The organism is Pseudactinotalea sp. HY160, from assembly GCF_009372055.1.
GTDB lineage: Bacteria > Actinomycetota > Actinomycetes > Actinomycetales > Beutenbergiaceae > HY158.
In genome coordinates, this window is record NZ_WHMT01000024.1 from 1 (window position 1) to 45359 (window position 45359).

Consider the following 45359-nt stretch of genomic DNA (forward strand, 5'->3'; position numbering starts at 1 on the left):
GCCCCTGACCCCGGGCCCAGGCCCGAGCAACGCCGACCGTCACCGACGCCGGCGAGCAACAACCAACACCCGAGGGTGGGGCCAAATCAGAACATCACAGTGGGGCCAAATGAGGTTGACACACTCAGATGCGCGAGGTCTTCGGCATCCACGGCATCCCCCACGTCGTCCACGCCGACCGCGGCACCTCGATGACCTCGAAATCGGTCGCTGTACTGCTGGAAGACCTGCAAGTCACCCGTTCACACTCACGCCCGCGGGTCTCCAACGACAACCCGTACTCGGAATCACTGTTCAAGACCGCCAAGTACAGCCCCACGTTCCCCGAACGGTTCGGATCCCTGGACGATGGCCGAGCCTGGATGGCCGAGTTCACCGAGTGGTACAACCACGAACACCACCATTCCGGGATCGGGCTCCACACCCCCGCAGACGTCCACTACGGCCACGGCGATCAGATCGCGACCGACCGTCAGGCCACCCTCGCCGCCGCGCGCGCTGCCCACCCCCAACGCTTCTCGACCAACCACGCCCCGAAGATCCTCGACCTACCCACAGCGGCCTGGATCAACCAGCCCGACGATGAACACGACCAATCGACCAAGGAGGACTCGAACCCGGCCTACGAACAGGCCGCATAACAGGGCACTGGCCTCGTACACCTTGACAACTTCCGGACTCGGGATCGCGACGAGTTCGTGATCACCTGGTTCGGCGAGCCGCACGAGCTGGTCGCTGCGGCGCTCGACGAAGACGAGGACTGATGCTGGGGCGTTGCCTGGGTGGGTGGGCCTGAGGTCGCTCCTCGGGGTGGTGGAGCGAACGGCTCTTACATACGCTCCTGGGTACGTAGAGGAGGTGCAGGGTGCGCACGATGTCGTACTCGGAGTCCTGGGCCAGGTACGCGGAGACTCTCGACGCTGTGATCGACGACCGCGTGGAGGTCGTCATCACCCGAGCGGGTCGTGAACCGGTCGTCATGGTGGCGCTCGACGAATACAAGTCCCTCAAGGAGACCGTCTACCTGCTTCGTAGCCCCGCCAATGCTCGTCGGCTGCTCGAGTCGATCGACGGGTTGGAGAAGGGGCGCGGCACCGAGCACGACCCGGTCGAATGAAGCTTCTCCGGGGTGACCTGGGGCGCTACGCCTCTTCCGTCCGGGCGCCGCACGTGGCAGTCTCGACCTCCTCCCGTCGCCGCCGTGACGGCGGGAGGCACGGTTGGAGCACGCCATGGGACTCATCCACATCGACCTGTTCACCACGCTCGACGGCGTCGCACAGGCGCCCGGCGGCCCGGAGGAGGACCCCGAGGGCGGGTTCGCATTCGGGGGCTGGCAGGCGCCGCTGTTCGACGATCTCGTCGGCGAGCAGATCGACGCCGGCATGGAGGGCATGGACGCACTGCTGCTCGGACGCCGCACCTACGACATCTTCGCGGGCTATTGGCCGGGCGAGCGGGGCCCGATGGCCGAGCGGCTCAACCGTCTTCCCAAGTACGTGGCCTCACGCAGCACCCGCGACCTCCGCTGGAACAACTCCACCCAGCTCGGTCCGGACCTCGCCGCCGCCGTGCGGGAACTGCGGATCCGGCATGAGCACGTCCACGTGATCGGCAGCCTCGACCTCGTTCAAACGCTGTTCGCGGAGCGGTTCTTCGACAGGCTCACGCTGTGGGTGTATCCGATCCTCCTCGGCGGCGGCAAGAAGGTCTTCGCCGGCGGCGCCGTGCCCACGAGCCTCGAGCTCCTCGAGCCGGTCGTCGCCTCCCCGAAGGGCGCGATCATGCAGCGCTACGCGCTCCGCGAGGGCACCCCGGAGGTCGGCGACATGGCCGAACTCGACCAGGAGGAATAGCCCCTCCCGCCGCATCGAGCCCGTCGAGCCGAGCGCGTCCCACGCCGGGCAGGGCGATGGCTCCGGACATTCATCCAGATGGACTGAAGCCTTCGTGAGGCGTGGTTGATGCAGATACGATGCAGGCATGCGAACCACCGTTGATCTTCCTCCTGCCGTTCGTCGGCGGGCAGAGGAATTGGCGGCTGCACGCGGGCAGTCGCTCTCGGCCACCGTTGCCGAGTTGACCATTCGCGGCTTGGGTCAACTTGACGAACCCATCACGATCGAGGTCGATGAACGCTCCGGATTCCCGGTGATGGAGTTCGGGCGAACGATCACGCCTGCGGATGTGGCCGCGGCACTGGACGACGAGTGACCACGTTCCTGCTGGACGCGAACGTACTGATCTCGCTCACCGCGCGTGAACATGTACACCATGAGCGGGCCACGCGGTGGGCCATGGGCGTCGACTCGTTTGCGGTGTGCCCGATCGTCGAGAGTGCATTGATCCGGTTCGCACTACGCCTCGGGGCCACGGCGGCCGAGGCCCTCGAGAGCCTTCGCCTCATTCGAGAGCGGCCGGGTTACGAGTTCTGGCCGGACACACTCTCCTATTCCCGGGTCCAGCTCGACCGCGTGCGCGGACATCGCCACGTCACCGACGCCTACCTGGCTTCGGTGGCGGCGTCCCGGCCGAACGCACTGTTGGCCACCATGGACGAGGCGCTTGCGAGGTCCATGCCCAAAGCGACGCTGCTCCTGCCGTGAGGCGCATCCGCGATCGCTGATATCGCAGGTGCGGACGTGGCAGACATCTTGGTGCGGGGCGCCGCGCCCTCATGGTGGTGTGGACTTGCGTTCCCGCGTCGCCTACCGGGGATCCTTGATCCTGTCTGCCGCGATCACGAGCATCGCCACGAAGCAGCCGACCAATCCCAATGCGCCGACGACGATCGCGGCAACCGGGTGGACTCCCCAAGAGGATCTCCTCGTGACGGATCTGCCCGAACATGCCGTCAATCAGGATGGACCCGAACAGGAATCCGAGGAGCCAGCTCGCGACGTACCACGGCCATCGGCGAGCGGGCCGCTGCTCGTCGCGGAAGCTGGCGGCATACTCGCTCGCGGGGCCGAAGGCCGCCACCGGGTCCTCTCCGCTCTCGGCGAGGTGGCTCTCGACCTGCGCGATCGCATCCCCGATCACCTCTCCGGGGACATCGCGCAGCCGCAGCGCGAAGGTCAACTCCTGGGTGTACTTCTCAACCGTGGTCATGTTCAGCTCCGTTCCCTTGCACCCGCATGATCGACGACGCTCGCTCCGTGAACGTGTGCCACCGCGCGCGCTGCTCCTCGAGTCGATCACGCCCCGCCCCGGTGATCCGGTAGTACTTCCGGCCGGGGCCGCCATCACCCTGACGCCACTGCGAACTCAGGGCTCGCTCTCGTTCGAGACGGTTCAAGACCGGGTAGAGCGTTCCACCCTTGATCGTTCCCATCCCCGCATCGGCCAGCTGCGCAGCGATGAGGTACCCATAGGTCTCGCCCTCGGAGACCACCGCCAGGGCCATCGTCTCCAGCACGCCGCGAAGCCAGTCGCTCGGCCACTCCTCATCCATATCTAGATGCTCACATCCACTAGGTCGCGAGTCAACCTAGTGGGGTGGCGTATGCCCGGCTGCGCCATTCACTCACGTGTGATCCCGCAGCCCAGGGCCGGACTGGCACAACGCGTGGGCGCTCGCGCGTACGGTAGGCGGGTGAGCGACGTCGTCAAGGAGAACCCCGACGCGCCCGCGGGCGCGTTCGAGGCGGAGGCGGCGGGCCTGCGCTGGCTCGCCGCAGCCGGTGCGCGCGTGGCCGAGGTCCGCGACGTGTCGGCGAGGCGGATCGTGCTCGAGCGCATCGAGCCGGCCGCGCCGACCGCCCGGGCCGCCCGCGACTTCGGCCGGTCGCTGGCGACCACCCACGGCGCCGGCGCCCGGGCGTTCGGCGCCAGGCCCGACGGCTGGGACGGGCCGCTGTTCATCGGCCGCCTCGAGCAGCCGGCCGCCGCCGAGACGAGTTGGGGAGCCTTCTACGCCCGCGACCGTGTGGCCTGCTTCCTCGAGCGCGCGGTCGCGAACGGCAACCTGGATCGCGCCGGGGCGGAGGTGGTGCGCGAGGCGTGCGAGCTCGTGGCCTCCGGCGCGTTCGACGACGACGAGCCGCCCGCCCGCATCCACGGCGATCTGTGGAATGGGAACCTGCTCTTCTCCCCGGAGGGCGCCGTGCTCATCGACCCGGCCGCCCACGGCGGGCACCGCGAGACCGACCTCGCGATGCTCGACCTGTTCGGGGCGCCCCATCTGAACGAGATCGTGCGCGGATACGAATCGGTGCATCCGCTGCGTGACGGGTGGCGAGAACGCATCCCGCTGCACCAACTGCACCCGCTCGCCGTGCACGCCGTCGGCCACGGGCCCGCATACGGACGCCTGCTCGTCGACGCGGCCCGCGCCACCTGCGCCCTGGCGTGACGGCCTGAAGGTCGGCAGACGCCGTCGATCGTCTTGTGTCTTACGGTTGACTCCGAATCGTCATACATGGCAGGCTGCAGCATGATGGTTGTCGGACTCGGGCTCGACGACGTGAATGAGCGCACCCGGCGCCACCGGGTGATTCGCTCCTCGAAGGGCGTGTGCGGCCGATTGCCGCGTGGGAGGTCGGGACGTGAGCGGATACGACGAGCGGGCCGGTCGAGCGCTGGCCGAAGGTGAATTCGACCGCCTGCCGGGCGAACCTCTCGAGGCTCCCGAGGTGGGCGACGTCTCGGCCGTCATCTCGGTGCGGCTACGCGGTGATGAGATCGACGCGCTGGAACGGGCGGCGGCCGCGGCGGGTGTTCCGCTGAGTACGTTCATCCGGCAGGCGGCCCTGAGCGTCGCGAGCCCCCTCGACATGCGAGCGGTCAGCGCACAGGCCGAGACCTTCGAGATCGAGGCCCGCCGACTGCTGGCGCTGCTGCGCGGCAAGGCGTCCTGACCGGCCGCGTCCGAGCACCGTTCGAGCGGCGGGCGACCTCCGGCGTCGGACCGGTCGGGAGGCCGGCCCGACCTCAGGGCCCGCTGCGCCCGCCCCCATGCCCCACGAAGTGGTCCATCGTGTGGTTGACCCCGAGGAAGTCCATCGCCCGGTCGAACATGGGGCTCGGCAGCAGCCGCAGCGCCGGCAGGAAGCGCACGAGCCGCGGCAGGATGAGCACCTCCCGGCCGTGCTCGACCGAGTCGATCACGGAGCGGGCCACGTCGGGTTCGTGCAGGATCGGCAGCAGGTGCGGGAACCGCGTGGTCACGCCACCGAACATCCCGGTATCGATGTAGTACGGGCACACCAGCAGCGTGCGCACCGAGCAGCGCGGCCGCCCCCGCAGCTCCGCCCGCAGCGACTCGGTGAACCCGATCACGGCATGCTTGCTCGCCGAATAGTCGGTCTGCCGGGCGACGCCGGTGAGCCCGGCCGCGCTCGCGATGTTCACGACCGCGCCGCGATCGCGCTCGAGCATCCCCGGCAGCAGCGCGCGCGTCGTCCAGTACGCGCCGAGCACGTTGACGGCGAACGTGCGCCTGATCTGCTCGCTCGAGTTCGCGAGCAGCTCGCCGCCGCTGACGATCCCCGCATTATTGACGACGACGTCCACCTCGCCCGCGCGTTCGGTCGCCGCGACGACCGCGGCCTCGTCGGTGACGTCGACCCGATCGGCCCGGCACCGGCCCCCGAATTCGCCGATCCGCTCGGCAGCCCGCTCGGCGACGTCGAGGTCGGCGTCCCAGAGAACGACGTCCGCGCCCCGGCGCGCGGCCTCCCACGCCATCCGGCGTCCTAGGCCGCGCCCGCCGCCGGTGACCACGACGGTGGCACCGCGCATCTGCACCGGACGATGTCTCATCCGGCCCGCTCCACCGCGGCGGTCGGCCTCATCCACCCATCTTGCGCCATCGTCCGATCCGCGCGCAACTGCTACCCTGCAAGCGCTTTCCGTCCCGATTCGATACAGAGGAGTATTCGTGAAACGACGTACAGTGCTACGGCTCGGACTCGCCGGAGCCGCCGCGACGATCGTCCCGATCGAGGCCGCCGGCGCCGCGAACGCGACCACCGGTGCGAGCCGGCAGCTGACCGTGTGGCTCACCGACCTGGAACTCGAGACGATCGCGCATTTCGTCGAGTGGGGGATGGCTCCCCGGGCGCAGGCCTACGACGACCTCGTGGTGGGCAGCCGGACCGCCGACATCGCCCGGGCCGCCGACACCACGCCGGTCGAGCCGCTGTTCTACGTCGGCCCGTTCTACGAGACCCCGGAGGAGCTGCGCGAACTCTCGCTGCGGTTCCGCGCCGACGCCCATGCGGCATACCGCCTGGCGCTCGGCTACTACGTGACCGGGGGTCGCGAACTCGCCGCCGCCGCCCGGAGCCTCATCCTGCGCTGGTACGCCATCGAGACCCTCTCTCCGAAGGACGACACCCCGCTCGTGTGGGCCAACCAGTTCCCGGAGTTCGTGTGGGCGGCCGACATCCTCCGCCGGCACAGCGACGTGTGGCACAGCGCCGACGAGACGCTCTTCCGTGACCTCGTCACCCGAGGGCTCGCCCTCGACCCGTCGCACCGCACGAACAACTGGGGCAGCTGGGGAGTCGTGCTGCGGCTGACCAGCGCGGCCTACCTCGGCGACCGCCCCCTCTTCGATTCCGGAATCACCCGCTGGCGGGAGCTGCTCGAGAGCCAGTTCGATCACCGCGGTTGGCAGCCGGCGGAGATCGGCCGCAACAACGACACCGGCAATCGCGGCATCTGCTACTCCCACTTCAACCTGCACCCGCTCACCCTCGCCGCGCAGATCGCCCAGAACAACCGGGTCTTCCTCTTCCCGGAGAAGAACTCCGCCGGCGCGGGGCTGGGGGAGGGCTTCGAGACCGTCATGCGCTGGGCCGCCGATCCCGAGCAGTTCTCGCGCGATACGGGCTATTGGCCCGAGGAGTACGAGTGCACCCGACTCAACGGGGCGGCGCCGTCGTACAACTACGGCTACGGCGAGATTCTCGACCTGTACTTCCCCAACCGCGACTTCCGGCGCTGGGCGCGGGCGGACCGCCCGTTGAGCTTCAACTGGACGGGCAGCATGCTCACGGTCACGCACGGACAGGCCTTCTAGCGGCCGGTCCCCGTCCCCGCGGGCGGCGACGGTGACGCGGACACACGCCATCGTCCAGGTGGCGGATGTCTCCGGTCGTGGTCGGTGGCATCGTCGGACGATGCGAAACCCAGCCGACGACCTGCTGACCCACGACGAACTACCGCCCGGATACGGGACCCTCAACCCGTTCGTCGCGGTCCGCGGCCCGGGCGGGGCGCCCGGATTCATCCGCTTCACCTGCGATGTCCTCGGTGCGCGCGAGACCCGCGCGGCCCGCGCCGTCGACGCCGATGAGTTGCTCATCCACGCGGAGGTGCGCCTCGGGGCCTCGACGCTCATGCTGTGCGACGCCAAGCCGCAGTGGCGGTTCACTCCCGCGCTGCTGCAGGTGTACGTGCGCGACGCGGGCGCGCTGCTCGATCGGGCCGTGGAGCACGGCGCCCGCGTGATCACCGACGTGAGCGACTTCCACGGCGGCCAGCGATTGGCCCGGTTCCTCGATCCCTGGCACAACGTGTGGTGGCTCTTCGAGTATGGGCCAGCCAGCGTGGCTCCGAGCGAGGCGCCCGACGTCGTGCCCACCTGGCGGCCCGACCCGTCGGCGCCGCCGAGCTACGCACACCGCACGATCGACGCGGCGTTGACGCGGCTCGGGCCGGCCCGATCAGCGGCGGCGTTCGGAGGCGATGACGAGCGCGCGGGCGGCGACCTCTTCTGCAATGAAGCGGTGGCGTGGCAGGAGTCGACCGCACGAACAGCGCATCCACGTCCCGAGTGAGGCGGGCGCGGTCGTAGGCGAGGGCCATCGCCGCGCCCCCGACTACGAACAACTGCGCGAACACTCCGGCCGCGGCGAGTCGGTCGGACAGCTCGTGGAACAGGGCGCGGACCCCTTCCGCGTCGAGCTGCACGGCCTGGGTCATGCCCGTGACAACGAGCGGGAAGTGATGAGTATCCCACGTCGGCGAAATGCCGCGGGGCTCTCCTGATCGGCCTCGGCGCGGAAGATCGCCGGAACCGCCGGGTACCACGCACTGGTGTGCCGTGAAGCGTCGAGCGCCCACAGTGGTGTCGTCCAGCCATCACGCTCGGCCAGGTATTCGGCGAGCGCCGCGAACGCGGCATCGACCTCGGCAGAGCCGATAGGGACAGGCTGGTCGTCAAAGACTCCAGCAGCGAGGTCGGGGCCACCGCGTCGCAGGACGGAGGTGTAGTCGTCCAAAGTCTGGAGGATGCCGAACCGCCAGCACGCATCGAGGGTCTCGCCGTCGACGAGGAGCTTGCGGCAGGCCTCGGCGTTCTGTGCCGCCGTGTGACGCACGCCCACGCTCGGGGTCGGGGTCGGGGTCGGCTCGGGAGTCGTGCGGGCAGCATCCAGCAGCTTGCCAACCGACAGGACTTCACCTTGGAACACCATGACTACGTCTCCTCGCTCATCTCTATTCTCTCAGCCCTGTCCACGGGAGTCGTGCAACAGCGCGACCGCAGTGCCACCAGCCGCGCGTCGGCCCTTCGCGTCCTGGGTCGTGACCGTGGAGGTCGCGCCGGAACCGAAATCAGGGTCGAGCGGCCCGATCAGCGGCGGCGTTCGGAGGCGATGACGAGCGGGAGTGACCCCGCCCAGAAGGCGATCGCCCAGGGTGACAGGCCGGTGGCGGCGAGGAGCCCGGCCGCGGCCGTGAACAGTGTGAGCTTCACGGCCAACGCACCGGTGCGGCCGAGCCGGTGTCGGGCCCGCGGCGGCAACCACCGTCCCCAGACGAGTCCCGCCCCGATCGGCAGGGCGAACGCGAGCAACACGCCGGCGACCGGCCCGTCGACCGAGCGTGCGCCGCCGACCGCGTACGCGGCCAGGAGCAGCACTTCGTCCAGGAAGACCGCGACGTCGAGCGGTGACGGCCCGCCCTGTCCTGGTCCGCCCTGCGACGGACCGTCCGGTCGCGGGGGAGTGTCGGCGGGAGCGGGCTCTGGCGCTGAGGGACGACGCCCGGCCGGGTTCGGCTCGGGCGTCTCACCGTCGAGTCGGATCGCCAGGCCGACGGCGGGTCCCCCGTGGCGTCGAGGCCGTCCGAGCGCGAGGGTGAGTGCGAAGACGTCGAACTTGCGGCCGTACTTGCGGCGCAGGGCGCGCGTAGCCTCCCCTCGCAGCTGGGCGGGAAGGATCCCCGCTCGGCCCCGGCGCCACTCGCTCAGGGGGGTGCCGTCGAACTGGCAGGGAGCCAGCTCGATCTGGGGATTGTGCTCGATCCGGCGAACCTTCCACGAGCGGGCGGGGGTGTAGCCGAACCACCCGGACCCCACCGGCGCCAGCCAGATCGGCGTGATGGCGGCGGACCCGTCGGCCCGGAAGGTCTTGAGCGCGTAGAACTGATCAGCGCCGGGATCGGCGCGGAATCGGATCATCGCGGCCTCCTGTCGTGTGCACGCACCGTCGCCCCCACAGCCGCCGGCCCCCCGCTGGTGCCTGGACGAGAGCGGTGGTGGGTCCGGGCGAGTGTGGTGTCGGTGGCGAGGGTCAGCTCGAGGAAGCGGACGATCGTATCGCTCACGGCGGTGAATCGTAGGGAGTGGAACAGGTCGAAGGAGTGTTGGGCGCCCGGCAACTCGGCGTAGGTGACCGGCCGGCGGGAGACCGCCCGGAGCCGCTGGGCGAAGGCGCGGGCGTCCTCGCGCAGCACGAGCGTGTCGAGCGTGCCGTGGATGATCAGGAAGGGTGGGGCGTCGGGCGTGATGGCCTCGTGTGGGGACGCGGGTCCGGTGCCGGCTCCGCCCACGCCGCCGTAGTAGCCGTAGATGCCGATCACGCCGAGGACCTCCTCCCCGGACAGTGCGGCCGTCGAGGCCAGGTGCGCGCCGGAGGAGCCCCCCGCCAGGACGATCGCGTTCGGGTCGCCACCGTAGGCGCCGATATGGGCGCGGATCCAGGCGAGCGCGGCTCGGGTGTCGCCGAGCTGATCGGCATAGTCCACCCCGATGAGGCGATGGTCGAGGCTCACGCATACCCATCCGCGGGCGGCGAGGCGGTAGATGAGCGGCCGGGCCCCGATCATCTTGTTGCCGATGCGGAAGCCGCCCCCGTGGATGTAGACGAGCACCGGAGCGCTGCTCGGCCGGCGGCGACGTGAGAGGTAGACGTCCAGGCGGTTCCCGCGACGGGCCGGACCGTAGCGGCGATTGCGCACGCGACGCACGTCCGGGCGCCAGGAGATGAACGGCACGAGCAGCACGCGCCACCACACCGGTCGGGTGGCGCGCGGCCGCCCGGGCTCGCCGTAGGTGGCGAGGAGGGCCGCGGTCAGCGCCGGCCGCGCTGACCGGGTGCGAACGGCGAGCCACGCGAGTGCCGCGGCGTCCGCGGTCGTGAGCGCGGCGACCAGCCACCACAGCAGCCCGGAGGGTGCGGCGGTGAGCAGCTCCCAGGTTCCGGTCGCGAGCCACAGCCCGCCGAGGAACGGCTGCTCATTGATCAGGTACCCGAACGCGAACTGCAGGTTGAACGGCGAGCTGTGCCGGGGTCTCGGGGGGCGAATTGCCATGGCCGTGAACAGGGCCAGGACGAGTGACGTCTGGATCGCGCTGCCCATGCTTCTCCTCTCCGGTCGCGCCGCCACACGGCGGAACCTTGACCACTACGATCGTCGTATGCGACGGTAGGTTCGTCGTCACCGCGACGTCAAGGAGTTATCGCGTTCCCGCGACGAACGGGCCCGGCGTTCCAGATGCTGCCCGCCGCGTGGCCGACGAGAAGCTTCGTGTAGTAGATCGGGGCGAACCAGGGCGCACTGGCGGAAGGACCGAGGCTGCGATCGAGGGCGAGACCCGCGAGGCTCGCGCCGAGCGCGAGCGGGAGGCGGCGCCGTCGGGGTGAGAACGCAACGAGGGTGCTCGCGCCGAGCATGAACGTGAAGTGAGCAAGCGTCCACGTCAGCGCTGAGCCGGCCGAACGGCTCCGGGTGGCGGTATCGACGCCGGCGATGGTCGCCGCGTGGGCTATGTGCAGGGCGGCGAATGCGGCATGTGAACCGGGTCCCTGGCCGGGGCGTTCATACCAGCGAACGCACGCGCGGGTGTTGTTGACCCACGCGCCGCCCCACAGGTCCACGGCCGCGAGGCGGAGCGCCACGCGGTGACGCGGCGTGGCATCGTCGCCGAGCGCGCGGTCCCCGGCGACGGCGGCCGCCGCGACGGCCGTTACCGTTCCCCACCGCTCCACGCGAGTCTGTCCCGGGCCCACGAAGGAGTCCCATGCCCCCGCCAGTCCCGTCCGCGACGCCGGCGCTGCCGGTGCGCCCTCGTCGTGCGTACTCGATCGCATCGGATCCGCTCCATCTCCTCATCGGACCGTACGCCTCGCGCCGGCCTCACCGTCATCCTTCCGCCCGCCAGCCCGGCGAACATCGGCCACATGGCGGGTTCGACCGCGCGAGCGACCGCCTCGGCGGCCGGCGGAACGACCAGGCCTCACGGGCCGGAGCCGTCCCCGACGAATCAGCCATCTGGCCGACGACTCGCGGCCGGGCGGGGGGCAGGCTGGAGCCATCTGGGAGGAGGAGTCGTGCATCCAGAACTTCGGATGATGATCACCAGGGTCCGTGCCGACGAGCGCGCGCCGCGTGCGTCCATGGACCGGCCTCCCGCCGGGAGGGTCGATAGACACCTCGGCGCCGTCGCGCCCTCGCGGCGGGGTTCGCGCGCGGATCGGCGGGCGAGGGCGGCATGAACGCCGAGACCTGGGCGGCGCTTCCGTGCCGCGACCACGCCGAGGACCTGTGGTTCTCGCAGGATCCCGAGGTGATCGAGCGGGCCAAGGCGCTCTGCCTCGAGTGTCCGTTGCGGGCGTACTGCCTGATCGGGGCGGTGGAACGTCACGAGCCGTGGGGCGTCTGGGGTGGGCAGCTCTTCGAGGACGGCCGTATCGTGGCGCGCAAGCGGCCGCGCGGCCGCCCTCGGAAGGTCGACGCACTCACCTGAGCCGTCTCGGATGGCGGCGGCGGGTTTCAGGCGCGCGCGGCCGCGACTCCGGCCAGCCACGCTCCGAGCACCGCGCCGGCGTCGGCGGGCCGTCCGCGTGCGCCGTGGCCGATGAGGCGGTCGAAGAACAGGCCGTTCATGATCGCGATGAGGTCGATGGCCCGCTCCCGAGGCTCCGGCACGCCGAGGCCCTCGAGCAGCCGCTCCGCCTGGTCGAGGATGGTGCGGCGGATCGGGGAGTCCGTGGTCAGGAGTGCATGCAGTTCGGGATCGTCGAGGCAGTCGATCGACAGCGCCATGCGCGCGCGGGTGTCGACCCCGCGCGCGACCACCTCGTCGAAGGCCGCCACCAGTTGCGCCGTCGCCTCGCCCACAGTGCGCGGCGTCGGGGCGCCGGGCGGCACGAGATGGGCGATCGAGGCGACGCGACCGGCGACCATGAGCACGAGGTCGCGGCGGGTCCGGGCGTAGTTCGACGTCGTGCCGATCGGCAGGCCGAGCCGCCGGTCGATCCGCCGGTGGGTCAACGCGTGGCCGCCGCCCTCGGCGACCAGCTCCATCGCCGCCTGCGCGATATCCTCTCGCCTGCTCACTCGCCTCGACTCCTCTGCTTCCCGCCCGCCGCACCTGTCCACTACGATCATAGTGATGATTCGGTCGGACGGGGACACCCCCGGGTGCGCGACGGGGTGGCGCGAGCTGAGGTGTCCCCGGATTCGCGGCGGTGGCCCACTGTGGATCTCGATCACCACCGGCGTAGCCTCGTGACCATGGCCGCGTCGAGCCCGCCGCCCACGCTGCGCGGCCGCGGGGCGGAGATGAACCACCTCGGCCGGGCGCTCGAACGAGTGCTCACCGGGCAGTCGGTCCGCGTGCTCATCGAGGGCGAGGGGGGCATCGGAAAGTCCCGGCTACTCGCCGAGACGCTCACGCTGGCTCGGGCCCAGGGTTTCGAGGTCGTCACCGCCAAGGGCGACGAGGTGCAGCAGACCCGGCCCTTCGGCGTGATCGCCGACGCCCTCGGCTGCGTTCGCACCGCGACGGACACCCGTCGGCGCGACATCGCCGAACTGCTCACGACACACGAACACACCGAACGCGGCACCATCACGGTGAGCAGCGATCCGGGCCTGCAGTTCCGGGCCGTCGACGCGTTGAGCGATCTGGTCGAGGCCCTCGCCGTGGCTGGGCCGCTCGTGGTCGGCCTGGACGACCTGCACTGGGCGGATCCCTCGAGCCTGCTCACACTGGCCGCGATCGAGCGGGCCATCGAGGGGCTGCCCGTCCTGCTCATCGCCTGCTATCGCCCGTTCCCGCGGTCGAGGTCCCTCACCGAGGTGGTCGCGCGCCTCGGTGCCGCGGGCGCGGTCCGCCTGCGCCCCGGCCCGCTCGACGAATCGGACGTCGCGGGACTCGTCGCGGAGGTCGTCGGCGCCGATCCCGGCGGCGGTCTCGTGGCGCAGGCATCGGCGGCGGCGGGCAACCCGCTCTTCCTCATCGAGCTGCTCGATTCGATCATGCGCGAGGGTGGTCTCCACCGCAGCGACGGACGTGCCGACATCGGGGACCGGTCCCTTCCGGCGTCGCTGCGGCTGACGATCCTGCGCCGGCTGAGCGCGCTGCCGGAGGCGGCATTGCGGGCCCTACGGGCCGGCTCCCTCCTCGGGTCGAGCTTCTCCCCGGACGAACTCGCCGCCGTCGTCGGCGGCGGCCTCGCCGACCTCGCCCCGGCCCTGGAGACGGCACTGGACTCCGGGGTACTCGAAGAGGACGGCGATCACCTGCACTTCCGCCACGATCTGATCCGCGAGGCGGTCTACGCGGACATCCCGGCGAGCCTGCGACACGGGCTGCACCGCGACGCGGCGACCCGGCTGGCGGCGACCGGAGCGCCGGCCGCCCGGGTGGCCGAGCAGTTCACGCGGGGGGCCTTCCCGGGTGATCCGGAGGCGATCGACTGGCTGATCCGCGCGGCCCGAGGTGCGGCCTCGAGTGCGCCCGAGACGGCCGCCGCCCACCTCGCGCGCGCGGCCGAGTTGATGACGCCGGGCGACGGCCGGCTCGATCTGCTCCTGAGCGAGCGTGCCGATGCGCTCATGCTGGCGGGGAGCGTCGTCGAGGCCGTCACGTCCTGCCGATCGCTGCTCCGACGCCCCCATGACGCGCGCGCCGAGGACGCAGTGCGGCTCCGGCTCGGTGCCGCACTGCTCGTCAACGGCCGCCCGGGCGAGGCCCTGCGGGAGCTGGACGTCGTGGTCGGATCCGCGGACGCGAGCGCCGCCCAGCGAGCGAGTGCGTTGAGCGAGTCGGCGACGGCGCGCATGTGGCTGGCGGACTTCGATGGTGCGGACGACGCCGCCCGGCGCGCGTACGAGCTGGCCGAGGCGGCCGGGAGTCGCCGATTCGCGGCTGCGGCGCAGGCGACCAGGTCGGTGGTCGCGTGCATGCGCGGCCACATGGCCGGCGCGATGGAGCTGAACGACCAGGCGCTCGATCTGGCCGAGCGCAGCTACCGCCGCGACGGCCACGGCTATCCGGTCTACGCGACCCGCGGCTGGATCCTCGTCGAGCTGGATCAGCCCCAGCGCGCCCACCGGGTCCTCGATGAGGGCCGCTCCCTGAGCGAGGAGCTGGGCGTTCGCTGGCCCCTGGTCACCTACCAGTCGTACCTGGCCGTCGTCCGGTTCGCCGCGGGGGAGTGGGACGACGCCGCGGCCGAGCTGGAGGCGGGGATCGGCCTGGCCGAGGAGTCCGGAGTGACGTATGCACTCAAGCCCAGCTACAGCGCACTCGCCCTCATACGGCTGCACCGTGGTGATCTCGCCGGCGCTCGCAGCGCGGTGGACGCGGCCGAGACGATCGGCGACCGGGGGTCGAGGCTGTTCGACCACCGGGTCAGGTGGGCCCGCGCGCTCCTGCGGGAGGCGGAGGGCGACCCCGCGGGCGCGTACCGGATGCTCGCCGAGGGGTGGCGCGGGTGCCGCGCGGCGGGAATGGCGGTCGACTACGCCGTCATCGGCCCCGATCTCGTGCGTCTCGCCCGCGCCGCCGGGGACCTCGAGTCGGCCGAGGAGGTGACGCGGGTCGTGACCGCCGTCGCCACGGCGAACGACGTCGCCTCGATCAGCGGCGCCGCGCTCCGCTGCCGCGCGCTGCTGCGTGACGACGCCGACGCCGCGAACGGGGCGATCGATGCCTACGTCGGCGGGGCTCGTCGTCTCGAAGCCGCACTCGCCCGCGAGGAGGCCGCCGGGCTGGCCGCCGCGCAGGGCAGGCGCGACGACGCCCGAGCCCTGCTCCGGGAGGCGGCCGCCGTCTTCGAGGGGCTCGGGGCCACGAGGTGCGTCGTCCGGGTCGATGCGGCGCTGCGGCGGCTCGGGGTGCGGCGCGGGAGCCGCGGTCCGCGCCGGCGGCCCGACCGGGGTTGGGCAAGCCTGACCGAGACCGAGTCCCGGATCGCCGACCTCGTGGCCGAGGGGCTGACGAACCCGCAGATCGCGGGGCGGCTCTACGTCTCGCGGCGGACCGTGCAGACCCACGTCTCGCACGTCTTCACCAAGCTCGGCATCAGCTCGCGGGCCCAGCTCGCCACCCAGGTGACCCAGCACCGCAACGATGCGCTCGCGGGCATGTGAGGGCATCGTTCGGCCGGCGCGGTGGCGGCCCGTCCGGTCACCACTGCGATCGTAGTAGCGTACCGCTACGTCCGTAGTGAACACAGGGGCGGTTCTCTGGCTTTCGTCAGAGTGCAAAGCACCAGATCAGCACTCCGGCGCAGATCGCGAGCATCGTCGACGCGTTCAGGAACAGGTTTCGGCCGAAGTCTCGCGCGCGGACGTGCATGGCGATGGCGCCGATGAAGTAGGCCACCAGGCAAGCGCTCGTGAGGAGGCCGAGCCCTTCTATCCAGATTCCGGCCACGAGCCCACCGGTGGCGGCGAACTTGATGACCGGCATGATCCACCACAGGCGGCGTGGCCAGCCCACGTCGCGGAAGCAGTCGGCGATGAACTGGACGGGCTTCAAACAGAGTAAGCCGTCGAACAAACAGATGAGAGCGAGGGCGGCGACCGGCCAAACCGGGTCGGGTAGGAGAGTCATGCAGAAACCATACCATACCGTATGGTGTGGTATGGTTTCTGCATGAGTGCACGGGAAGAGTGGATCATGGCAGGCCTCGCAGCGCTGCGCGCGAACGGGATCGACGCGGTACGCATCGATCCCCTCGCAGAGGCGCTCGGCAAGACGAAGGGCTCGTTCCATCACCACTTCGCCGGTGTTGAGAAGTATCACCGAGCTCTGCTCGAGCGGTTCGAAGCAGATGCTGTGGGCGAGGTGCATCGACTGATCGAAGCAGTGGCCGATCTCGACCTGTCTCAGGCGCTGGCTCGAATTGCAGTAAGCATCCGATACGACGCCCGTATCGAGTCGGCGGTTCGCGGATGGGCGGCGACGAATACCGCCGCTCGGGAAGCGATGGCTCGCGTAGATGCCGCGAGGCTCGACGCGCTCACCAACCTTTGGGGGTCGGAATTCGGCGATCCCAAGCAAGCGCGCATCGCCGCACTGGTGCCACATCTGGTGATCGTCGGAGCATCCGTCGCACAGCCGACACCGAGCCGGGAGGACATGGCCGCGGTGTTCGCAGTGCTCTCCTCCCTGGTGCCCCACGTCGGCGCGGGAATGCCCGCCGAGACGCGCGATTGCGACCCCGGATAGGGTGGGGCAGGGTTCAAGCGGGCTCGGCCCTGTTCCAGAGCTGGTGGTTGAGCCCGCTCGTCGAGGCGATCGTCTCGACGGTGAACTGCTCCTCGATTCCACCCAGGCCTTCCCAGAGCGAGACGCCGCCGCCGAGGAGGATCGGCACGATCGCCAGGTGCATGAAGTCGACCAGACCCGCCTGCAGGAACTGCCGAACTGTCGAGGGCCCGCCGCCGATGCGCACGTCGCGGACTCCCGCCGCTTCCTGAGCTCGCCGCAGGACCTCGAGCGGTGACCCGCCCACGAAGTCGAACGTCGTGCCGTTGTCGAAGGCGATCGGGGCACGGGGATGGTGGGTCATCACGAACACCGGCGTCTCGAACGGCGGCTCCTCTCCCCACCAGCCGCGCCAGCCGTCGTCCGGCCAGGGGCCCGTCTGGGGTCCGAACTTGCGGCGTCCCATGATCTCCGCGCCGATGCCCTGGGCCCACATGCTCGTGAGTGCCCGATCCAGCGTGATGGGGGCGGACGCCCGGTCGATGCCGTGGATCACGCGCCCGTCGAACCAGTCGAATAGGCCGTGTGCCGCACCGATCGGGGCATCGAGGCTGACGAAGTCGCCGGCTGCATATCCGTCGAGCGAGACGAGTAGGTTGTGGACGCGGGTGCGGCTCATGGGAACTCCTCGGGCGATGGTGCCGGGCACGTGACGAGACCGTAGGCTCACCCGGCGCCGACCCGCAACCAGTTTTTGCCCGCGGCCCGCCTCAGTCGGCCGCGGGGGCGGGTGACGGGCCGGCGTGGCGCTCGGCCCGCGTCGCTCCGGAGACGCCGATCGCCCGGTGCACCAGGCGATCGTCCTCGAGCGCGTCGAGAAGCGCGATCGCGTAGTCGGCGCGGCGAAGGCGCCAGTCGCCACCCGTGGCATCGAGCTGCGAGTCTTTGTGCAACTGCCCGGTCGCGGGCCCGTCGGAGAGCATCGTCGCGCGCACGATGGTCCAGTCCAGGCCGCTGCCCTCGAGCATGCCCTCCGCTCGGGCCAGGTCGGCGTACGCGGAGCGGAACCGCAGCCAGACCATGGCCAGTACGGGTCGGGGGCGGGTGGCGACCACCGAGCGGCTGCTCGTCATGACCAGCCTGCGCACGCCCGCCGGGGGCATCGAACTCAGCAGCGTCCGCACGATCGAACTCGCGCCGACCGCCATGACGACGGCGTCCTGCCCGGCGAGTGCGGGTGCGAGCGCCCGCGGATCGGCGGCATCCCCGGAATAGTGCGCCCGCACCCCGGGGGTGCCGCGCAGGTCGTGGGGTGGGCGGGCGAGGGTGGTGACGGCGTGGCCGCGTCGTGCGGCCTCCGCGATGACGTGGCGCCCGGTCCGGCCGGCGGCGCCGATGACGAGGATCTTCATGACGGGTCTCCCTTGCGGAGTGGGTCTGCGTTCGTGGCTTCGGTCGATCGTGCGGGCACGGCTCGGGCGGCGATCGTCTCGATGAGGGGGCGCCTCTTGGTGTTGACGAACGCGGCGAATCGCCAGCGATCGTCGCTGCGCACCGCCACCCAGGTCTGCAGTTTGCGGCCGTGCCTTCCCGCGTGCCGGCCCGTGCGCCGGCCGCGGACGATGGCGCCCCAGCTGGTCACGACGGCGACGTCGTCGTGGATGAACTGCACATCCTCGATCCGGCCGACCAGGCGTGATCCCCGCATCGGCCCGGCGAACAGGGGGCGGTGCTGCTCGACGATCTCGGCACGGCCCCGATATCGGGCACCGAACCACACGACGTAGCTCGCATCGCGGGTGAAGCCGGCGCCATAGGCATCGGCGTCCTCTCCCCAGGCGGCCATCACCCGGTCGAAGGCCTCGTGGACTGCGAGGTGGTCCTCCTCGAGGGCGGTGGCGTCGTGGTCTGTGTTCATGTCGGGCTCCCTGACGACTGGCGATCGTGGACACGATCAATGTTCGTCTGGTGTCCGGCCGACTGTCAAGAACAATGTTCGTGCTGTAGTACGTTGGTCGTGTCCGTGCGTGAGGAGGAGCCGAGGTGGATGAGGGTCCGGGTGCATCCGGAAGTGATGAGCGGGCGGTTCCGACGCCGCCGTGGCGCACGCCGCCGCGGGCCGGGAGGCGCCGGATCACGCGGGAGGAGATCATCGACGCGGCGCTCGTGGTGCTCGAGCGTGACGGGGCGGACGCCCTGACGACCCGTGCGGTGGCCCAGCAGATGCGGACGGGGCCGGCGTCGCTGTACGCCCACGTCGCGGGAAAGGGCGAGTTGCTGGAACTTGTCGTCGACCGCGTGATCGGAGAGATGCCCGAGCCGCCGCAGGCACGGCCGCCGGTGTGGGCCGACCAGCTGCGGCAGATGTGCCGGGACACGAGGGCGGCCCTGCTGGTTCACCCCGGGATCGCGGCGGTCGCGCTCGGCACGCCTCCCGGCGGTCCGCACGCGTTGCACCGCACCGAGTGCCTGCTGGCGGTGCTCCGCGCCGGTGGCCTCCCCGATCGCGTGGCCGCGCTCGCGCTCGACCTGTTCTCCCAGTATGTGGTCGCATCCGCGTTCGAGGCCGACCTGCGGCGCCGGGCGTCCGGAGCGGGATCCGAGTGGCCGGCCGAACTGGAGCGCTACTTCTCCTCGTTGTCTCGCGACCGCTTTCCCCACACCGTTCAGCTCGCCGCCCAACTCACCAGGCCCGCGGAGGACGAACGGTTCGAGTTCGGTCTCGACGTGCTGATCGCCGGGCTCCACTCGCTCACGGACGTCCCCGGGCTCGGGGATCTCACTCCTGGGCCGGGTTGATGAAGTCCGATTCGTAGGCGGCGATCACGGCCTGGGGCCGGTCGCGGGCACCGAGTTTCGCGAGGAGGTTACCCGCATGAGTCTTGATCGTCTCCGGGCTCACCATGAACTCGGCCGCGATCTCGGCGTTCGACAGGCCGCGTGCCATCTCCGCGCCGTCGTCCGCCTCGGCCACCACGGCCAGGTCCGGCGCGGCGCCGATGGTCATGCGCAGACCCGTGCGGACGAGTTCCTCGTCGTCGACCAGCGCCACTCGGATGGTCATGGCGAGGTCCGCAGCGGTAGCCGGACCCACATACCCCACGACTCGTCCTGCGGCCCGGTGCTCACCTGACCGCGGAGCACGGTGACGCGCTCCCAGACGCCGGCGAGGCCGGCGAACTGGAGGTTGATGTTGGGCCCGGCGAAGCCGAGCGACCAACCGGCGGCGCCGTGGGTGGCGGCCTTGGCTGATGTGCTCGGGGCATCGGATCGACGGGTGGGTGCGTGTGTCGTGGATGCCGTGTCATCCAGGGTCGTGACCGGGCTTGCCGGGCGCCCCCTGGATGGGGCATCTCCCTCCCCGAGCCGGGGAGATCTACCCGGCGGGGAGCACGCGGGGAACCGAATCCTCCGTGCCCGGCTCGACCACGAGGAACTGGCCCATCATGCCTGCGTCCTCGTGCCGCAGGATGTGGCAGTGGTACATGTACGGGGCCGCCGGATCGGTGTAGTCGCGGAACTGGACGGCGACACGCACCACGGACTTGTCGGGCAGGTGCACCGTGTCCTTGCGGCCGGCCTCCCACGGCTCGGGCGGCTTCCCGTTGCGGTCCAGCACGGTGAAATCGCAGCCGTGGATGTGGAAGTTGTGCGAGTAGACCGTGTTCTCGACCTCCCAGATCTCCAACGCGCCGGCCGGTACGACCTCGTCGATGCGGGACATGTCCATCTCTTCGCCGTTGATGGAATCGTGGCCCTGCAGCTTGAATGTGCGAACCCTGGCACCCGCCGACGGGACGAGCGGGGCGGGTCCGGGCAGTTCGGCGGGCGGGGGAGTGCCCGGCTGCGCGTCGTCGCCGACGCGGATCTCCATGATCGACAGGTCGCCCTGATCGATGCGTTCGGATCCCGAGGTGGTGGTCATCCGCACCCGCTCACCGGGCTCGAAGGCGACGACGATCTCGGCGCGCTCGGCGGGCCCGAGCGCGAACCGCGACAGCCGTGCGGGCTTCGACATCAGCCCCTGGCCGGTGGCGATCAGGGTGAACTCGCGGTCGTCGGCGAAGCCGACGTTGTACAGGCGGGCGTTCGAACCGTTGAGGAGGCGGAACCGCACGATGGTCCGGGTCAGCTCGAGGTAGGCCCCCAGCGTGCCGTTGACGAGGACGTCGGTTCCCATCTGACCGAAGTTGGGCACCGTGTCGAAGGGCATCTCGCCGTCGTCCTCGATCGTTCGGTCCTGGAGGATGCATGGAATGTCGTCGATGCCGTAGTCGTGAGGCAGGTCGAGGGCATCGGTGTCGTCGTCGTCGATGATGATCATTCCCGCGACGCCGTTGAAGACCTGGCGAGCCGTCTCGCCGTCGGGGTGGGGGTGGTACCACAGGGTCGAGGCCCGGTTGTCGACCGTCCACGACGGCGACCAGGTGTGGCCGGGCTCGATCGGCTGGTGCGGGCCGCCGTCCATCCTCGCGGGAAGGAGCATGCCGTGCCAATGCATCGTCGTGACCTCGTCGACGCCGTTGGTCACGTGCATCGTCACCCGGTCCCTCGTGCGCAGGCGCAGGGTCGGGCCGAGGTAGGACCCGTTCACGCCCCAGGTCTGGGTCGTGGTGCCCGGCAGGATCTCAGTGCTGCCCCGCTGCACGGTCAGGGGGAACGTTCCGTCGTCCGGGTGGAGTTCGTCCGGTATCCGCACCGGGGTGCGCGGTGTCCACGGGCGTTCGGGCGCCGGTGGGCCGCCGCCCCCGGTGCACGAGGCCAGCGCGACGCCGGCGGCCCCGGCGCCGACGAGGGTGAGGAACGTGCGTCTGTCCACGCGCCGACCTTCTGATCGCCCGGGCCCATTGCCTTCTCCGGTGGCGTGTCGCATGCCGGCGACGCTAGTGCGCCCACATTATAGTGTCAATATGGAATTAGATGAGGGTCGCCCAGGTGCCGTGCATCGCGTCGAGGCGGGGATCCGCGCCCTGATCACCGGGGGAGTCCTGCATAACCACGAGGTCGCGGCGCGTGTCGGTCTGCACGTCCTCGACCTGCAGGTGCTCAACCTCCTCGCCGTGGCCGGTGGTCGGATGACACCGTCCGCGCTCGCGGCGGCGATGCACACCCCGCGGTCCTCGATCTCACGGATCGTTCGCCGGCTCGAGGCCGCCGGCTACGTGCACCGCACCGAGTCGCGTGACGACGGCCGGAGCGTCACGGTCCACGTCGATGCGGAGCGGCTCGTGGCCATCACGGGCGAGTACCGTCAACAGTCCGATGCTCTTCACCGCGCGTTGGCCGGCGTCGACGACGACGAGGTCGGGGTGATCGCCCGGTTCCTCGAGGGGCTCGTCGACCCCGATCGGCGCTCGGCGGCCGGCCGGCGGGATGGGCCGAGGGGTGAGGGGACCGGCTGAGCGCCGGACGCGCGTGCGTGGGCCTTAGCCCCAGGACGGCGCGGCGCCGGCGTATCTGGGCGGCAGGTGTGGCCATGTCAGGGGAACCCCATCGATCGAGCCCGGCGGGGAGATGCCGCTCCAGCCGTCACCGAATGGGACCCGATAGGCCGTCGCGTCCGCCGGCGCGGTCCCGGGGAGGTCATCGCGGGCCCCCTGGTCGAGCAGCCAGGCCGCGGTCCGCGCGAGGGAGAGGCGCACGTGCGATGCCCGCCCCGCTCTGGCCCGGTGTGCGAGCGCGATGAGCGTGCCCGCGGCGAGGAGGTAGCCGGTGGCGTGATCGAGGAGTTGGCACGGCAGCCGTCCCGGCCGGGCGCCGTCCGTGCTGCTCGCCCACCCGATGCCCGAGGCGACCTGGACGAGGCTGTCGAACCCGCGCCGTCCGGCCCACGGCCCGCTCGTTCCCCACGCCGAGAGGGTGACGACGATCGTGCCGGGATGTCGAGCCGCGAGCTGATCCGGGTCGAGCCCGAAGCGCCGGAGCGACCCGGGTCGATAGCCGGTGACCACGACATCGGCGCGGAGGAGAAGATCGTCGAGTGCTGCGAGCCCGCCGTCCGTGTCGAGGTCGAGTGCGGCGCTCGCCTTTCCGACGACGCCATCGACCGCGCTCAGCGGCAGTTCCGGGCGGCGAGGGTCATCGATGCGGAGCACGTCGGCCCCGAGTGCGCCCAGCATGCGCGTTCCGACCGGTCCGGCGATCACCCGGGTGAGATCCAGGACCCGGACTCCCGAGGCGGGCAGGCGGGCCGCGCCGGGCAGCGGCTTCGCCGCGCCGAGCGGCTCGACGGTGACGACGGATCCCGTGCCCGCGTGTCTGCCGGGGTCGCTCGCACGCCATTCGTCCGCGGTCCGCGCCGCGACGGCCAGCCCGCCCGCCGCGTATGCACCCGCCTCGACGTCGAGTGCAGACCGTTCGGAGATCGCTCGGCCGACGCACTCGACGACGCCCTCGTCGTCATCGCGATCGGGCACGCCCAGCGCCTCGAGGAGCGCTCGGCGATGCCACGGATAGTTCGCGTGCGTGCGCACCCACCCGTCCGCGGCCGGCCACAGGCGCGATAGGGGAGCGAAGCCGGCGAGGGGCCGCCCGGCAGGATCGCGCAGCCATGCCTCAGCGCGCACGGCCGCCGCGACGTGGGCGGTGGTCACGTCCATCGCCGGATAGCGCCCGGTGCGGGCGACCGCCAACTCCGCGCCCGCCGCCAGGCACGCCGCCACCGACGCGAGTGCACCATCGGTCACCGCCAGCGGCGACGCCAACCCCGGGGCCGGGCGCGGGCCCGAGATCTGCGGTAGCGCCGAAGCCGTCAGGCCGAGGTCGCGCACCAGTTCCCGTGCGGGTGCGAAATCCATCGCCTCATTATCGTCCGCCGGTGGGCCCGCAGGAATGGTGGACGAGGAGCCGCGGCTCCTCTGTGCCTCCTGTGCCTCCTGTAGGTCCTACGGCTTCTGTCGCTTCTATGGCTTGTGTGTGAGGACGGCGCGCGCGCCAGATGCGGCGTCCGGCCTCGCCGAGCGCGGTGACCGCGAGCATGAGCCCGAGCCCGAGGAGTAGGCCGCGGATGGGATCGTCACCGACCGTCGCGCCGGCGAGGTAGCCCAGGAGCGACCAGCCACCCGCCCAGAACACGGCTGCGGCGGCGTCGACGGCCGAGAACCGGCGGAGCGGATAGCCCACCGCGCCCATCGTGAGGGTCGTCGCGGTGCGCACCCCGGGCACGTATCGGGAGGCCAGCAGCACCTGCCCGCCCCGCCGCGCCAGGGTCCGATGAACCCAGTCGTATGCGGCGCGGCCTCGGCCGCCCGAGCGCAGACCTGTGCGCAGCCGCCCGATCGACCGGCGCCCGATGAGGTAGGCGACGTGGTCGCCGGCGAATGCGCCGACCGCCCCCGCCAGGATCACCAGCGCGAGCTGGCCATCCCCCGAGCTGGCGTAGACCGCGACGACGACGAGCGCCGTCTCGCCCGGGATGATCGGCAGGAACCCGTCGAGCGCGGCGAGTGCGAACAGCGCGGCGTAGACCCACGGTGACGAGACCACCTCGTGGACGAGACTCAGGATCGACTCGCTCACGAGATCGCCGCGATCGGGGGTCCGATGAGAAGGTGACGCGCCATGTGAATCAGCGTGGCGCGCCACGCCGGTGCGCTGCATCGGCCACCTGGCGGATCCTGTGGTCCACCCGGAGGGTGATGCCGAGTTCCGGGGTCATCCCGGCGGTGTGGGGCCGGCGCTCACCCGGCCAGGCGGGCGGCCCGGTGGTTCTGCGGGCTGAGGCCGTAGCGTCGCTTGTACGCCGAACTGAAGGTGAACGGACTGCCGTACCCGACGCGCCGCGCGACCGCCTGCACGGTGGCATCGGGTTCGAGCAGCAGATCCGCGGCCAGTGCCAGGCGCCAGCCGGTCAGGAACGCCATCGGGGGTTCACCGACCAACTCCGTGAATCGCCGCGCGAGCATCGCCCGAGCCACTCCGACCTGACCGGCCAGGGAGGACACCGTCCAGGGATGGGCCGGGTTGTTGTGCAGAAGCCGCAGGGCCGGCCCGGCCACCGGGTCCGTGCGTGCCCGGTACCACGCAGGAGCGCGCGCTTCCGGTCGCGTGAACCACGTGCGTAGCGCGGTCACGAGGACCAGGTCGAGCAGTCGGTCGAGCACTGCTCCCTGCCCCGGGTGAGCGTGCCCGACCTCCTCGGCGAGCAGCCGGACGTATGGGCAGTCCCAGTTCTCGCCTCGGAGAACGATCAGTCGTGGGAGCGCGTGCAGGAGTCGGCGGCTCACCTCGCCGTCGCCCGTATAGGTGCCGGTGAGCAGCACGACCGTGCCGGACGTGCTGTTCCCCCACGTGCGAACGCCGCGATTCATCGATTCGGAGACGTCGCCTCCGTCGACGCTCGTGCACGACTCACCGGGCCCGATGATCGCCTGTGGGGCGGTGCCGGGGGAATCGCCCACCGTGTAGTGGTCCGGGCCGCGCACGATCGCCGTATCGCCCGCGTCGATGGCGTGCGGGGCCGCATCGTCGAAGCAGATGCATCCGCTCCCGCGCACGACCGACAGGATCGTCAGCGGCGCCTCGTCGCGGATACGCAGCGCCCACGGCGGGTCCATCTGGGTACGGAGCAGGAACGCGCCCACCGCTCGTGGACCGGTGAGAAATCCGGCCAGGGCATCCATTCCGCCACTGTAGACGCCGGCGAATGCCGTCGAGCGTTTCGGACATGGTGCATCTCGTTGCCCACGGATTCACTGGAGCGCATGAGTACTACATTGATCATCGGTTCGGAACGGGAAAGACCGGCAGGAGGGTCGCGGCCCGGCTGCGCGGGCTCGGCGAGACGGTCAAGGTCGGCTCGCGCCGCGGCCCGATCCCATTCGACTGGGACGACGAGGCCGGCTGGTCCGCCGCCCTCGACGGCGCCGATTCGGCCTACATCACCTTCTATCCCGACATCTCGTTTCCGGGTGCATCGGAACGGATCGCCACCCTTGTTCGCGCCGCGCGCGCCGGGGGCGTGGGCCGGCTGGTGTTGCTCTCCGGGCGGGGTGAACCCGAGGCCGTTGCGGCCGAGGACGCCGTGCGCGAGAGCGGCGCCACCTGGACCGTGCTGCGGTCCGCCTGGTTCGCCCAGAACTTCAGCGAATACTTCCTCCTCGAGCCCGTGCTCGAGGGGCAGATCGCGCTCCCGGCCGGTGACGTCGCCGAGCCCTTCCTCGATCTGGACGACCTTGCGGACGTCGCCGCTGCGGCCCTGACGCGGGATGGGCACGCCGGCCGGACCTATGAACTGACCGGGCCGCGGCTCCTCACCTTCGCCGACGCCGCCGCGGAACTGACGCGGGCGACCGGACGGCGGATCGACTACCGGCCACTCACGCCCGACCAATACGCCCGTGCGGCGATCGGGGCGGGCGTGCCCGCGGAGGAGGTCGGGCCGTTGACGGACCTGTTCGGCCGCGTGCTGGACGGTCACAACGCGTACCTGACCGACGACGTCGAACGCGTGCTCGGGCGGGAGCCCCGCGATTTCGCGGACTATGCCCGTTCGTCGGCGGCATCCGGCGTGTGGAACCCCGCCGCGAGGGCGGGTGACATCCGATGATGGAGGGACTCACCCGGGCACTGACGGTCGCTGCTGCGATCGGCGCCGGCCTGGGCGCCGGCGTCTATCTCGCCTTCTCCACGTTCATCATGCCCGGTCTCCGGCCGTTGGCGCCCCCACAGGCGATCGCGGCCATGAACTCGATCAACAAGGCCGCCCCGGCCAGTCGGCTGCTCATGCTCGTGCTGTTCGGCGCCGGAGCGCTGTGCGTGCTCGTGCTGATCGCCGGGCTCCGCCACCTCGGCGATCCGGCGGCGTGGTGGCAGATCGCCGGTGCCGCACTCTACCTGGTCAGCGTCGCGATCCTGGTCGGCTACCACGTGCCGCACAACGACCGGCTCATGCAGATCGACCTGCAGGCGGTCGACGCCGGCGCCGTCTGGTCGCGCTTCTACACCGGCTGGATGGCCTGGAACCTTGCGCGGACACTGACGGCCGTGGCCGGTGCGGTCGGCCTGACGCTCGCACTGCGCGCGCACTGACGCGCACTGACACGCACTGACACACCGGCGCCGCGGACCTCAGCCGCGCGGGCATCGGTCGCCGATGTCGGCGACTCCCTGCTCCCGGGCCCAGTCCCGCATCTGATCGTTGAACGACTCGTCGACGTTCTCCGGGGGCCGGGCCGCGGTGGCTTGTTTCCGGGACCGACGAGGCGAGTCCGCGCAGCTCGATCAAACGATGGCACGACGTGGGATGCCGTGCCATGTCAGCGAGCGCCGGGCGCACGTGCGGACCTCTCGGGTGCGTCGGGCGCGTGACGTCCTGCGGCGGGGCCGGTCGCCGGCAACATCGGGCGGCATGTGTCGCCGACGCCGTCATCTGGCGGATGTCTTGGCGATTCGGGGAGTTCAGTATTGACGACGTCGCCCGGCGGAACCGGGCCGCGGTGACGTCGGAGACAGCAGGAGACAGCAGGAATCAGGAGGCCACGGCATGGCAGAGTCATCGAGCACGACAGCGGTGCCGACGCGGTGGGTGCCGCACGTCCCGCCGGCCGGGGCGCCGGCGTCCCCGCCGACGGGCCCCGTTCGGCCGCGGCCGGGGCTGGTCCTGGCCGCGGCGTGCGTGTGCCAGCTGCTCGTCGTGCTGGACATCAGCGTCGTCAACGTCGCGCTTCCGAGTATCGGCGACGCGCTCGGCTTCGCCTCCAGTTCGCTGTCGTGGGTGATCAACGCCTACACGCTCACGTTCGGCGGTCTCCTGCTCCTGGGCGGCCGGCTCGCGGACCTGATCGGCCACCGGCGCACGATGCTCGCGGCGCTGGCGTTGTTCGGCACGGTCTCGCTGCTCGGCGGGCTGGCGACCGGGCCCGGTCAGCTGATCGCCGCCCGTGCCGCCCAGGGAGTCGCCGCCGCCGTGCTGTCGCCGGTCTCCCTCACGGTGCTCATGGTGGCCTTCCCCGATGCACACGGCCGGCGGCGGGCCCTGGCGGCCTGGGGCGTGGTCGCGACCGGCGGCGGGGCGCTCGGAGTGCTGCTCAGCGGCGTGCTCACGCAATACCTCAGCTGGCGGTGGGTGCTCTTCATCAACGTCCCGATCGTCCTTGCGGCCGCCGGCCTCGCCCTGACCGCGATCCGCGGCCACGGCGCACGGGCGCACGCGCAACTGGACGTCCTGGGCGCGTTGCTCGCGACCGCGACGACGACGCTGCTCGTCTACGGCTGCGTGCACGCCTCCGAGAGCACGTGGTCCGATCCCGTGACCCTCGCGGTGTTCCTGCTCGCCGCTCTGTGCGGCGCCGGATTCGTCCTCCGTGAGACACGCGCGGCCACCCCGCTGGTGCGCCTGTCGGTGTTGCGAGTCCGCCGGGTCTGGCTCGCGGTCGTCGTGCTCGCGTTCATCGGGGCGGCCATGATCTCGGGGTTCTACTTCGGGTCGTTGAGCCTGCAGCAGGTCCTCGGCTACGACCCCGTGATCACGGGATTGGCCTTCCTGCCGTTCTTCGCATGCATGGCGATCGCCACGTCGGCCGGCCCGAGGCTGCTCGAGCGGTACGGCACCCGCCTCGTGCTCACCGCCGGACTCGTCGTGGCCGCGGCGGGGATGGCGGCGTTCGGGCGACTCGGCCCCGGATCGGGATACCTCACCTTTCTGATCGCCACCGTTCCCGCGTCGATCGGGCTGGGACTGTCGCTCGCGCCGACCCTGACCATGGGCACCGCCGGGGTCGAGCGCGACGACGCCGGCATGGTGAGCGGACTGCTCAACACGAGCCGTCAGGTCGGCGGAAGTCTCGCCCTGGCCGCACTGGCAACCGTCGTCGCTGCGGTCGCCGGTCCGAACGCCGGGGGAGTGGAGGCGGCCACCGGCTACCGGGCTGCGTTCGTGCTCACCGGAGCGCTGCTGTTCACGGCGGCCCTCATCGTGCTCACATGCGTGCCTCGGCGCGCCCCTGATCGACAGCAGGCGGGCGAGCGGTGACGCGCGAGTGACAAGGCCTGCCACGTCGGAACCGGCGCGGCCCACACAGGTGCCAGGCGGCGTGATCGAGACGATACTGGAGGTCGGCGCTGTGAAAGGAGCGACCATGACCGACAAGATCCTCATCATCACCGGCGACGCCGCCGAGACCCTCGAGGTGTATTACCCGTACTACCGGTTGCAGGAGGCGGGGTACGAGGTCCACATCGGCGCACCCGAGAAGCGAACCCTCCAGTTCGTCGTGCACGATTTCGTCGACGGGTTCGACACCTACACCGAGAAGCCGGGGCACACCTGCCAGGCCGACGTCGCGCTCAGGGACGTCGACCCCGCGGACTACGTGGCCGTGGTCGTGCCGGGCGGGCGGGCGCCCGAGTACCTTCGCAACAACCCGGAGGCGCAGCGGATCGTCCGGCACGTCTTCGAGCGGAACATCCCTGTGGCCGCGACCTGCCACGGCCCGCTGCTGCTGGCCGCCTCGGGAGTGCTCGACGGGCGCACCTCCGCGGCGTACCCGGAACTGGCAGTCGACGTGACGACCGCCGGCGGAGTGTTCGAGGACGGCGGCGGCGTGGTCGACGGCAACCTCGTGACCTCGCGTGCCTGGCCCGACAACGGCACCTGGATGAAGGCCTTCCTGCAGGTGCTGGAGAAGGCGCGGGTCTCGGCCTGAGGACCGGACGCCGTTCGACACTCGAACGCGAGAGTCTGTGCGGGTACACGCCGCTCACCTGCGCAGAACCTCGCGTTCGGCCGGTTGGTGGGACGTACTGGGCCGCTGGAGGCTCGTCTGGTCGACGTGCGCGCGAGCGGACGCCGGCGCATCTACACCGCCCGGCTGGACGGCCTGGACTCGTTGAGGCGCGAGCTCGACAACTTCTGGCGCCAGGCACTGGACAACCTCAAGCGTGTCGCCGAGGACGAGTATCACCGGAATGGGGAGCGATCATGAGCACGACCGGCCGGGCCACGTCCCTGCAGTTCGAGATCATCATCCACGTGCCGCAGCGCCGCGCCTTCGAGGTGTTCACCGAGGAGTTCGACCGGATCAAACCCCGCTCGTACAACCTCCTCGACGTCGACATCGCCGAGACCGTGCTCGAGGGCCGGGTCGGCGGGTCCATCCACGATCGCGGCATCGACGGCAGCGTCTGCCGGTGGGCCCGCGTGCTCGCCTTTGAACCGCCCGAGCGGCTCGTGTTCAGCTGGGACATCGACAGCCGGTGGCGCCCCGAACACGGTCCGGCCCGCACCAGTGAGGTGGAGGTGCGCTTCACCAAGCTGGATGCCGACACCACGCGGGTCGAACTGCACCATCGCCACCTCGACCGGCATGGCGACGGCTGGTCGGGCTACGGCGCGGATCTGGAGGCCGAGGCGGGCTGGCCCACCTTCCTCGAGCGCTACCGCGTGCTGGCGGTGGCATCGTGAGCGCCCGCACGACCGCTCGGCCCGACCTGCGGTGCCTCGCGTTCGCCGAGCGCACCGACTTGGCGGAGCTCCTCGACACCCTCACGCCCGAGGAGTGGGCGGCGCCGTCGCTGTGCCGGGGCTGGTCGGTCCACGATGTGGTCGCCCACGTGGTCAGCTACGAGGAGCTCGGGCCGGCGGGGATCATCGCGCGCCGGTTCAAGGGCCGGCGCCGCGGCGGACCGAACGAGGTGGGGCGCGCCGAGTACGCGCGGCGATCCCCCGTCGAATTGTCGGCGTTCCTGCGCGCGCACCTGGTGCCGACCGGTCTGACCTCGTGGTTCGGCGGCGCCATCGGGCTCACCGACGGGCTGATCCATCACCAGGACATCCGCCGTGCCCTCGACCGCCCCCGGACCGTGCCTCCCGAGCGCCTCCGGCCCGCCCTGGAATTCGCGCTCCGATCGCCTAAGCTGCCCAGCCGCAGGGATGCGGCCGGCCTTCACCTGGTCGCCGACGACCTGGACTGGGAGCACGGATCCGGGCCCGACGTCGCCGGTCCGGCCGAGGCGCTGCTCATGGCCATCGCCGGACGACCCGACGCGCTCACCGATCTGCGTGGGCCCGGGGCGCCGGTCTTCGCCGAACGGATCAACGCCCGGCAGCGGACCTGACCTGCTCGATAGGCTCGCTCACCTCACCGTCCAGGGCCGGCCCGTGACCGGGTGCACCCAGGGGGCGGTCACCGCGACCGCGCCGAGGCCGGGCGCCTTGAACACGCCGCCGACCTGGCGCCCGCCGTGGCCGGCGGCTGACCGACGCGGGAGAGGCCGAGCGGGACGAATCGGGCGAGCGGGTCGGCCGGATCCGTGAACGGGCCTCGGCCGTGCTGCCCGCCCGCGACTACGCCACTCTCATCGAGTTGCTGGAGCGCCTGGTGTCGGCGATGCGAGAGGCCGAGCCGCCGGGCCCTGGTCGCAGTCCTGCCTTGCGCGGTGGCCGATATGATCGTCCCAGCCGATCGAGGAGTCAGCCCTGTACGCCCTGCATGCGTTCTGGTCACCCGAGCGCGGCCTGTGCCTGTGGGGCGAGGACAGCGCCCGCGCCGTCAAGAGCACCAGTCAGGCGCGCCGCAGCGCCCGGACGCACCCGTTCGCGGCCGATGCGGCCGTGCTCGCGGAGGCACTCGGTCTCACAGCGACGACAACCGGCGGCGGCACGGACACCGCCACGCTGGCGCTTCCCTCACTCCTCACCGCCCCGCTCGACTCGCCCGACGTGGTGCGCGTGCGGCCGCGGCCGGCGCCGCGCACGGAGCCGGCCCTGACCGCCTGGACCGTGCCGATCCTCATCCTCGATCCGGTGGCCGCGCTCGCGTTCCTCGACCTGGACGTCGACGACCCGTTCGACGACGTCCGTCTCGGGGAGTCGGTGTGGCACCTGGCCGAGGTCGCGGCCCTCGCCCGGGACCTGGCCGAACGCGGCCGTGTGCTTCCCACCGTCTCGCTCATGGACGACGCCCGCGGCCTCGCGTGGTGGCGTCCCGTCGAGCAGGGCCCGGATGCGCGCACCGTGGCCGGCCTGGTCTCGACGCTCCCGCCGGTGGGCCGGGCCGTCGTGGCCGACCCCGCCGACCTGACGGGTCGGCATCCGGCCACGCTCGTCGAGTCCGCCCTGGACCAACTCACCGACGCGGCCGTGCGGGCGCGGCTGGAGGTCACGGGAACCCCGGGGCTCGCGGGCGTGCCTCGCCGGCGCGGACGGCTCCCGAAGACGATTCCCGCAGCCGAGGCCTGGCTCGATGCCCTCGGCACCGCCGACGGCGAGTTCACGGCCGAGGCGGGCGATCTGGAGCGGCTCGCGGCATCGCTCGCGGCCTGGGACGAGTTCGGGGCCGGGGCACCGGGCCGGGCCCGGGCGACGTTCCGGCTCGTGTCGCTCGACGACCTCGAGGACGACCTCGATGGTCTGGATGGCCTCGATGGTCTGGGCGGCCTCGACGACGACGATGACGACGACGGCCTCGAGCGATCCGCCGCCGGGGTTCGCCCCGCAGGCGGCGCCCCGGGCGCCCGCTGGCGGCTGCAATTCTGGCTCCAGTCGGCCGAGGACCCGACCCTCATGGTGCCGGCCTCGCAGGTCTGGGACGGGGGCGAGGGCCTGGCCCGCTGGCTCGACCGGCCCGACGAACTCCTGTTGGCCGAACTGGGCCGGGCCGCCACCGTCTACCCCGACCTGGCCGCGGCGCTGCGCCGCGCCCGCCCCGTCGCGCTCGACCTGGACGCGACCGGCGCCCACGACTTCCTCGCCCACCGCGCCGACCTGCTCGACCAGGCCGGCTTCGGGGTGCTCCTGCCGTCCTGGTGGCAGCAGCGCAGGCGGCTCGGACTCAAAGCGACGGCCGCACCCCAGGTCGAGGGCGGCGTGAGCGCGGGCATGCTCACCGCCGAGAGCCTCGTCGACTTCGACTGGCGCCTCGCGCTCGGCGAGGAGACCCTGAGCGAGGAGGAACTCGCGGCACTGGCGGCCGCGAAGGAACCGCTCGTGCGCCTGCGCGGCCAATGGGTCGCCGTCGATGCCGAGCAGATCCGCCTCGGGCTGGAGTTCATCGCCCGCCGGCGCGAGGCCGGCCCGCAGCACTCCGTCGCCCAGATCCTCGCCCTGGCCGCGAGCCACCACGACGCCGAGGCACCGCTGCCGGTCACCGCCGTCCACGCCTCCGGCCTCCTCGGCGATCTGCTCGAGGGGACGGCCGATACGGCGCTGGCCCCCGTCTGCCCGCCCCCGGGACTCCACGCCGAACTGCGCCCGTACCAGGAGCGGGGGCTGGCCTGGTTGAGCTTCCTCGACGGCCTCGGCCTGGGCGCGTGCCTGGCCGACGACATGGGCCTGGGCAAGACCATCCAGCTGCTCGCCCTCGAGCTGCACGCCCGCGCCCAGCGCCCCGAGTCGGGGCCCACGCTGCTCCTGTGCCCCATGTCGCTCATCGGAAACTGGCAGCGCGAGGCCGCCCGGTTCGCCCCCGGACTCACCCTCTACGCCCACCACGGCCCGACCAGGCCACGCGGGAAGGCGCTGGCGCAGCGGCTGGCGAGCTGCGACGTCGTCCTCACGACCTATCACACGGCCACCCGCGATATCGACGATCTCGCCACCCACGACTGGGGCCGGCTCGTGCTCGACGAGGCCCAGGCCGTCAAGAACCACCTCACGCGCGCGGGCAAGGCCGTGCGGCGGCTCGACGCGCGTCACCGCGTGGCGCTCACGGGCACGCCGATGGAGAACAAGCTCGCCGAGCTGTGGTCGATCATGGATCTGCTCAATCCGGGCATCCTCGGCTCGATCGAGCAGTTCCGAACCCGCTTCGCCAAACCGATCGAGCGGCAGGGCCTGACCGAGCCGGCCGCCCGGCTGCGGCAGGTGACCCGCCCCTATATCCTGCGCCGGCTCAAGACCGATCCGCAGATCGCCCCGGACCTGCCCGAGAAGATCGAGATCAAGCAGTACTGCAACCTCACCCGCGAGCAGGCCTCCCTCTACCAGAGCGTCGTGGCCGAGATGATGCCCAAGATCGAGGCCGCCGACGGCATCGCCCGCCGCGGCAATGTGCTGGCGACGATGACCAAGCTCAAGCAGGTGTGCAACCATCCGGCCCAGCTGCTGCACGACGGCTCCCCGGTCGCGAAGCGCTCCGGGAAGGTCGCCCGCCTGCACGAGATCCTCGCCGAGATCATCGGCGCGGGGGAGAAGGCGCTGCTGTTCACCCAGTACACCGAATTCGCAGACATGCTGCTGCCGCACCTGGCCGCGGCCTACGGCTCCCCGGGCGCGGGTGGCTCCGGGGTGCTCTACCTGCACGGCGGCACGCCGAGATTCCGGCGCGATGAGCTGGTCCAGCGGTTCCAGGACCCGGGTGGCCCCGGGATCTTCCTCCTCTCCCTCAAGGCGGGCGGCACCGGCCTCAACCTGACGGCGGCGAGCCACGTGCTGCACCTGGATCGCTGGTGGAACCCGGCGGTGGAGAACCAGGCGACCGACCGGGCCTTCAGGATCGGGCAGCGGCGCAACGTGCAGGTGCGCAAGTTCATCTGTGCCGGCACCCTGGAGGAGCGGATCGACGAGATGATCGAACGCAAGCGGGAACTGGCCGACCTGGTGGTCGGTGGCGGGGAGTCCTGGATCTCCGACCTGTCCACCGAGGAGCTGCGGCGCGTGTTCACCCTGTCCGAGGAGGCGATCGGTGAATAGCTGGTACCCACCCTCGCGGCCCCGCCCCGCCGACGGCATCAAGGCCCGCAGCACCCGCGGCGCCATCGCCCGAACCTGGTGGTCGGAGCGCTTCATCGACGTGCTCGAGTCCCTCGGGGTGGGCGGGCGGCTCGCGCGCGGGCGCACCTACGCCCGCAAGGGGCAGGTGCTCGACCTCGACATCGCCCCCGGGTCCGTGACCGCGACCGTGCAGGGCAGCCGCGCCCGGCCGTACCGGGTGCGCATCGGGCTGACGCCCTTCGACAAGGCACAATGGGCGGGCGTGGTCGACCGCCTCGCGGGCGATGCCTGGTTCACGGCGAAGCTGCTCGCCGGCGAGATGCCCCCCGATATCGAGGAGGTGTTCGCCGCGGCGGAACTCCCGCTGTTCCCCGCGAACGCGCGCGACCTGTCGATGGACTGCTCCTGCCCGGACGTCGCCGTGCCGTGCAAGCACCTGGCGGCCACGTTCTACCTGCTCGCCGAGGCCTTCGACACCGACCCGTTCCTCGTGCTCGCCTGGCGCGGCCGCGACCGCGAGGAACTGCTCGCGGCGCTGAGCTGCGCGCGTGGGGGCGCGGTGGCCGCCGACCGTATCGAGCGTGGTGACGACGCAGCGCCCCTCGCCGCGTGCCTCGCCTCGTTCTACTCTTCCGGTGGCCGGGTGGCGCCCGGCTCGGTGGCCGCGGCTCCGGCCGAGGCGCTCCTCGACCAGCTTCCGCAGGTGGGGATCTCGGTGCGGAACGTGCCGATCGTCGACGCGCTGCGCCCGCTCTACCGGGCGCTGGGGGACGAGGAGCCGCCGCCCGGGTAGGCGTTCAGGGTTCGTCCGCCCGGCCACCTGCCGCGGCGCACATCAGGGCAGAGCAGGTCACATCAGGGCGCATCGGCGCGCAGACGCTACAGCCACGTCTCGATCACGGCCACATGCCCGGGCGCGCCGGCGAATTTTCGATCATCGGTGAGCAACGGCACCCCGAGCGATTCGGCCAGGATCACGTAGAACGCGTCGTAGGCGGTGTAGTTGTCCCGCAGCGCCAGTGCGCGCCGCTGAAAGGGCTGCATCGGGTATCGCGTCAACGGCAGATCCGCGAAGTCGTCGAGCATCAGTTCGGCGCGCTCGACGGTGATCCGGATCGAGGGCTTGGAGGTGAGCAGCAGTCCGCGGATCGCCGACACCACCTCGGCATCGATGAGCGCCGGCGCGTGGACCCGCTTCTCACGGCCGAGGCGTTCCCGCAGCCCGGAATCCCCTTGCCGGTTCTGCAGGAGTCGAACGATGATCGAGGCATCGACGACGGTCATGTCAGTGCCGGCCGTCCTCGATGAACGAGCGGATCTCCTCGGTGCCGACCTCGATCCGCTCGCGGGAGGCGATCCGCGCCAGTATCTCCGCCATCACAGGCTGTGAGGCATCGTCGTGGATCAGTTCGCGAAGGTAACTGGACAGGGACATGTTCCGGGCCTTCGCACGTGCGCGCAGAATCTGCGCGTCCTCGGACGCGACATCCCGGACTTGCACGATCTCGGTGCTCATGCGCCCAACCTACCGCGATTGCATGAATTATGCATGATTGGTCGACCGCAGCGTTCATGGTCTCCTCACCGCTCGGGTGCGGCACCCCTATGGGTGCGCCGCCTGCCAGCCATCGCTCACCCCGTCCCGGTGGTCCGCGCCGGTCACGTGCCGCAGGAAGGCCACGAGCCGGATCATCGTCGTGCGCGCATCGGGGTTACTCAGGTCGAACTCGAACACGTGCCCGGAGGGGGAGTCCTCGTCGAGGACCACCTCGTCGACCTGCACACCGGCCGCGCGCAGGCGCCGCGCGAGGTCTCGTGATTGCGGGCCGAGCGGGTCCCGCGGGGCGGAGCTGATGAACGAGGGCGGGAACGATCGGGTCACGTGGTCGACGATCGTGGCCTGCTCGAACCGGGGATCGGATGGGAATCGACGCGTGCCGGTGTAGGCCCACACGATCGTGCGCACGTACCAGGCGTAGAGCCCGTACACCGCGCGGATCGCGTAGGAGGCCCGCATGTCGTAGGTGCCGCTGGCCAGCACCGCGCCGCGCAGCCGGCCCGGGTCGACGACCCTCGGCAGGCCGGTCCAGGCGGCGTAGTCCGCATCGGTCGATGCGAGGACGCTCTGGGCGAGCATGTGCGCCCCGGCGGAGTCGGCCCCGAGCACGAGCCGGCCGGGGTCGACACCGAGGTCGGCCGCGTGCTCCACGACGTAGCGCACCGCCCGGCGCAGCTGATGGATCTGGGCCGGGTAGACGGCCTCCGGGGCCGTGGTGTATTCGAGGCCGATCACGGTGAAGCCGTGGGAGGAGAGCACCTCGAGGTAGGGACGCCGGCGCTCCTTGCGGCCCTGCACGAACCCGCCGCCGTGCACCCACAGGACCGTGGGCAGCGGCCCGGCGCCCCGCGGCCGGTAGACGTCGAAGCGACAGGCGGGCTCGGCCGGGTCGTAGACGAGATCGAGCCGGGCATCGATGTCGTCCGGCACGTACGGAGTCGTGGTGGCGACCGGGTCCGCCTCGTTCTCGCTGATGAGGCGCAGCATCCACACCCGCGGCCACGGGGACAACTCGTAGGTCAGCGCCGCCGCGGCACTGAGTGCGGCGGCCACGATGCCGCCGTACAACCACATGCGATGCAGAACTCGACTCGACGGTTCACTGCCCACGGCGCGCCGCCGGTGTTCTTCACGTTCCATTGCCACGCTCCAGCACGACCGAGTCCCGATTCCATCGTGCCCCCGCCGGTGCCCGGGGCCAAGGTCCCCGCGGGCTCGGACCGGTGTATTCGCCGGTCGGCTCAGCCCCGCAGCGAGGCCTCGATCTCGGCCGCGGTGGGGGAGGTGGCCGGGCCGCGCCGGGTGACGGCGAGGGCCGCCGCGTGGTTCGCGCGCTCGACGGCCTCGCCCAGCCCCGCGCCGGCGGCCAGGGCGGCGCACAGCACGCCGCAGTGCGCATCCCCGGCGCCGTTCGTGTCGATCGCCGTCACCGCCGGGGCCGGCAGGTGACGCGCCGCCTCCGCGCCGGCCAGGATCGCGCCGTGCGCACCGCAGCGCAGCACGACGGCGCAGCCCAGCTCCTGCGCCAGGTCGCCCGCGAGCGACTCCCGGCCCGCGCCGGCATCCAGGCCGATCCGCCGCGCGAGCAGCCGGGCCTCGCGTTCGTTCGTGCTCCACACGTGCGCCGCCGCCATGAGCCCGGCCAGGGGCGCTCCCTCCACCTCGCCGACGAGCGGACCCGGGTCGACCACGACCCGTGCGCCGGCCGGCAGGCCGGGCAACCAGCCGAGCAGCACCTCCCGGTGCGGGCTGGGAACGAGCGAATACCCCGAGACGTAGACGACGTCGCGCCCGCCCACGCGAGCGGCGTCGAAGTCCGCCCGCCGGGCGAGCCCCTCCGCGCCGAGCGTGGAGACGAAGGTGCGCTCGGCGTCGTCCTCGATGAACGCGATCGAGAAACCCGAGTCCTCCGGCTCCGGCGCGGCGAGGACCTCGATGCCCTCCGCGCGCAGGGCCGAGCGCACGATGTCGCCGAACGGTCCGGTGCCGTGCCCGCCGAGGTAGACGACCCGGGCGCCGTCCCGGGCGGCCGCGGCCATGACGTTGAAGCCGCCGCCGGCGAGCAGGTCGGCCGAGCGGGCGAAGAGGTCGCCGCCGCGCTCGGGCAGGTGCGGCACGGTGAGCACGAGGTCGACGAGCGCCTGCCCGGCGTGCAGCACCCGCCCCGGGCCGGCGGGACCCATAGGGCCGATCACCGGGCCGATCACCGGGACGTTCACCGGGCCGCTCACCGGGCCGCTCACCGGGACGCGGCCCGTAGCTCGAGCAACGCGTCGACCCGGCGCTCCAGCCCCAGGTCGTTCACGGCCTCGACCCTCGCCCGCACGTCGGTGGGGAAGGCGCCCGCCCCGGCGCAGGCCCCGAGGACCGCGCCGGCGATCGCGGCGATCGTGTCGGTGTCCCCGCCCACGGCCGCGGCCAGGCACAGCCCCTCGAACGGGCGCCGGGCGTACCGCTCGACGATGAGCAGCGCGGCCACGACCGACTCCTGGGAGTGCACCGACGTGCCCACGACCTCATCGAGGAAACTCGCGAAGTCGCCGGTCTCGCGGGCCGGCCCGCGCAGCGCCTCGAACCGGGCCGCGACGTGCCCGCCGGCCTCCCAATGCCCGAGCCGTGCACCCGCGCGGGCCGCCGCCACGGCGAGCTCGAGCGCGCGGGCCGCCGGGGCGCCGTCCACACCCGCGCTCACGGCGGCGGCCACGGCCGCGGCCGCCGACAGCCCCAACCCGGTGTTGTGGGTGACGCGGCTCGCCGACACGACCGCCTCGAGCAGCCCGGCGGATCCGGGCAGACCGGCGGGTGAGGCGATGCCGACGGGGGTGATGCGCATGGCGGCACCGTTCGTCGTCCCGAAGCGACCCGCCTCGGCCACGTCGGTGCCGGCGGCGATCGCGGCGAGGGCGGCCTTGGTCGAGGGCCCGAGCAGGTCGAGGGAGCCGCGGGCGATCATCCGCTCCTCCCAGGCCCGCAGCGCGCCGGCGAAGGCGCGGGCGTCGATTCGCCCCCGGCCCGAGATGAGCAGGTCGGCCACGAGGAGGGCCTGCTCGGTGTCGTCGGTGACCGACCCGGCCGGCATTCCCGGGGCGATCGGCTGATCGGCGGGGGCGTCGCACAGCCCGGTGATCACCCCGAAGCGCTCGGCGATCTCGGCCCGGGAGAAGGACTGGGTGGGCATGCCCAGGGCGTCGCCGATCGCGAGCCCGAGCAGCGCCCCGAGGGCCCGGTCGCGGATGCTCATCGCGGCAGCGCGGCCAGGCCGTGCTCCTGCCGCCGGATGCGGGCGCGCCGGGCGATCACCGAGACGACGAAGGAGAGCACGAGCGCCACGAGCACCCCGAGGTTCGCGCCCGCCCAGGCACCCTCGCGCCCGCCCACGATCCCGAGCAGATAGCCCTGCCAGTTGTTCCACGACGCCTCGGCGGCGAAGCCGTTGGCCACGAGGCCCCAGCCGATGACCGAGGCGATGACCATCGTGGCGATGGCGGTCCAGTCGACGGCGCGGTAGCGGCCGGCGGAGGTGAACAGGGCCGCCTCGTCGTAGACCGTGCGGCGGGTGAGGATGTCGGCGATGAGGATCCCGGCCCAGGCCGCCATCGGCACGCCGAGGGTGATGAGGAAGCTCTGGAACGGCCCGATGAACGTGCCCGCGAAGAACACGACCCAGATCGTGCCGGCGGTGAGGATGACCCCGTCGATCGCGGCGGCGGCCGGGCGCGGGATGCGGATGCCGAGGCTGAGCAGCGTGAGGCCGGAGGAGTAGATGCCCAGGATCGCCCCGGAGACCTGCGTGAGCACGGCCACGATCCAGAACGGCACGAGCGCCCACAGCGGCAGGATCGTGATGAGGGCCCCGATCGGGTCGTCGCCGATCGCCGTGGCCAGGTCGGCGTTCGACTCGGCCAGCAGCAGCCCGAACACCACGAGCACGACGGGCGCGATCGAGGCGCCGAACGTGTTCCAGGCGACGATCGTGCGGTCGGGGGTGGAGCGCTTCTGGTAGCGGGTCCAGTCGGCGGCGATGTTGATCCAGCCGAGCCCGAACCCGGTGAGCACCATGACGAGCGCGCCGAGCATCTGCTGCGCCGAGCCGTCCGGGGTGGAGCCGATCTGGTCCCAGTTGATCTTCCCCGCCGTGAGCACCATGAACAGCACGGTCATGAGTCCGGTCGCCCACGTGAGCACCGACTGCACCTTCATGATCGTGTGGTAGCCGAGCACCGAGGCGATGACGATGAGCGCGGCGATGAAGAGCGTGGCCAGCAGCGTGATCGCCGTGCCCGTTCCCCAGCCGAGCGCCCTGAACACCGTGGAGGTGGCGAGCACGGCGGTGATCGCGAGCACGGTCTCCCAGCCGATCGAGGTGAGCCAGGAGATCACCCCGGGCACCTTCTGGCCCTGCACGCCGAACGCGGCCCGGGAGAGGATCATCGTGGGGGTGCTGCCGCGCTTGCCGGCGATCGCGATGAGCCCGCACAGCGCGAAGCTGATGACGATCCCGATGATCCCCACGACCGTGGCCTGCCACAGCGAGATCCCGAAGCCGAGCAGGTAGGAGCCGTAGCTCATCCCGAACACCGACACGTTCGCGGCGAACCACGGCCAGAACAGGTCCCGCGGCCTCGCCGTGCGTTCGGACTCGCCGATGATCTCGATCCCGGCGGTCTCCACGATCCCGCGGGTGGCGCTCGCCCCGGTGGCGATCGGCGCACCGCCCTGATCATGGACGACGCCGCTCGCCTCGCGCGCGCCGGTGGGCGTGGGCTCTGCTGGTCCCGATGGGCTCGGCGACATCCTGGTCTCCTTCGGACGGACGGGTCACGACCGGGCCATTCTTGCAGGTCGGGCGCTTCGACGAGATCGCGGAAGAGGACCTCGACGGCTTCAACACTCGGCTCGGGAGGCCGACACCGAGGCGCTCGCGTGCAGACTGACGTCGACATTTCGACTCACGCATTCCGCTCGAGCCGACATCGCGTCGAACCTCGCGCGGTCGCACGAGGAGTTCGGCCCGCGCGCACGCCACCGCTATGAGACCGTGATCGCGACCGCCATCCGTGATGCGGCCGCAGCGGTCGACGGGGTCGGGTGCAGCCGGCGGCCCATCCACAGATTTCTAGGGTCCCTTGTCTTGATCGGCTATCCCCACTTGCCTAGAGTGGTGGTCAAGGAAGTCAAGTACCGACGAGTCGCGGCGCAGTTGCGACTGCGAGGCTGGGTGATCGGTCGAACAAGAGGATCACACGAGATGTGGGTCTCACCTGAGGGTCGACGACTAGTACTTCCGAAGCACCGAATGATCAGCGCGGGAGTCGTCCGGAGTGTCATCGCGGCCCTGGACGGCGACGCGCCCGACGCATGGAGATAGATTTAGATGGCGATGAGGATCGTGGCGCGGAGGGAGGGGCGCTGGTGGACAGTCGACATCCCAGAACTCGGGGTGGTGACCCAGGCCCGCCGTCTCGATCAGGTGCGCGCGATGGCCCGTGAGGCCGCCGCGTTGGCTCTCGATGTCGATGAGTCGTCGATCCGGGTCGATCTCGATATCGAGGTCGATGACGCGATACGCCTGTCGTGGGAAGCCGCACGAGACAAGGAGGCTCGTGCGCGTGCCGACGCCGCCGACGCCGCACGGTTGGCACGGAACGCGGTGACCGGGCTTCGTTCCCAGGGGCTGACACAGCGCGAGGCCGCCGAGGTGCTCGGCGTCTCCTACCAGCGGATTGCGCAACTGGAGAAGCGGGCCGGCTGATCTCCGCGCCGCGATCAGCGACGCCGTCCCCACGCGAGCGGCAGGGTCTATTCCACCGTGACCGACTTGGCCAGGTTGCGCGGCTGATCCACGTCGGTGCCGCGCTCGACCGCCATGTAGTAGGCGAAGAGCTGGGAGACGACGTTGAACACGAGCGGGGCGAGCAGATCCGCGGTCGTGGGTACCCGGATGACGGTCTCGGCCGGCAGCTCCCGGTCGACGTTTGTGACGACGATCGCGTGCGCCCCGCGCGCGTTCATCTCCACGAGCGCGCTCACGGACTTCTCCCGCAGCCAGTTGTCCTGGAGGTAGCAGACCTCGAAGAACGAGTCGTCGATCAGGGCGATCGGCCCGTGCTTGAGCTCGCCGGCGGCATACCCCTCGGCGTGGACGTACGTGACCTCCTTGAGCTTGAGCGCGCCCTCGAGCGCGATCGGGTAGAGCGTGTCGCGCCCCACGTAGAGCGCGTGGGAGTAGTCCGAGTACGTACGGACGACGTCCCTCACCTGCTCCTCGACGCTTGCCAGCGCCGCCTCGATCGCCTCGGGCAGGAGGGCGAACTCGTCGGTGTAGCGCACGAGATCCTGCCGGCTCATGCCCTTGGCCTGGGCGAGCGCGATGCCGAAGAGGGTGACCGCCGCGACCTGGGAGGTGAAGGCCTTCGTGCTCGCCACGGAGATCTCGGCGCCGACGTGGGTGTAGATGCCGCCGTCGACCTCGCGGGCGATTGTGGAGCCCACGACGTTGACGATGCCGATGCAGTGGACGCCGCGACGCTGCAGTTCCTGCAGGCACGCGAGCGTGTCGGCGGTCTCGCCGGACTGGGAGACGATGAGCGCGACCGTGTTCTTCGGGGTGTGGAAGGAGCGGTAGCGCAGCTCGCTCGCGACCTCGGCGCGGATGGTGACGTCGTCGGTGAACTGCTCGATCAGGTACGCGGCCTCGAGGCCCGCGTAGTAGGCGGTGCCGCAGCCGACCACGATGACGTTGCGGATCGACCGGAGCTGGTCGTCGGTGAGGTTGAGCCCGCCGAGCTGGACCCGGTTCGTCTCCGGGTCGATGCGTCCGCGCAGGGTCGCGCGCAGCGCCTCGGGCTGCTCGTGGATCTCCTTGAGCAGGAAGTGGTCGTAGCCCTTCTTCTGGATCGAGGCGAGGTCGACCTGGAGCTTCTCGACCGCGGGTTCGAGCGGCTGGACGTCGACGTCGTAGAGGGCGATGCCGCCGCGGGTGCAGACGCCGATCTCGCCGTCCTGGAGGTAGACGACGCGGTCGGTGTGGCCCACGATCGCGGCGGCGTCGCTGGCCACGAAGGTCTCCTGCTCTCCCAGGCCCACGATGAGCGGGCTGCCGCGGCGGGCGACGACGATCTCATCGGGGTTCTCGTCGGACAGCAGCGCGAGGCCGTAGGTGCCGACGACCATCTTGAGCGCGCCGCTCACGGCCTCGAGCAGGGTGCCGTGCAGGGGGAGGAGCGCGTCGACGAGTGCGGCGAGCACCTCGCTGTCGGTCTCGCCGGCGAACGTGTATCCGCGTTCGGTGAGTACATCGGCGAGCTCGGCGTAGTTCTCGATGATCCCGTTGTGGATGAGGTAGACGCGGCCGACGTGATGCGGGTGGCTGTTGCGCTCGCTCGGCACGCCGTGGGTGGCCCAGCGGGTGTGCCCGATGCCGACCGTGTCCGCGGTGACGCGGGTCGCCACGGCATGCTCCAACTCGGCGACCTTGCCGACGGCGCGCACGAGGGTGACACGGGCGTCGTCGTCGATCGTCGCGATCCCGGCGCTGTCGTAGCCGCGGTACTCGAGCCGCTTGAGGCCGCTGGTGAGGATGGGCTGGGCGGGCCGGTGGCCGATGTATCCGACGATTCCGCACATGGAGGACCTCCTGGTCGGGGCGGGCCGGTCGGCCCGGGGTGCGGGAAAATCGTACGGCCGCGGGCGGCCCCGATGAAAACGGACGCGCGGGGTTTTCGTGGGAGGTGGGCCGAGCGCCGTCGGTGCGGGGGCCGATCCGCCGATGGATCAGCGGGTGACGAGCACCTTGACCTGGTGCCCAGCGGAGGTGGCCTCGAAGGCCTCGGCGGCATCGTCGAGACGGAATGTGGCGGTGATGAAGTCATCGGTCGATACGGTCCCGCTCGCAAGGATCTCCATGGCGGTTCGGTAGTCCTCGGGCAGATAGGTGGCGGACCCCTGAATGCGCAGTTGCTGATCCTGGATGAGCGGCAGCGGCACGGTCACGGAGGCCTCCGGAACGCCGACGACGACGACCGTGCCGGCCTTGAGTGCGATCTCGATCGCCTGATCGATCGTCGATTGGATCGCCACGCAGTCGAATACGACATCGGCGCTCTCTCCGAGCACCGACCGAACGCGGGTAGCGACATCGTCCTCGCGCGCATCGACGACGTCGTCGGCACCGAGCGCGAGTGCCAGCCGGCGCTTCTCGGGCAGGGGATCGGTCATGATGATCCGCGCGGCGCCGGCGTGCCGCGCTGCCTTGAGTACGAGGAGGCCGATCGTGCCCGCTCCGACGATGGCCACCGCCTTGCCGCGGAGATCGCCGGCGAGGCGAACGGCGTGCACGGGGGTCGAGAGGGGCTCGATGAGTGCGGCCTGCAGGTCGGTGAACTGTTCCGGTACCCGGTGGAGCCGGGTGGAGGCGACCGTGAAGTAGTCGGCCATGCCGCCCTGGTCCCAGCCGCATCCGAAGAACTGCAGATTCTCACAGAGATTGGACCGATCGGTACGGCACATCTTGCAGTTCCAGCACGGCAGGGTCGGCTCGACCGTGACCCGGTCGCCGACTTCGAAGGCCGTGACATCGGGACCAAGCGCATCGATCACCCCGACGACCTCGTGGCCGGGGTTGTAGGGCAGTGCCACGAACGGATGCCGTCCGGCAGCTGCGTGGGTGTCGGATCCGCATACCCCCGTGACAAGCATGCGCACGAGCACCTCGGCGTTGCTCGGCGCGGGGCGGGGAGTCTCGTCGATCCGGATTTCTCCGGGGGCGACGACCGTGACGCGGCGGATCATCTCGTTCATGTGGGGCCGGCCTTTCGGTGCTGGGCGAGTGCTCACGCTCTCGCAGGGTCGATGCGGGGTTATTTGATGGCGCCCATGGCGAGGCCGCGGACGAGGCGTTTCTGGGCGACCCAGCCGGCGATGATCACGGGGAGGACGGCCAGGGTCGCGGCGGCGGAGAGCGCGGCGAGGAATTGGCCGCGGCCGGAGACGAAGCTGCCGAGGAAGGGTGGGGTGGTGCGGGCGATGGTCGAGGTGAGCAGGTTCGCCAGGAAGTACTCGTTCCAGGCGAAGATGAAGCAGATCAGGGCCGCGGCGGCGATCCCGGGGGCCACGATCGGCACGACGATGCGTAGGAGCTCGGTGCGGAAGCGGGCGCCGTCGACCTGGGCGGCCTCGATGATCTCGGTGGGGACCTCGATGAGGAAGGACCGCATCATCCACACCGCCAGGGGCAGGTTCATGCCCACGTACAGGATCGACAGGGCGGTGATGTTGTCCAGGGCGCCGGCGGCCTGCAGGAGCATGTAGATCGGGATGACGGCCGCGGCGATCGGCAGGAACTTCGTGGAGATGAAGAAGAACAACACATCGGTCGAGCGTTTGATCGGCCTGACCGAGAGCCCGTAGGCGGCCGGGACCGCCAGGACCATGACGATGATCGTGGACACGACCGAGGCCGAGACCGAGTTCGT

50 protein-coding genes and 1 pseudogene are annotated in these 45359 nt (G+C 71.1%); 26 read left to right on the plus strand and 25 right to left on the minus strand.

What is annotated here, in order from left to right:
* Positions 1-128: 128 nt before the first annotated feature.
* From GCG21_RS14640 to GCG21_RS14665, 6 genes and pseudogenes are all read left to right on the plus strand, one after another.
* Positions 129-641 (plus strand): annotated as a pseudogene (locus tag GCG21_RS14640) (transposase); the annotation flags it as partial.
* A 224-nt stretch (positions 642-865) separates the two neighbouring features.
* Positions 866-1117, plus strand: coding sequence for a type II toxin-antitoxin system Phd/YefM family antitoxin (locus tag GCG21_RS14645; protein WP_370517541.1), 252 nt, complete (start codon positions 866-868; stop codon positions 1115-1117).
* Positions 1118-1232: 115 nt separating this feature from the next.
* Positions 1233-1856, plus strand: coding sequence for a dihydrofolate reductase family protein (locus GCG21_RS14650; RefSeq protein ID WP_152910419.1), 624 nt, complete (start codon positions 1233-1235; stop codon positions 1854-1856).
* A gap of 127 nt (positions 1857-1983) precedes the next feature.
* Complete coding sequence (locus GCG21_RS14655; RefSeq protein WP_152910420.1) at positions 1984-2214, plus strand: hypothetical protein; 231 nt, start codon at positions 1984-1986, stop codon at positions 2212-2214.
* Positions 2211-2606, plus strand: a complete 396-nt coding sequence (locus GCG21_RS14660; RefSeq protein ID WP_370517542.1) for a TA system VapC family ribonuclease toxin — start codon at positions 2211-2213, stop codon at positions 2604-2606. Before GCG21_RS14655 ends, GCG21_RS14660 begins: the two co-directional genes overlap by 4 nt.
* Before the next feature lie 115 nt (positions 2607-2721).
* Positions 2722-3141: a hypothetical protein gene (locus GCG21_RS14665; protein WP_152910421.1), complete on the plus strand. Its 420-nt coding sequence runs from the start codon at positions 2722-2724 to the stop codon at positions 3139-3141.
* On the opposite strand, the gene GCG21_RS14670 is transcribed toward GCG21_RS14665, so the two are convergent.
* Positions 3098-3454 (minus strand): PadR family transcriptional regulator, encoded by a 357-nt coding sequence (locus GCG21_RS14670; protein ID WP_152910422.1) that lies wholly within the window; start codon positions 3452-3454, stop codon positions 3098-3100. The two genes, GCG21_RS14665 and GCG21_RS14670, sit on opposite strands and share 44 nt — an antisense overlap.
* Before the next feature lie 141 nt (positions 3455-3595).
* Here GCG21_RS14670 and GCG21_RS14675 point away from each other — a divergent pair, with 141 nt between their 5' ends.
* Together GCG21_RS14675 and GCG21_RS14680 are read left to right on the plus strand one after the other, a co-directional pair.
* Entirely contained in the window at positions 3596-4354 is a 759-nt protein-coding gene (locus GCG21_RS14675) for a fructosamine kinase family protein (protein ID WP_370517543.1), read from the plus strand.
* A gap of 193 nt (positions 4355-4547) precedes the next feature.
* On the plus strand, positions 4548-4859 hold the full coding sequence (locus GCG21_RS14680; RefSeq protein ID WP_152910424.1) for a hypothetical protein: 312 nt from the start codon (positions 4548-4550) through the stop codon (positions 4857-4859).
* Between the two features lie 73 nt (positions 4860-4932).
* Here the strand turns inward: GCG21_RS14680 and GCG21_RS14685 are convergent, their stop codons facing one another.
* Entirely contained in the window at positions 4933-5763 is an 831-nt protein-coding gene (locus tag GCG21_RS14685) for an SDR family oxidoreductase (protein ID WP_152910425.1), read from the minus strand.
* A gap of 118 nt (positions 5764-5881) precedes the next feature.
* Between GCG21_RS14685 and GCG21_RS14690 the strand changes: the two genes are divergently transcribed.
* Positions 5882-7027 carry an alginate lyase family protein gene (locus GCG21_RS14690; RefSeq protein ID WP_152910426.1) on the plus strand — a complete coding sequence of 382 codons (1146 nt, stop codon included), beginning with the start codon at positions 5882-5884 and terminating at the stop codon, positions 7025-7027.
* A gap of 100 nt (positions 7028-7127) precedes the next feature.
* Positions 7128-7787, plus strand: a complete 660-nt coding sequence (locus tag GCG21_RS14695) for a VOC family protein (protein WP_152910427.1) — start codon at positions 7128-7130, stop codon at positions 7785-7787.
* 141 nt (positions 7788-7928) lie between these two features.
* Here GCG21_RS14695 and GCG21_RS14700 read toward each other — a convergent pair whose 3' ends face one another.
* From GCG21_RS14700 to GCG21_RS14715, 4 genes are all read right to left on the minus strand, one after another.
* Entirely contained in the window at positions 7929-8426 is a 498-nt protein-coding gene (locus GCG21_RS14700) for a hypothetical protein (protein ID WP_152910428.1), read from the minus strand.
* A gap of 158 nt (positions 8427-8584) precedes the next feature.
* The gene (locus GCG21_RS14705; RefSeq protein ID WP_152910429.1) at positions 8585-9412 is read right to left on the minus strand and encodes a DUF2568 domain-containing protein; all 828 of its coding nucleotides are present in this window, start codon (positions 9410-9412) and stop codon (positions 8585-8587) included.
* Positions 9409-10593: an alpha/beta hydrolase gene (locus tag GCG21_RS14710; protein ID WP_152910430.1), complete on the minus strand. Its 1185-nt coding sequence runs from the start codon at positions 10591-10593 to the stop codon at positions 9409-9411. Before GCG21_RS14710 ends, GCG21_RS14705 begins: the two co-directional genes overlap by 4 nt.
* Positions 10594-10682: 89 nt before the next feature.
* The gene (locus tag GCG21_RS14715) at positions 10683-11324 is read right to left on the minus strand and encodes a hypothetical protein (RefSeq protein ID WP_152910431.1); all 642 of its coding nucleotides are present in this window, start codon (positions 11322-11324) and stop codon (positions 10683-10685) included.
* A 401-nt stretch (positions 11325-11725) separates the two neighbouring features.
* Between GCG21_RS14715 and GCG21_RS14720 the strand changes: the two genes are divergently transcribed.
* A complete protein-coding gene (locus GCG21_RS14720; protein ID WP_152910432.1) occupies positions 11726-11980 on the plus strand; it encodes a WhiB family transcriptional regulator in 255 nt (84 codons plus the stop codon).
* Positions 11981-12006: 26 nt separating this feature from the next.
* On the opposite strand, the gene GCG21_RS14725 is transcribed toward GCG21_RS14720, so the two are convergent.
* Positions 12007-12573, minus strand: a complete 567-nt coding sequence (locus GCG21_RS14725) for a TetR/AcrR family transcriptional regulator (RefSeq protein WP_194165119.1) — start codon at positions 12571-12573, stop codon at positions 12007-12009.
* Positions 12574-12750: 177 nt separating this feature from the next.
* Here GCG21_RS14725 and GCG21_RS14730 point away from each other — a divergent pair, with 177 nt between their 5' ends.
* Complete coding sequence (locus GCG21_RS14730; RefSeq protein WP_194165120.1) at positions 12751-15615, plus strand: AAA family ATPase; 2865 nt, start codon at positions 12751-12753, stop codon at positions 15613-15615.
* Between the two features lie 106 nt (positions 15616-15721).
* On the opposite strand, the gene GCG21_RS14735 is transcribed toward GCG21_RS14730, so the two are convergent.
* Positions 15722-16081, minus strand: a complete 360-nt coding sequence (locus GCG21_RS14735) for a DoxX family protein (RefSeq protein ID WP_152910435.1) — start codon at positions 16079-16081, stop codon at positions 15722-15724.
* A 42-nt stretch (positions 16082-16123) separates the two neighbouring features.
* Between GCG21_RS14735 and GCG21_RS14740 the strand changes: the two genes are divergently transcribed.
* Positions 16124-16699 carry a TetR/AcrR family transcriptional regulator gene (locus GCG21_RS14740; RefSeq protein WP_194165121.1) on the plus strand — a complete coding sequence of 192 codons (576 nt, stop codon included), beginning with the start codon at positions 16124-16126 and terminating at the stop codon, positions 16697-16699.
* Between the two features lie 13 nt (positions 16700-16712).
* On the opposite strand, the gene GCG21_RS14745 is transcribed toward GCG21_RS14740, so the two are convergent.
* The 3 genes from GCG21_RS14745 to GCG21_RS14755 form a co-directional block, all read right to left on the minus strand.
* Positions 16713-17357 carry a dihydrofolate reductase family protein gene (locus GCG21_RS14745; RefSeq protein ID WP_152910437.1) on the minus strand — a complete coding sequence of 215 codons (645 nt, stop codon included), beginning with the start codon at positions 17355-17357 and terminating at the stop codon, positions 16713-16715.
* A gap of 91 nt (positions 17358-17448) precedes the next feature.
* Complete coding sequence (locus GCG21_RS14750) at positions 17449-18090, minus strand: NAD(P)-dependent oxidoreductase (RefSeq protein ID WP_152910438.1); 642 nt, start codon at positions 18088-18090, stop codon at positions 17449-17451.
* Entirely contained in the window at positions 18087-18596 is a 510-nt protein-coding gene (locus GCG21_RS14755; RefSeq protein WP_152910439.1) for an SgcJ/EcaC family oxidoreductase, read from the minus strand. The genes GCG21_RS14750 and GCG21_RS14755 overlap by 4 nt, the downstream gene beginning before the upstream one ends.
* A 125-nt stretch (positions 18597-18721) precedes the next feature.
* Here GCG21_RS14755 and GCG21_RS17375 point away from each other — a divergent pair, with 125 nt between their 5' ends.
* Positions 18722-19477, plus strand: coding sequence for a TetR/AcrR family transcriptional regulator (locus GCG21_RS17375; protein ID WP_152910440.1), 756 nt, complete (start codon positions 18722-18724; stop codon positions 19475-19477).
* Here the strand turns inward: GCG21_RS17375 and GCG21_RS14765 are convergent.
* Both GCG21_RS14765 and GCG21_RS14770 read right to left on the minus strand, forming a co-directional pair.
* Entirely contained in the window at positions 19458-19742 is a 285-nt protein-coding gene (locus GCG21_RS14765; RefSeq protein WP_152910441.1) for a response regulator transcription factor, read from the minus strand. The two genes, GCG21_RS17375 and GCG21_RS14765, sit on opposite strands and share 20 nt — an antisense overlap.
* Before the next feature lie 312 nt (positions 19743-20054).
* Entirely contained in the window at positions 20055-21497 is a 1443-nt protein-coding gene (locus GCG21_RS14770) for a multicopper oxidase family protein (protein ID WP_370517544.1), read from the minus strand.
* A gap of 91 nt (positions 21498-21588) precedes the next feature.
* Between GCG21_RS14770 and GCG21_RS14775 the strand changes: the two genes are divergently transcribed.
* On the plus strand, positions 21589-22080 hold the full coding sequence (locus GCG21_RS14775; RefSeq protein ID WP_194165122.1) for a MarR family winged helix-turn-helix transcriptional regulator: 492 nt from the start codon (positions 21589-21591) through the stop codon (positions 22078-22080).
* Between the two features lie 24 nt (positions 22081-22104).
* Here the strand turns inward: GCG21_RS14775 and GCG21_RS14780 are convergent, their stop codons facing one another.
* The 3 genes from GCG21_RS14780 to GCG21_RS14790 form a co-directional block, all read right to left on the minus strand.
* The gene (locus GCG21_RS14780; RefSeq protein WP_152910444.1) at positions 22105-23475 is read right to left on the minus strand and encodes a CoA transferase; all 1371 of its coding nucleotides are present in this window, start codon (positions 23473-23475) and stop codon (positions 22105-22107) included.
* Positions 23476-23482: 7 nt separating this feature from the next.
* Complete coding sequence (locus GCG21_RS14785; protein ID WP_153878169.1) at positions 23483-24196, minus strand: DedA family protein; 714 nt, start codon at positions 24194-24196, stop codon at positions 23483-23485.
* A 161-nt stretch (positions 24197-24357) separates the two neighbouring features.
* Positions 24358-25299 carry an AraC family transcriptional regulator gene (locus GCG21_RS14790; RefSeq protein ID WP_152910446.1) on the minus strand — a complete coding sequence of 314 codons (942 nt, stop codon included), beginning with the start codon at positions 25297-25299 and terminating at the stop codon, positions 24358-24360.
* Between the two features lie 44 nt (positions 25300-25343).
* On the opposite strand from GCG21_RS14790, the gene GCG21_RS14795 reads away from it, so the two are divergent.
* From GCG21_RS14795 to GCG21_RS17380, 9 genes are all read left to right on the plus strand, one after another.
* A complete protein-coding gene (locus GCG21_RS14795; RefSeq protein ID WP_227993905.1) occupies positions 25344-26225 on the plus strand; it encodes an NmrA family transcriptional regulator in 882 nt (293 codons plus the stop codon).
* Positions 26222-26707, plus strand: coding sequence for a DUF1772 domain-containing protein (locus GCG21_RS14800; protein WP_152910447.1), 486 nt, complete (start codon positions 26222-26224; stop codon positions 26705-26707). Before GCG21_RS14795 ends, GCG21_RS14800 begins: the two co-directional genes overlap by 4 nt.
* A gap of 454 nt (positions 26708-27161) precedes the next feature.
* Positions 27162-28649, plus strand: a complete 1488-nt coding sequence (locus GCG21_RS14805; protein WP_152910448.1) for an MFS transporter — start codon at positions 27162-27164, stop codon at positions 28647-28649.
* Positions 28650-28755: 106 nt separating this feature from the next.
* On the plus strand, positions 28756-29322 hold the full coding sequence (locus tag GCG21_RS14810) for a DJ-1/PfpI family protein (RefSeq protein WP_152910449.1): 567 nt from the start codon (positions 28756-28758) through the stop codon (positions 29320-29322).
* A gap of 126 nt (positions 29323-29448) precedes the next feature.
* The gene (locus tag GCG21_RS16405) at positions 29449-29601 is read left to right on the plus strand and encodes a hypothetical protein (protein WP_194165123.1); all 153 of its coding nucleotides are present in this window, start codon (positions 29449-29451) and stop codon (positions 29599-29601) included.
* On the plus strand, positions 29598-30080 hold the full coding sequence (locus GCG21_RS14815) for an SRPBCC family protein (protein ID WP_152910450.1): 483 nt from the start codon (positions 29598-29600) through the stop codon (positions 30078-30080). Before GCG21_RS16405 ends, GCG21_RS14815 begins: the two co-directional genes overlap by 4 nt.
* Positions 30077-30733 (plus strand): maleylpyruvate isomerase family mycothiol-dependent enzyme, encoded by a 657-nt coding sequence (locus GCG21_RS14820; protein ID WP_370517545.1) that lies wholly within the window; start codon positions 30077-30079, stop codon positions 30731-30733. The genes GCG21_RS14815 and GCG21_RS14820 overlap by 4 nt, the downstream gene beginning before the upstream one ends.
* 496 nt (positions 30734-31229) lie before the next feature.
* On the plus strand, positions 31230-34307 hold the full coding sequence (locus tag GCG21_RS14830; protein WP_370517546.1) for an SNF2-related protein: 3078 nt from the start codon (positions 31230-31232) through the stop codon (positions 34305-34307).
* Positions 34300-35121 carry an SWIM zinc finger family protein gene (locus GCG21_RS17380; protein ID WP_370517547.1) on the plus strand — a complete coding sequence of 274 codons (822 nt, stop codon included), beginning with the start codon at positions 34300-34302 and terminating at the stop codon, positions 35119-35121. The genes GCG21_RS14830 and GCG21_RS17380 overlap by 8 nt, the downstream gene beginning before the upstream one ends.
* A gap of 86 nt (positions 35122-35207) precedes the next feature.
* Here the strand turns inward: GCG21_RS17380 and GCG21_RS14840 are convergent, their stop codons facing one another.
* The 6 genes from GCG21_RS14840 to GCG21_RS14865 form a co-directional block, all read right to left on the minus strand.
* Entirely contained in the window at positions 35208-35612 is a 405-nt protein-coding gene (locus GCG21_RS14840; RefSeq protein WP_152910452.1) for a type II toxin-antitoxin system VapC family toxin, read from the minus strand.
* 1 nt (position 35613) lies between these two features.
* Entirely contained in the window at positions 35614-35844 is a 231-nt protein-coding gene (locus tag GCG21_RS14845; protein ID WP_152910453.1) for a hypothetical protein, read from the minus strand.
* 87 nt (positions 35845-35931) lie between these two features.
* Complete coding sequence (locus tag GCG21_RS14850; protein ID WP_194165124.1) at positions 35932-36960, minus strand: alpha/beta hydrolase; 1029 nt, start codon at positions 36958-36960, stop codon at positions 35932-35934.
* A 167-nt stretch (positions 36961-37127) separates the two neighbouring features.
* Positions 37128-38117, minus strand: coding sequence for a PfkB family carbohydrate kinase (locus tag GCG21_RS14855; protein WP_370517548.1), 990 nt, complete (start codon positions 38115-38117; stop codon positions 37128-37130).
* Positions 38118-38125: 8 nt separating this feature from the next.
* The gene (locus GCG21_RS14860; protein ID WP_152910455.1) at positions 38126-39127 is read right to left on the minus strand and encodes an ADP-ribosylglycohydrolase family protein; all 1002 of its coding nucleotides are present in this window, start codon (positions 39125-39127) and stop codon (positions 38126-38128) included.
* Positions 39124-40680, minus strand: coding sequence for a cytosine permease (locus GCG21_RS14865; protein ID WP_152910456.1), 1557 nt, complete (start codon positions 40678-40680; stop codon positions 39124-39126). Before GCG21_RS14865 ends, GCG21_RS14860 begins: the two co-directional genes overlap by 4 nt.
* Positions 40681-41047: 367 nt before the next feature.
* Between GCG21_RS14865 and GCG21_RS17385 the strand changes: the two genes are divergently transcribed.
* Together GCG21_RS17385 and GCG21_RS14875 are read left to right on the plus strand one after the other, a co-directional pair.
* Complete coding sequence (locus tag GCG21_RS17385; protein ID WP_153879209.1) at positions 41048-41254, plus strand: type II toxin-antitoxin system HicA family toxin; 207 nt, start codon at positions 41048-41050, stop codon at positions 41252-41254.
* 12 nt (positions 41255-41266) lie between these two features.
* The gene (locus tag GCG21_RS14875) at positions 41267-41638 is read left to right on the plus strand and encodes a helix-turn-helix domain-containing protein (RefSeq protein ID WP_194165125.1); all 372 of its coding nucleotides are present in this window, start codon (positions 41267-41269) and stop codon (positions 41636-41638) included.
* 47 nt (positions 41639-41685) lie between these two features.
* On the opposite strand, the gene glmS is transcribed toward GCG21_RS14875, so the two are convergent.
* From glmS to GCG21_RS14890, 3 genes are all read right to left on the minus strand, one after another.
* Entirely contained in the window at positions 41686-43512 is a 1827-nt protein-coding gene (glmS, locus tag GCG21_RS14880) for a glutamine--fructose-6-phosphate transaminase (isomerizing) (RefSeq protein ID WP_152910458.1), read from the minus strand.
* A gap of 147 nt (positions 43513-43659) precedes the next feature.
* Entirely contained in the window at positions 43660-44685 is a 1026-nt protein-coding gene (locus GCG21_RS14885; protein WP_227993907.1) for a zinc-binding dehydrogenase, read from the minus strand.
* A 59-nt stretch (positions 44686-44744) separates the two neighbouring features.
* Positions 44745-45359, minus strand: a 615-nt coding sequence (locus GCG21_RS14890) for a carbohydrate ABC transporter permease (protein WP_152910459.1), incomplete at its 5' end; no start/stop codon positions are given.

Bases quoted from the DNA above. Each gene is read 5' to 3' on its own strand.
- GCG21_RS14865 (WP_152910456.1), bottom strand. From the start codon at position 40,680: ATGTCGCCGAGCCCATCGGGACCAGCAGAGCCCACGCCCACCGGCGCG.
- GCG21_RS14755 (WP_152910439.1), bottom strand. From the start codon at position 18,596: ATGAACACAGACCACGACGCCACCGCCCTCGAGGAGGACCACCTCGCA.
- GCG21_RS14685 (WP_152910425.1), bottom strand. From the start codon at position 5,763: ATGAGACATCGTCCGGTGCAGATGCGCGGTGCCACCGTCGTGGTCACC.
- GCG21_RS14815 (WP_152910450.1), top strand. From the start codon at position 29,598: ATGAGCACGACCGGCCGGGCCACGTCCCTGCAGTTCGAGATCATCATC.
- GCG21_RS14700 (WP_152910428.1), bottom strand. From the start codon at position 8,426: ATGGTGTTCCAAGGTGAAGTCCTGTCGGTTGGCAAGCTGCTGGATGCT.
- GCG21_RS14750 (WP_152910438.1), bottom strand. From the start codon at position 18,090: ATGAAGATCCTCGTCATCGGCGCCGCCGGCCGGACCGGGCGCCACGTC.
- GCG21_RS14840 (WP_152910452.1), bottom strand. From the start codon at position 35,612: ATGACCGTCGTCGATGCCTCGATCATCGTTCGACTCCTGCAGAACCGG.
- GCG21_RS14845 (WP_152910453.1), bottom strand. From the start codon at position 35,844: ATGAGCACCGAGATCGTGCAAGTCCGGGATGTCGCGTCCGAGGACGCG.
- GCG21_RS14800 (WP_152910447.1), top strand. From the start codon at position 26,222: ATGATGGAGGGACTCACCCGGGCACTGACGGTCGCTGCTGCGATCGGC.
- GCG21_RS14670 (WP_152910422.1), bottom strand. From the start codon at position 3,454: ATGGATGAGGAGTGGCCGAGCGACTGGCTTCGCGGCGTGCTGGAGACG.
- GCG21_RS14730 (WP_194165120.1), top strand. From the start codon at position 12,751: ATGGCCGCGTCGAGCCCGCCGCCCACGCTGCGCGGCCGCGGGGCGGAG.
- GCG21_RS14655 (WP_152910420.1), top strand. From the start codon at position 1,984: ATGCGAACCACCGTTGATCTTCCTCCTGCCGTTCGTCGGCGGGCAGAG.
- GCG21_RS14850 (WP_194165124.1), bottom strand. From the start codon at position 36,960: ATGTGGTTGTACGGCGGCATCGTGGCCGCCGCACTCAGTGCCGCGGCG.
- GCG21_RS14735 (WP_152910435.1), bottom strand. From the start codon at position 16,081: ATGACTCTCCTACCCGACCCGGTTTGGCCGGTCGCCGCCCTCGCTCTC.
- GCG21_RS14790 (WP_152910446.1), bottom strand. From the start codon at position 25,299: ATGGATGCCCTGGCCGGATTTCTCACCGGTCCACGAGCGGTGGGCGCG.
- GCG21_RS14775 (WP_194165122.1), top strand. From the start codon at position 21,589: ATGGAATTAGATGAGGGTCGCCCAGGTGCCGTGCATCGCGTCGAGGCG.
- GCG21_RS14795 (WP_227993905.1), top strand. From the start codon at position 25,344: ATGGTGCATCTCGTTGCCCACGGATTCACTGGAGCGCATGAGTACTAC.
- GCG21_RS14715 (WP_152910431.1), bottom strand. From the start codon at position 11,324: ATGCGATCGAGTACGCACGACGAGGGCGCACCGGCAGCGCCGGCGTCG.
- GCG21_RS14810 (WP_152910449.1), top strand. From the start codon at position 28,756: ATGACCGACAAGATCCTCATCATCACCGGCGACGCCGCCGAGACCCTC.
- GCG21_RS14765 (WP_152910441.1), bottom strand. From the start codon at position 19,742: ATGACCATCCGAGTGGCGCTGGTCGACGACGAGGAACTCGTCCGCACG.
- GCG21_RS14740 (WP_194165121.1), top strand. From the start codon at position 16,124: ATGAGTGCACGGGAAGAGTGGATCATGGCAGGCCTCGCAGCGCTGCGC.
- GCG21_RS14745 (WP_152910437.1), bottom strand. From the start codon at position 17,357: ATGAGCCGCACCCGCGTCCACAACCTACTCGTCTCGCTCGACGGATAT.
- GCG21_RS14720 (WP_152910432.1), top strand. From the start codon at position 11,726: ATGAACGCCGAGACCTGGGCGGCGCTTCCGTGCCGCGACCACGCCGAG.
- GCG21_RS14860 (WP_152910455.1), bottom strand. From the start codon at position 39,127: ATGAGCATCCGCGACCGGGCCCTCGGGGCGCTGCTCGGGCTCGCGATC.
- GCG21_RS14650 (WP_152910419.1), top strand. From the start codon at position 1,233: ATGGGACTCATCCACATCGACCTGTTCACCACGCTCGACGGCGTCGCA.
- GCG21_RS14780 (WP_152910444.1), bottom strand. From the start codon at position 23,475: ATGGATTTCGCACCCGCACGGGAACTGGTGCGCGACCTCGGCCTGACG.
- GCG21_RS14695 (WP_152910427.1), top strand. From the start codon at position 7,128: ATGCGAAACCCAGCCGACGACCTGCTGACCCACGACGAACTACCGCCC.
- glmS (WP_152910458.1), bottom strand. From the start codon at position 43,512: ATGTGCGGAATCGTCGGATACATCGGCCACCGGCCCGCCCAGCCCATC.
- GCG21_RS14705 (WP_152910429.1), bottom strand. From the start codon at position 9,412: ATGATCCGATTCCGCGCCGATCCCGGCGCTGATCAGTTCTACGCGCTC.
- GCG21_RS14875 (WP_194165125.1), top strand. From the start codon at position 41,267: ATGAGGATCGTGGCGCGGAGGGAGGGGCGCTGGTGGACAGTCGACATC.
- GCG21_RS14805 (WP_152910448.1), top strand. From the start codon at position 27,162: ATGGCAGAGTCATCGAGCACGACAGCGGTGCCGACGCGGTGGGTGCCG.
- GCG21_RS14885 (WP_227993907.1), bottom strand. From the start codon at position 44,685: ATGAACGAGATGATCCGCCGCGTCACGGTCGTCGCCCCCGGAGAAATC.
- GCG21_RS14710 (WP_152910430.1), bottom strand. From the start codon at position 10,593: ATGGGCAGCGCGATCCAGACGTCACTCGTCCTGGCCCTGTTCACGGCC.